Origin of the sequence: Paenibacillus validus NBRC 15382 (genome assembly GCF_004000985.1) — a bacterium.
GTDB classification, from domain to species: Bacteria; Bacillota; Bacilli; order Paenibacillales; family NBRC-103111; genus Paenibacillus_G; species Paenibacillus_G validus.
This window is the reverse complement of record NZ_BIMH01000011.1, coordinates 57,672-112,393: the sequence shown is the minus strand read 5'-3', so window position 1 is coordinate 112,393 and position 54,722 is coordinate 57,672. Positions and strand designations below refer to the sequence as shown.

General features: G+C 50.8%; 63 protein-coding genes, 4 tRNA genes, 2 pseudogenes and 1 riboswitch (2 of these 70 cut by a window edge). Of the genes and pseudogenes, 26 read left to right on the top strand and 43 right to left on the bottom strand.

Annotated features, from left to right (window positions below; translation table 11 throughout):
* Positions 1–49 carry the beginning of a hypothetical protein gene (locus tag PVA01S_RS27495; protein WP_280531814.1) on the bottom strand. It extends 80 nt beyond the left edge of the window, so only the first 49 of its 129 coding nucleotides appear in the window; it begins with the start codon at positions 47–49; its stop codon lies off the left edge, out of view.
* A gap of 138 nt (positions 50–187) precedes the next feature.
* On the opposite strand from PVA01S_RS27495, the gene PVA01S_RS10415 reads away from it, so the two are divergent.
* Positions 188–520 (top strand): hypothetical protein, encoded by a 333-nt coding sequence (locus PVA01S_RS10415; protein WP_127607379.1) that lies wholly within the window; start codon positions 188–190, stop codon positions 518–520.
* A gap of 16 nt (positions 521–536) precedes the next feature.
* On the opposite strand, the gene gndA is transcribed toward PVA01S_RS10415, so the two are convergent.
* The 7 genes from gndA to PVA01S_RS10380 form a co-directional block, all read right to left on the bottom strand.
* Positions 537–1,949 carry an NADP-dependent phosphogluconate dehydrogenase gene (gene gndA, locus PVA01S_RS10410; protein ID WP_054795601.1) on the bottom strand — a complete coding sequence of 471 codons (1,413 nt, stop codon included), beginning with the start codon at positions 1,947–1,949 and terminating at the stop codon, positions 537–539.
* A gap of 94 nt (positions 1,950–2,043) precedes the next feature.
* Positions 2,044–2,814, bottom strand: a complete 771-nt coding sequence (locus tag PVA01S_RS10405; RefSeq protein WP_127607378.1) for an SDR family oxidoreductase — start codon at positions 2,812–2,814, stop codon at positions 2,044–2,046.
* Positions 2,815–2,826: 12 nt separating this feature from the next.
* The gene (locus tag PVA01S_RS10400) at positions 2,827–4,371 is read right to left on the bottom strand and encodes a gluconokinase (protein ID WP_127607376.1); all 1,545 of its coding nucleotides are present in this window, start codon (positions 4,369–4,371) and stop codon (positions 2,827–2,829) included.
* Positions 4,372–4,384: 13 nt separating this feature from the next.
* Positions 4,385–5,653 (bottom strand): nickel pincer cofactor-dependent isomerase, group 22, encoded by a 1,269-nt coding sequence (locus tag PVA01S_RS10395; protein ID WP_127607374.1) that lies wholly within the window; start codon positions 5,651–5,653, stop codon positions 4,385–4,387.
* A 43-nt stretch (positions 5,654–5,696) separates the two neighbouring features.
* Positions 5,697–6,707, bottom strand: a complete 1,011-nt coding sequence (locus tag PVA01S_RS10390) for a LacI family DNA-binding transcriptional regulator (RefSeq protein WP_054795600.1) — start codon at positions 6,705–6,707, stop codon at positions 5,697–5,699.
* Between the two features lie 160 nt (positions 6,708–6,867).
* Positions 6,868–7,464 (bottom strand): hypothetical protein, encoded by a 597-nt coding sequence (locus PVA01S_RS10385; RefSeq protein ID WP_054798746.1) that lies wholly within the window; start codon positions 7,462–7,464, stop codon positions 6,868–6,870.
* Between the two features lie 420 nt (positions 7,465–7,884).
* On the bottom strand, positions 7,885–8,790 hold the full coding sequence (locus tag PVA01S_RS10380; RefSeq protein WP_127607372.1) for a stalk domain-containing protein: 906 nt from the start codon (positions 8,788–8,790) through the stop codon (positions 7,885–7,887).
* Positions 8,791–8,947: 157 nt separating this feature from the next.
* Here PVA01S_RS10380 and PVA01S_RS10375 point away from each other — a divergent pair, with 157 nt between their 5' ends.
* The 5 genes from PVA01S_RS10375 (at position 8,948) to PVA01S_RS10355 (ending at position 13,254) form a co-directional block, all read left to right on the top strand.
* Positions 8,948–9,787, top strand: coding sequence for an ABC transporter ATP-binding protein (locus tag PVA01S_RS10375; RefSeq protein WP_127607370.1), 840 nt, complete (start codon positions 8,948–8,950; stop codon positions 9,785–9,787).
* Positions 9,720–10,484 carry an ABC transporter permease gene (locus tag PVA01S_RS10370; RefSeq protein WP_236595859.1) on the top strand — a complete coding sequence of 255 codons (765 nt, stop codon included), beginning with the start codon at positions 9,720–9,722 and terminating at the stop codon, positions 10,482–10,484. The genes PVA01S_RS10375 and PVA01S_RS10370 overlap by 68 nt, the downstream gene beginning before the upstream one ends.
* A 45-nt stretch (positions 10,485–10,529) precedes the next feature.
* Positions 10,530–11,576 carry an ABC transporter substrate-binding protein gene (locus PVA01S_RS10365; protein WP_127607368.1) on the top strand — a complete coding sequence of 349 codons (1,047 nt, stop codon included), beginning with the start codon at positions 10,530–10,532 and terminating at the stop codon, positions 11,574–11,576.
* Positions 11,577–11,786: 210 nt separating this feature from the next.
* Positions 11,787–12,425, top strand: a complete 639-nt coding sequence (locus PVA01S_RS10360) for a DUF1054 domain-containing protein (RefSeq protein ID WP_054795596.1) — start codon at positions 11,787–11,789, stop codon at positions 12,423–12,425.
* Between the two features lie 94 nt (positions 12,426–12,519).
* Complete coding sequence (locus PVA01S_RS10355; protein WP_127607366.1) at positions 12,520–13,254, top strand: hypothetical protein; 735 nt, start codon at positions 12,520–12,522, stop codon at positions 13,252–13,254.
* A gap of 173 nt (positions 13,255–13,427) precedes the next feature.
* Here PVA01S_RS10355 and PVA01S_RS10350 read toward each other — a convergent pair whose 3' ends face one another.
* From PVA01S_RS10350 to PVA01S_RS10325, 6 genes are all read right to left on the bottom strand, one after another.
* Positions 13,428–13,793, bottom strand: coding sequence for an STAS domain-containing protein (locus tag PVA01S_RS10350; RefSeq protein WP_054795595.1), 366 nt, complete (start codon positions 13,791–13,793; stop codon positions 13,428–13,430).
* 9 nt (positions 13,794–13,802) lie between these two features.
* Positions 13,803–14,222 carry an ATP-binding protein gene (locus PVA01S_RS10345; protein WP_127607364.1) on the bottom strand — a complete coding sequence of 140 codons (420 nt, stop codon included), beginning with the start codon at positions 14,220–14,222 and terminating at the stop codon, positions 13,803–13,805.
* 71 nt (positions 14,223–14,293) lie between these two features.
* On the bottom strand, positions 14,294–15,922 hold the full coding sequence (locus tag PVA01S_RS10340) for a PP2C family protein-serine/threonine phosphatase (RefSeq protein ID WP_164751791.1): 1,629 nt from the start codon (positions 15,920–15,922) through the stop codon (positions 14,294–14,296).
* Positions 15,909–17,390 carry a SpoIIE family protein phosphatase gene (locus PVA01S_RS10335; RefSeq protein ID WP_164751790.1) on the bottom strand — a complete coding sequence of 494 codons (1,482 nt, stop codon included), beginning with the start codon at positions 17,388–17,390 and terminating at the stop codon, positions 15,909–15,911. The genes PVA01S_RS10340 and PVA01S_RS10335 overlap by 14 nt, the downstream gene beginning before the upstream one ends.
* A 71-nt stretch (positions 17,391–17,461) precedes the next feature.
* Complete coding sequence (locus tag PVA01S_RS10330) at positions 17,462–19,255, bottom strand: AfsR/SARP family transcriptional regulator (protein ID WP_054795588.1); 1,794 nt, start codon at positions 19,253–19,255, stop codon at positions 17,462–17,464.
* A 130-nt stretch (positions 19,256–19,385) separates the two neighbouring features.
* A complete protein-coding gene (locus PVA01S_RS10325) occupies positions 19,386–20,177 on the bottom strand; it encodes a sporulation protein (protein ID WP_164751789.1) in 792 nt (263 codons plus the stop codon).
* A gap of 169 nt (positions 20,178–20,346) precedes the next feature.
* On the opposite strand from PVA01S_RS10325, the gene PVA01S_RS10320 reads away from it, so the two are divergent.
* Positions 20,347–21,921, top strand: a complete 1,575-nt coding sequence (locus tag PVA01S_RS10320; protein WP_164751788.1) for a copper amine oxidase N-terminal domain-containing protein — start codon at positions 20,347–20,349, stop codon at positions 21,919–21,921.
* Positions 21,922–22,241: 320 nt separating this feature from the next.
* On the opposite strand, the gene PVA01S_RS10315 is transcribed toward PVA01S_RS10320, so the two are convergent.
* On the bottom strand, positions 22,242–23,420 hold the full coding sequence (locus PVA01S_RS10315; protein ID WP_054795582.1) for an MFS transporter: 1,179 nt from the start codon (positions 23,418–23,420) through the stop codon (positions 22,242–22,244).
* Between the two features lie 223 nt (positions 23,421–23,643).
* On the opposite strand from PVA01S_RS10315, the gene PVA01S_RS10310 reads away from it, so the two are divergent.
* Entirely contained in the window at positions 23,644–25,113 is a 1,470-nt protein-coding gene (locus PVA01S_RS10310; RefSeq protein ID WP_459558714.1) for an aminotransferase class I/II-fold pyridoxal phosphate-dependent enzyme, read from the top strand.
* Between the two features lie 64 nt (positions 25,114–25,177).
* Here PVA01S_RS10310 and PVA01S_RS10305 read toward each other — a convergent pair whose 3' ends face one another.
* Entirely contained in the window at positions 25,178–26,020 is an 843-nt protein-coding gene (locus PVA01S_RS10305) for a Cof-type HAD-IIB family hydrolase (RefSeq protein ID WP_127607350.1), read from the bottom strand.
* Between the two features lie 147 nt (positions 26,021–26,167).
* Between PVA01S_RS10305 and PVA01S_RS10300 the strand changes: the two genes are divergently transcribed.
* Positions 26,168–26,587 (top strand): DUF1885 family protein, encoded by a 420-nt coding sequence (locus tag PVA01S_RS10300; RefSeq protein ID WP_054798735.1) that lies wholly within the window; start codon positions 26,168–26,170, stop codon positions 26,585–26,587.
* Positions 26,588–26,643: 56 nt separating this feature from the next.
* Here the strand turns inward: PVA01S_RS10300 and PVA01S_RS10295 are convergent, their stop codons facing one another.
* Positions 26,644–26,931, bottom strand: coding sequence for a DUF1292 domain-containing protein (locus PVA01S_RS10295; RefSeq protein ID WP_054795580.1), 288 nt, complete (start codon positions 26,929–26,931; stop codon positions 26,644–26,646).
* A 100-nt stretch (positions 26,932–27,031) separates the two neighbouring features.
* A complete protein-coding gene (locus PVA01S_RS10290; protein WP_127607348.1) occupies positions 27,032–27,646 on the bottom strand; it encodes a stalk domain-containing protein in 615 nt (204 codons plus the stop codon).
* 221 nt (positions 27,647–27,867) lie between these two features.
* Between PVA01S_RS10290 and PVA01S_RS10285 the strand changes: the two genes are divergently transcribed.
* The 3 genes from PVA01S_RS10285 (at position 27,868) to PVA01S_RS10275 (ending at position 30,738) form a co-directional block, all read left to right on the top strand.
* Positions 27,868–28,605, top strand: a complete 738-nt coding sequence (locus PVA01S_RS10285; protein ID WP_127607346.1) for an MBL fold metallo-hydrolase — start codon at positions 27,868–27,870, stop codon at positions 28,603–28,605.
* A 114-nt stretch (positions 28,606–28,719) separates the two neighbouring features.
* Positions 28,720–28,953: a DUF3892 domain-containing protein gene (locus PVA01S_RS10280; RefSeq protein ID WP_054795579.1), complete on the top strand. Its 234-nt coding sequence runs from the start codon at positions 28,720–28,722 to the stop codon at positions 28,951–28,953.
* A 150-nt stretch (positions 28,954–29,103) separates the two neighbouring features.
* Positions 29,104–30,738 (top strand): ATP-binding protein, encoded by a 1,635-nt coding sequence (locus tag PVA01S_RS10275; protein WP_127607344.1) that lies wholly within the window; start codon positions 29,104–29,106, stop codon positions 30,736–30,738.
* On the opposite strand, the gene PVA01S_RS10270 is transcribed toward PVA01S_RS10275, so the two are convergent.
* The gene (locus PVA01S_RS10270) at positions 30,707–31,222 is read right to left on the bottom strand and encodes a divergent PAP2 family protein (RefSeq protein WP_054795577.1); all 516 of its coding nucleotides are present in this window, start codon (positions 31,220–31,222) and stop codon (positions 30,707–30,709) included. The genes PVA01S_RS10275 and PVA01S_RS10270 overlap by 32 nt on opposite strands.
* An 81-nt stretch (positions 31,223–31,303) precedes the next feature.
* Positions 31,304–31,597, bottom strand: coding sequence for a DUF1811 family protein (locus PVA01S_RS10265; protein WP_127607342.1), 294 nt, complete (start codon positions 31,595–31,597; stop codon positions 31,304–31,306).
* A gap of 176 nt (positions 31,598–31,773) precedes the next feature.
* Here PVA01S_RS10265 and PVA01S_RS10260 point away from each other — a divergent pair, with 176 nt between their 5' ends.
* A complete protein-coding gene (locus PVA01S_RS10260; protein WP_127607340.1) occupies positions 31,774–32,001 on the top strand; it encodes a hypothetical protein in 228 nt (75 codons plus the stop codon).
* Between the two features lie 105 nt (positions 32,002–32,106).
* Positions 32,107–32,538, top strand: coding sequence for a PilZ domain-containing protein (locus tag PVA01S_RS10255; protein WP_127607338.1), 432 nt, complete (start codon positions 32,107–32,109; stop codon positions 32,536–32,538).
* Here PVA01S_RS10255 and PVA01S_RS10250 read toward each other — a convergent pair.
* Entirely contained in the window at positions 32,535–33,473 is a 939-nt protein-coding gene (locus tag PVA01S_RS10250) for a hypothetical protein (RefSeq protein ID WP_174817576.1), read from the bottom strand. The two genes, PVA01S_RS10255 and PVA01S_RS10250, sit on opposite strands and share 4 nt — an antisense overlap.
* Before the next feature lie 223 nt (positions 33,474–33,696).
* Here PVA01S_RS10250 and PVA01S_RS10245 point away from each other — a divergent pair.
* Both PVA01S_RS10245 and PVA01S_RS10240 read left to right on the top strand, forming a co-directional pair.
* Positions 33,697–33,769: transfer RNA gene (locus PVA01S_RS10245), tRNA-Val, on the top strand.
* 408 nt (positions 33,770–34,177) lie between these two features.
* Positions 34,178–35,115, top strand: a pseudogene (locus PVA01S_RS10240) (bile acid:sodium symporter family protein).
* A gap of 78 nt (positions 35,116–35,193) precedes the next feature.
* Here PVA01S_RS10240 and PVA01S_RS10235 read toward each other — a convergent pair.
* Positions 35,194–35,382: a YqaE/Pmp3 family membrane protein gene (locus PVA01S_RS10235; protein WP_054795574.1), complete on the bottom strand. Its 189-nt coding sequence runs from the start codon at positions 35,380–35,382 to the stop codon at positions 35,194–35,196.
* A gap of 183 nt (positions 35,383–35,565) precedes the next feature.
* Here PVA01S_RS10235 and PVA01S_RS10230 point away from each other — a divergent pair, with 183 nt between their 5' ends.
* The 5 genes from PVA01S_RS10230 (at position 35,566) to PVA01S_RS10205 (ending at position 40,149) form a co-directional block, all read left to right on the top strand.
* Entirely contained in the window at positions 35,566–36,213 is a 648-nt protein-coding gene (locus PVA01S_RS10230; protein ID WP_127607336.1) for a hypothetical protein, read from the top strand.
* Positions 36,214–36,380: 167 nt separating this feature from the next.
* Positions 36,381–36,872: a phage lytic cycle repressor MrpR family protein gene (locus PVA01S_RS10225; protein WP_127607334.1), complete on the top strand. Its 492-nt coding sequence runs from the start codon at positions 36,381–36,383 to the stop codon at positions 36,870–36,872.
* A gap of 629 nt (positions 36,873–37,501) precedes the next feature.
* The gene (locus PVA01S_RS10215; RefSeq protein ID WP_127607332.1) at positions 37,502–38,506 is read left to right on the top strand and encodes a hypothetical protein; all 1,005 of its coding nucleotides are present in this window, start codon (positions 37,502–37,504) and stop codon (positions 38,504–38,506) included.
* A 107-nt stretch (positions 38,507–38,613) separates the two neighbouring features.
* Positions 38,614–39,474: a DUF421 domain-containing protein gene (locus PVA01S_RS10210; protein WP_127607331.1), complete on the top strand. Its 861-nt coding sequence runs from the start codon at positions 38,614–38,616 to the stop codon at positions 39,472–39,474.
* A gap of 144 nt (positions 39,475–39,618) precedes the next feature.
* Positions 39,619–40,149 (top strand): GNAT family N-acetyltransferase, encoded by a 531-nt coding sequence (locus tag PVA01S_RS10205; RefSeq protein WP_127607329.1) that lies wholly within the window; start codon positions 39,619–39,621, stop codon positions 40,147–40,149.
* A gap of 180 nt (positions 40,150–40,329) precedes the next feature.
* Here the strand turns inward: PVA01S_RS10205 and PVA01S_RS10200 are convergent, their stop codons facing one another.
* The 3 genes from PVA01S_RS10200 to PVA01S_RS10195 all read right to left on the bottom strand — a co-directional run bounded on the left by PVA01S_RS10200 (position 40,330) and on the right by PVA01S_RS10195 (position 41,288).
* Positions 40,330–40,566: a hypothetical protein gene (locus PVA01S_RS10200; protein WP_127607327.1), complete on the bottom strand. Its 237-nt coding sequence runs from the start codon at positions 40,564–40,566 to the stop codon at positions 40,330–40,332.
* 180 nt (positions 40,567–40,746) lie between these two features.
* The gene (locus tag PVA01S_RS26565; protein WP_155615272.1) at positions 40,747–40,911 is read right to left on the bottom strand and encodes a hypothetical protein; all 165 of its coding nucleotides are present in this window, start codon (positions 40,909–40,911) and stop codon (positions 40,747–40,749) included.
* Between the two features lie 155 nt (positions 40,912–41,066).
* Positions 41,067–41,288, bottom strand: a complete 222-nt coding sequence (locus PVA01S_RS10195; RefSeq protein WP_054795565.1) for a hypothetical protein — start codon at positions 41,286–41,288, stop codon at positions 41,067–41,069.
* 139 nt (positions 41,289–41,427) lie between these two features.
* Between PVA01S_RS10195 and PVA01S_RS10190 the strand changes: the two genes are divergently transcribed.
* Positions 41,428–41,592: a DUF3973 domain-containing protein gene (locus PVA01S_RS10190; RefSeq protein ID WP_127607325.1), complete on the top strand. Its 165-nt coding sequence runs from the start codon at positions 41,428–41,430 to the stop codon at positions 41,590–41,592.
* A 43-nt stretch (positions 41,593–41,635) separates the two neighbouring features.
* On the opposite strand, the gene PVA01S_RS10185 is transcribed toward PVA01S_RS10190, so the two are convergent.
* From PVA01S_RS10185 to PVA01S_RS10145, 8 genes are all read right to left on the bottom strand, one after another.
* On the bottom strand, positions 41,636–41,899 hold the full coding sequence (locus PVA01S_RS10185; RefSeq protein WP_127607323.1) for a hypothetical protein: 264 nt from the start codon (positions 41,897–41,899) through the stop codon (positions 41,636–41,638).
* A gap of 188 nt (positions 41,900–42,087) precedes the next feature.
* On the bottom strand, positions 42,088–42,285 hold the full coding sequence (locus PVA01S_RS10180) for a hypothetical protein (RefSeq protein WP_127607321.1): 198 nt from the start codon (positions 42,283–42,285) through the stop codon (positions 42,088–42,090).
* A gap of 239 nt (positions 42,286–42,524) precedes the next feature.
* Positions 42,525–42,914: a VOC family protein gene (locus PVA01S_RS10170; RefSeq protein WP_127607316.1), complete on the bottom strand. Its 390-nt coding sequence runs from the start codon at positions 42,912–42,914 to the stop codon at positions 42,525–42,527.
* Between the two features lie 216 nt (positions 42,915–43,130).
* Positions 43,131–43,520: a spore germination protein GerPE gene (locus tag PVA01S_RS10165; protein WP_244932931.1), complete on the bottom strand. Its 390-nt coding sequence runs from the start codon at positions 43,518–43,520 to the stop codon at positions 43,131–43,133.
* Between the two features lie 2 nt (positions 43,521–43,522).
* On the bottom strand, positions 43,523–43,705 hold the full coding sequence (locus tag PVA01S_RS10160; protein WP_127607411.1) for a spore gernimation protein GerPD: 183 nt from the start codon (positions 43,703–43,705) through the stop codon (positions 43,523–43,525).
* Positions 43,683–44,318 carry a spore germination protein GerPC gene (gerPC, locus tag PVA01S_RS10155; RefSeq protein WP_054795561.1) on the bottom strand — a complete coding sequence of 212 codons (636 nt, stop codon included), beginning with the start codon at positions 44,316–44,318 and terminating at the stop codon, positions 43,683–43,685. Before gerPC ends, PVA01S_RS10160 begins: the two co-directional genes overlap by 23 nt.
* A 15-nt stretch (positions 44,319–44,333) precedes the next feature.
* Positions 44,334–44,561, bottom strand: a complete 228-nt coding sequence (locus PVA01S_RS10150; RefSeq protein ID WP_054795560.1) for a spore germination protein GerPB — start codon at positions 44,559–44,561, stop codon at positions 44,334–44,336.
* 17 nt (positions 44,562–44,578) lie between these two features.
* Complete coding sequence (locus PVA01S_RS10145; RefSeq protein WP_127607314.1) at positions 44,579–44,800, bottom strand: spore germination protein; 222 nt, start codon at positions 44,798–44,800, stop codon at positions 44,579–44,581.
* Positions 44,801–44,934: 134 nt separating this feature from the next.
* Between PVA01S_RS10145 and PVA01S_RS10140 the strand changes: the two genes are divergently transcribed.
* Complete coding sequence (locus PVA01S_RS10140) at positions 44,935–45,420, top strand: Hsp20/alpha crystallin family protein (RefSeq protein ID WP_127607312.1); 486 nt, start codon at positions 44,935–44,937, stop codon at positions 45,418–45,420.
* Between the two features lie 81 nt (positions 45,421–45,501).
* Here PVA01S_RS10140 and PVA01S_RS10135 read toward each other — a convergent pair whose 3' ends face one another.
* Positions 45,502–45,720: a spore germination protein gene (locus tag PVA01S_RS10135; protein WP_127607310.1), complete on the bottom strand. Its 219-nt coding sequence runs from the start codon at positions 45,718–45,720 to the stop codon at positions 45,502–45,504.
* A 188-nt stretch (positions 45,721–45,908) separates the two neighbouring features.
* Positions 45,909–45,994 (bottom strand) — tRNA-Leu (locus tag PVA01S_RS10130).
* Positions 45,995–46,163: 169 nt separating this feature from the next.
* Here PVA01S_RS10130 and PVA01S_RS10125 point away from each other — a divergent pair.
* Together PVA01S_RS10125 and PVA01S_RS10120 are read left to right on the top strand one after the other, a co-directional pair.
* Positions 46,164–46,397 (top strand): alpha/beta-type small acid-soluble spore protein, encoded by a 234-nt coding sequence (locus tag PVA01S_RS10125; RefSeq protein WP_054795556.1) that lies wholly within the window; start codon positions 46,164–46,166, stop codon positions 46,395–46,397.
* Positions 46,398–46,530: 133 nt separating this feature from the next.
* Positions 46,531–46,767, top strand: coding sequence for a hypothetical protein (locus PVA01S_RS10120; RefSeq protein WP_127607308.1), 237 nt, complete (start codon positions 46,531–46,533; stop codon positions 46,765–46,767).
* Positions 46,768–46,804: 37 nt separating this feature from the next.
* Here the strand turns inward: PVA01S_RS10120 and PVA01S_RS10115 are convergent, their stop codons facing one another.
* The 6 genes and pseudogenes from PVA01S_RS10115 to PVA01S_RS10090 form a co-directional block, all read right to left on the bottom strand.
* Positions 46,805–47,248 carry a DUF6376 family protein gene (locus PVA01S_RS10115; RefSeq protein ID WP_127607306.1) on the bottom strand — a complete coding sequence of 148 codons (444 nt, stop codon included), beginning with the start codon at positions 47,246–47,248 and terminating at the stop codon, positions 46,805–46,807.
* A gap of 3 nt (positions 47,249–47,251) precedes the next feature.
* The gene (locus PVA01S_RS10110; protein WP_174817575.1) at positions 47,252–48,079 is read right to left on the bottom strand and encodes a CBO0543 family protein; all 828 of its coding nucleotides are present in this window, start codon (positions 48,077–48,079) and stop codon (positions 47,252–47,254) included.
* A gap of 598 nt (positions 48,080–48,677) precedes the next feature.
* Positions 48,678–48,765: riboswitch (cyclic di-GMP riboswitch) on the bottom strand.
* A 154-nt stretch (positions 48,766–48,919) separates the two neighbouring features.
* Positions 48,920–50,139, bottom strand: a pseudogene (locus tag PVA01S_RS10105) (MFS transporter).
* 229 nt (positions 50,140–50,368) lie between these two features.
* A tRNA-Ile gene (locus tag PVA01S_RS10100) sits at positions 50,369–50,442 on the bottom strand.
* A gap of 7 nt (positions 50,443–50,449) precedes the next feature.
* Positions 50,450–50,526: transfer RNA gene (locus PVA01S_RS10095), tRNA-Met, on the bottom strand.
* Positions 50,527–50,897: 371 nt separating this feature from the next.
* Positions 50,898–51,470 carry a phosphatidylglycerophosphatase A family protein gene (locus tag PVA01S_RS10090; protein ID WP_054795552.1) on the bottom strand — a complete coding sequence of 191 codons (573 nt, stop codon included), beginning with the start codon at positions 51,468–51,470 and terminating at the stop codon, positions 50,898–50,900.
* A 180-nt stretch (positions 51,471–51,650) separates the two neighbouring features.
* Between PVA01S_RS10090 and PVA01S_RS10085 the strand changes: the two genes are divergently transcribed.
* Positions 51,651–52,658: a phosphatidylinositol-specific phospholipase C/glycerophosphodiester phosphodiesterase family protein gene (locus tag PVA01S_RS10085; protein ID WP_127607304.1), complete on the top strand. Its 1,008-nt coding sequence runs from the start codon at positions 51,651–51,653 to the stop codon at positions 52,656–52,658.
* 72 nt (positions 52,659–52,730) lie between these two features.
* Here PVA01S_RS10085 and PVA01S_RS10080 read toward each other — a convergent pair whose 3' ends face one another.
* Together PVA01S_RS10080 and PVA01S_RS10075 are read right to left on the bottom strand one after the other, a co-directional pair.
* Positions 52,731–54,434, bottom strand: coding sequence for a hypothetical protein (locus PVA01S_RS10080; RefSeq protein WP_054798723.1), 1,704 nt, complete (start codon positions 54,432–54,434; stop codon positions 52,731–52,733).
* Between the two features lie 31 nt (positions 54,435–54,465).
* Positions 54,466–54,722 carry the end of an efflux RND transporter periplasmic adaptor subunit gene (locus tag PVA01S_RS10075; protein ID WP_127607302.1) on the bottom strand. Its footprint extends 1,000 nt past the window's final position, so the window shows 257 of its 1,257 coding nt (coding positions 1,001–1,257); the start codon falls outside the window, past its right edge; its stop codon occupies positions 54,466–54,468.

The window sequence follows — 54,722 nt, the reverse complement described above, 5'->3', positions numbered from 1 at the left end:
TCGTGCGCACGCGTTCCTCCATATCTCCCTGCAGCAAAGACCAGTCCAAGTTTAAACTGATCCTATCATATCACAGCTTAAGTAACGTGAATAGAAAGGTTGTCAAAAACATAAGATGATTGTGAATAATTACCAGATAAAACAATCAAACTGAATAATACCAATTTTTAGAAAGGAGAATGCTGCAATGACGCCTAGCGCCTTGTTCAGGAACCAAACGGCTGGCACCGATCCGACCGAGATGAAGCTGGAGCAGATCATGGACCCTGCGCGCCCTCTTTGCAAAGAAGAAATCGTCTGGATGCTGGAATACATTAAAAAAAAGGTGGCCGAGGAAGATCCAAACCTGATGGATCTTTCCCAGCCACGACTGCTTCAAAACTTCCGTTATTTCGCCGAGATCGCACTTATGCTCATTCAGCGCCGCAACGGCTTCGACCAGGAGGCCGACCGGCTGAAGCGCTGGGTGCAGGAAGCTTCGCACGGACTATATTCGCCACGCTCGAACCGGAAGTCCTAACGTAACGGACTGCCGCTTAATTTTCGATCCATTGATAATGGAACGTGCCTTCTTTGTCCAGCCGCTTGAACGTATGCGCGCCAAAATAATCGCGCTGCGCTTGCAGCAGGTTCGCCGGCAAACGCTCCGTCCGGTAGCTGTCGTAGTAGGCGAGCGCCGAAGCAAACGCCGGAGCCGGAATGCCGCGCGATACCGCTGTACCTACCACGGATCTCCAAGCTTCTTGATAATTTTCGACGATGCCTTTGAAATACTCGTCCAGCAGCAAGTTTTTCAATTCCGGATTACGGTCGTATGCGTCTTTAATGTTCTGCAGGAAACGGGCGCGGATGATGCAGCCGCCGCGGAAGATCATCGCGATACTGCCGTAATCCAATCCCCAGTTGTACTCCTCGCTGGCTGCTCTCATCTGAGCGAAGCCTTGCGCGTACGAGCAAATTTTGCTGGCGTACAACGCCTTGCGAACTGCCTCGATGAATGCCGCACGATCGCCGTCGAACGGCTTCGTTGCCGGTCCGGCCAGCACTTTGCTCGCCGCCACGCGCTCTTCCTTCATCGCCGAGAGGAAACGGGAGAAGACGGATTCCGTAATGATCGACAGCGGTACTCCGAGGTCGAGCGAGCTTTGGCTCGTCCATTTCCCTGTGCCCTTCTGTCCGGCGGAATCCAAAATAACGTCGACCATCGGCTTGCCGGTTTCTTCGTCGTATTTCGTGAAAATGTCGGTCGTGATTTCGATCAGGTAGCTGTCCAATTCGCCGCGGTTCCAATCCGCGAATATTTCGTGCAGCTCTTCCGTGCTGACGCCGAGCACATCTTTCAAGAGCTGGTACGCTTCGCAGATGAGCTGCATGTCGCCATACTCGATGCCGTTATGCACCATTTTGACGTAGTGGCCCGCGCCGTCCGGTCCGATGTAGGTGCAGCAAGGATCGCCGCCTACTTTCGCGGAAATGGACGTCAGGATCGGAGCCACCAGCTCATAAGCGTCCTTCTGTCCGCCAGGCATGATCGCAGGTCCTTTCAACGCGCCCTCTTCGCCGCCGGACACGCCGGTACCGATGAAGCGGATGCCGTGCGCTTCAAGCTCTTGGTTGCGGCGCTGCGTATCCGGGAAGTATGCGTTGCCGCCGTCGATAATAATATCGCCCTTATCGAGGTGCGGAATCAGTTGGTTGATCGTATCATCCGTTGCGGAGCCCGCTTGGACCATGATGAGAATTTTGCGCGGCGACTCGAGGGAAGCCACGAATTCTTCGATTGTGTATGTACCCGTAAGCCGTTTGCCTTGCGCTTCCGCAAGCAATGCATCCGTCTTCTCCCGGGAGCGGTTGTACACGGAAACGGTAAACCCGCGGCTCTCGATGTTGAGCGCCAGGTTTTTCCCCATGACCGCAAGTCCGATCACGCCGATTTGCTGTTTGGACATGTTTGGTTCTCTTCCTTCCCTAATCCCAATTTATATACTGTGAAAATAAATCTCAATTAAAAATAGCATTGTTCGCGCCCCATTTTCAAGCCCTTTAAATCGTCATCGCTCCGAAACCGCCGTCAACCCGCAGCAATGAGCCCGTTACAAAGCCCGACGCTTTCTCCGACGCGAGGTATACGGCCGCGCCCTGCAGCTCCTCCGCCTCGCCGAACCGGTTCATCGGCGTATGCCGCAGGATCGCATCGACCCGGTCGGGAGATAAAATTTTCCGGTTTTGCTCCGCCGGGAAAAAGCCGGGAATGATCGCATTGACGCGCACCCGCGAGGGAGCGAACTCTTTGGCCAAAAACTTCGTTACGTTGTTCACCGCCGCCTTCGACGCCGAATACGTAAACACGCGAGACAACGGCGGCTCGGACGAGACCGACGAAATATTGATGATGCTGCCGCCCTCGCCCCGCTCGACCATATATTTCCCAAAAACCTGGCAGGCCAACACAACACTTTTTAAATTGACGTCCATGATGGCGTCCCATTCGTCCATCTTCAGGTCGAAGAACGGCGTTGTGCTGTTTTTGCCGGGACAGTTCATCAGCACGTCGCAGCGCCCGGTCCAGGCGAGGACCTCGTCCAGCACCCGCTGCAAATCGCCCTCATTCGTCGCGTCGGCCGAGAAGCATTGCGCCCGGCCGCCGGCCGCTTCTACCGCCCGGGCCACCTCATGCGCTTTCTCCTGGTTTCGTCCCACGATCGCCACATCCGCACCGTGTCCGCCGAGACCGACGGCCATCGCGCCTCCCAGCGTGCTGTTTCCTCCGATGATGACGGCCGTTTTTCCCGTTAAATCAAACAAATTCGCCATGCTTATGCCCTCCTAAGATAACGTGTGCTGCTGTTGAAAGGCGGCAATCGCATCGAACTCATCTTTCAACTGATGGTACACACGACTATAAATGGTTGTCAACTGCCGGTACACTTCGAACGCTTTGAGATCCGTCTGCAGCGTATGGCGAACCTGCACCCAGTTATGAACGCTGGAGAAATCACGAATTTCCCCGACGGCCAACATGCCGAGCAGCGCTGCGCCCGCGCCGGAGCCCTCGATCGTATTCGGTACCGCTACCGGACTGCCGAGCACGTCGGACATCATTTGCAGCCAGAACGGCGAACGCGCGAAGCCACCGGAAGCGCGAATTTCGCGTGTGGGTCCGCTCAGCTCCTCCAGCGCGTCGACAACCGTATGGATGCGGTACATGACGCCCTCGAGCACGGAGCGGATCATATGCTTCTTCTGATGGTACAACGAAAGTCCGAAAAATACGCCCCGGGCGTTGGCGTTCCAGTAGGGAGCCCGTTCCCCCGCCAGCAAAGGCAGGAAGAGCAGTCCGTCCGAGCCGTGCGGCACTTCCGCCGCCAATGCCGTCAAATATTCGTAAGGGTCCATCCCCCGCCGGCGGCCTTCTTCGGCTTCCGCCGTCGCCAATTGATCGCGCACCCAGCGGAACATGATGCCTCCGTTGTTGATCGCGCCTCCGACAACCCAGAAGTCTTCCTTCAGCGCATAACAAAATAGCCTTCCCTTCGGGTCGGTCACCGGCTCACGGACGACGCCGCGCACAGCGCCGCTCGTACCGATCGTGACCGAATAGATGCCCGGCTCGAACGCGCCCGCGCCTAAATTCGCCAGCACGCCGTCCGATGCGCCGACGACGAACGGGGTATCCGCAGCAAGACCGAGCCGTGCGGCATCTTCAGCCCGCAAGCCTTGCATGACATGCGTCGTCGGCACCGGCCTGGACAGCTGCTCACGGCGTACGCCACAGAGGGCCGTCGCCTCCGAGTCCCAATCGAGGCTGCGCAAATTGAACAGCCCCGTGGCGCTTGCAAGCGAATGATCGATGACGCATTCCCCAAACAACCGGGCAAATACATATTCTTTAATGCCGATAAATTTATAAGCCGCGGCAAACAGCTCCGGGCGGTGATCGCGAAACCACAACAGCTTGAGCAGCGGGCTCATCGGATGAATCGGCGTTCCCGTCCGCATATATATCTCGTGACCGTTCAACTGCTCCTTCACCGGTTTCACGTATCCGGCGCTTCGGTTATCCGCCCATGTTATACAAGGCGTCAGCGGCCTCAAGGCTTCGTCGACGGCAATCAAGCTGTGCATGGCAGAGCTGAAGGACACGCACATCACTTGTCCCGGCAGCACGGAAGCCTGACGGACGACCGCCTGAATCCCGGTCAACACCGCTTGATAAATTTGCTCCGGATCCTGCTCCGCCATGTCCGGCTTCGGGGTATGCAGCGGATATTCGACCGCATGGGAAGCCAGAATGCGTCCTTCCCGGTCGAACAGCAGCGTCTTCGCACTAGTCGTGCCGATATCGGCTGCGATGATATATGGCTTTAGCACGTGCAACGCTCCTTTATCTCAAGTTCCCGTCCGCATTAAACTTCAGCTCATACGGTTCGGTCAATATTTCGATATCCGGATGCAGCTTCGCTTCCTCCAGCAAGTTGACCGATATTTCGATTTCCCCCACGTGCAGCGTATCTTGAATGCGCACCAAACGGCACTTCGTGTAATCGAGGATGTTGCAAGTTTTGACCGCCGCTTTAATCGCATACTCGTCGTTCTCGAGCGTAGTCGCAATTTTCGTTGGGGCGCAGACGGTCGACGTCAAGCCGTTGGCATAGGTGGCGACCAAATCGGCTTTGTCGACCAGACGCTGCGTCGTGAAGTCCGCCGTTCCGACGCCGTTCGCGTTACCTTTCGTCTCCGGCGTCAGATCGAGCACGACCATCTTCGAAACGTCAGGTCCGCCGTGCGCATAAGGGGTCGGATAACGGCCGGTGACATTCGGATCCATGCCGTCGCCGCTGATGTTCTTCCCAATATAGTCGATCACAAGAACGTCAATCTGATCGAACAATATTTTCGGCAGCCGCGCCTTGGCCGCTTCGAGCAGCACAACTTCCCGCTCCTCGATTTGCTCCGCCGGCAGCACCTCGACGATGCACGTCTCGTCATAGGCGTTCTCAACCAGCGCAATGCCGAATACGATCGGCAGCTTGTCGATCATAATCCGCGCCATCGCCGGCACGTTCTCGGCCATATATTTAAACCCGAGCTGGTGGCAGGCTTCAGCGCCTTTTTGCTTCCCGAGCCCGATCGAGATCATTTTCATAATGCCGCTTTCGATCCGGCCGCGGAAAGCCGTGTGCGGTTTCACCCGATTGATGACGACGATCGCGTCCGCTTCCGATGCATACTTGTCGACATAGACCGGAAGGCCGTTCGGCAGCCGGTCGATCTCGATCACTTCCATCGAAGAGAGGATCGGCGCGCCCATCGCTTCTTCCGTCACGCCGAGATGGTGCAGGACATCCACTTGCCCTTCCGCCGTTGCGCCGCCATGACTGCCCATGCATGGCACGATGAACGGATGCGCCCCTGCCGCTTGAATCGCTTCGACCGTTGCGCGTGTGAAGTCGGCAATATGTGCCACTCCCCGGCTGCCGACGGCGACCGCCACCCGTTGTCCCGGCCGGATCCGGTCCATCGCGCCGGGTTTGTTCAGCTCCGTGCGAAGGACCGCGACCGGATCTTCCAACCGGGTGGCGTCGAATTTTTGCCGGATGCGAACCATTTTCGGCAGGGGGATATCTTGCAGCAGTGTTTTCAGTATGCTCATTTACTTATTCTCCTCCATAGATGACTTTGTTTGAGTGTCAGGCTCATTCCGTGTTCAGCCGTTTAACGGAATCGCGAACGATGAGCTCCGTATGAAACAATGTTTTGCGCTCCGCGCTTTCTTTGGTCTCAAGCAGGGCCATAAGTCTTTCGGCGCCCGCGCGGCTCATCTCCTCGATCGGCCGTCGCACCGTCGTCAGCGCAGGGGTTGTGAAGGCCGAATAGCCCGTATCGTCGAAGCCCGCCACCGAAACGTCATCCGGCACGCGCAGCCCCCGCTCTACCGCCGCTTTCACCGCTCCGAGCGCCATATCGTCGCTGCTGCAAAAGACGGCCGTCGGACGTTCAGGCAGCGCAAGCAGCCGCACCATCGCTTTGTAGCCGCTCTCCAAGCCGTAATCCCCGCGAATGCAAAGCTCGTCCTGCAGCGGGATCCCGTAAGCGAGCAGCGCCTCGCGATAGCCCTCCTTACGGGCCTGGGCCGATTTGAAGCCCGCTTTCCCTTCCACGATGGCGATTCTCCGATGGCCGCAGCGCAGCATATACTCCGTCATCCGGTAAGCGCCGCTCTGATCGTCGGGAATCAAATTCACGACACCGCTCATTTCGACCTCCCGGTTCAGTACGATGAACGGGATGCCGTGATCGGAGGCGTATTCGATGAACGGCTGATCCGCTGCGCTTTGACTCATCAGCATAATGCCGTCAAAGCTTTTGCGATTGACGTGGTGGTAGCTCTTATAGTCGTCGATGCCGCGCACGATCAAATTATACCTGTCCTTGATGATCTCGTTAACCCCTTTAATCGCTTCGTATAGAAAGCCGGGCGAGGTCCCTTGACGCAAGGTCGTAAAGAACAGCCCCAGGTTATAAGATCGGTCCAGTACCAGGCTCTTCGCGCTGTAGTTCGGGGTATAATTCAAGCTTCCTGCGATCGATTTGATCTTCTCCTTCGTTTCCGGATTGATCAGCGGGCTGTCGTTGAGCGCCCGGGATACCGTCGTATGCGAAACACCGGCCATTCTAGCGATGTCCTTGATCGTCACGTTGCTCATGAAACCACCTCCTCTTTATCATATCATAGCCATGCACACGTTAACAATCGGATTTCTTATCCGGGATGCAGCGAGGCAGCAGAACATCGGTTCTAACTTAAAAAGGCTTCCCGCGCGACAGATTCGATCCGTCTAACGGGAAGCCTATTGCAATTCAGTCTTACATTTCAAGCAATAACATTTCATGCCGCAGCTCCTTCAGCTTCTCTTTGCAAGTTAAAATTTTTCGCGTATCCCCTTCTTGAAGCGCCTCATGCAGCATCGCCAATTCGTAATCAAGCTCCAGCCGCAATACCGGGATCCGCTCGTCGGGCCGCCTGGAGCGGAATGCTTGCATCATTTCTTCCACGGTCACCACCGGCTCTTTTTGAAAAAGTACTTTGTGCTCCACCCCTGAAATTTCCACCATTCGGATGATTTCTCCGAACATAATGTTCTCAATTAAGATTTGCCGGTCTTTGAACCGTTTGACAACCGCATGGCCTCGGGTATCGCCGATCATTTTCTCCATAAGTTCCGCCAGTTTTTCGTCTTTGAACGAATAGTTGCCGACGATTTTATAGCGCTCTCCGATGCGTTGAAATTTCAGCTTTACCAGCTTGCGGCCGGTACGAATGGAAACGATGAACTGCTGATCGCTTTCATTCCAATAGAGCGAGTAACCCTCTTGAATGAGCGTTTTGATGAAGTTACGGATTAGCCGACGGTCAAATCGTAACTCAAGGTTGCAATATTCTACTTCATGACTTTTACTCACGGCAATCCCTCCTCTGGGTTTGAACGGTGTCAATAAAGTTCATCGATTTGCGCGAACCTTGCTGCGTCGGCTTCGATGAATGGAACAATCAGAAATGAAGAACAGCCGCATCGCTTTGAGTGAATTTTCTGACTATTCTGTTTCTTAGTTCTATCTTATTATGAATCATATGTTTTAGCAACTTGGATTATTGACTTTTTTTTTCGAAAAAACCACCTATTTTTTCGGCGGCCTGCCTGCATGACAGCGCTGCCAATCCATCGCGGGGGGCGTTTCGAGCGAACGCGCCAAGCCCGCGGAGCCATTCCCCGCGGGCTTATACAAGCCTTCTTGATCTTGTCCTTCGGCGCCGGAATCATGATGCACAAGAGCTGCGAGAACAGTCGTCGATTGCGATGTTGTTCATGGCGGCCGAACGGATTAAGGCTCCTCCGGATGCTCGCGTTTGTCGGCTTCGAGCAGCAAGTCGTATGTATTGGCAATGTTGACCGTGTAACTGTCCGGATTCAGGATATCTTGCGTCAATCTCAACTCGGCCAGTTTGTAGCGGGTTTGTGGGACCGGCACATTTTTCATTCGAACGGTTTCCAGGTACAGGAACTTGTAAGTATCCGTCTTGTCGATGTCTTTCTCGACCATAATCGGCTTTGTATAATACTCCACATCGCTGTACTTGATCAGGGTCATCCCTTTGATGTGGCTGCGAAGCAGCCCGAGCTTCTTCGGATGCAGCTCATCGGCGATCACATACGCTTCGTAGCCGGACGCATATACCTGCTTCGGCGCTTGGCGCCATCGCTTCTGCAATTCCTTCTCGTGAACGAACGTTTCATTCGTCAACCGATCCTTCGCTTTGGCCAAACCGCTCGTATCGATCCCCATCCGTTTGGCATCCTTCTCCCGGTAATACAAGCCGTAGTTGCTCGTTTTGGCGTTATACGTAAGCAGGACGGGGTAATCCGAGCCCAAATAGTTCATCATCGCCGAATAAGGGTTGGAGAGCTCCAGCGCTTCATACGTCGTGTCCTGCTCGTCCGGGCGCTGCTCGGGATTGATCCGGCTGTTGATGTAAATCGTCTTCGTATCGCCCTTCCAATAAATATTGGCTCCGAGCCGCTGTGCAAGCTCCTTCAAAGGCAAATAGCTGGTGTCGTTGTACACGAGCGCCGGACTTTCCAATTGAACGGCGGTACCGTTCAGTACGATTTGAAAGTCGGGCCGCAAGTACGCGTCCACCCGCTGCAGGACGTCCTCGGCATACACACCTGCCGTAAAGGCGCCGCTGAGCAAGCCCGCAGCCACCATAACGCGTTGGTAACGTTTCATGATATTCAAACCTTTCTTATATGAAATAGCCGTCCCCATTGATTCGACAAAACCGGACGATTTCCTGCCAAAAAAACGAGTTGACAAGATGACTAATTCCTATAAAATAGGTTTGATATCTGTCCTTTACAACTAGAATCTGAAAGGAGTGATTGTGTTGATCGAAATTCGCAACGTCAGCAAGACGTTTCAGCAGCGCGGTGCCGCTCCTTACACCGCGATTGACGACGTGTCTTTAACAATACAGAAGGGCGAGTTCGTCTCCCTGCTCGGGCCTTCCGGCTGCGGCAAATCGACGCTGCTTAACCTGGTAGCGGGGCTGGATCAAGCGGAGAAAGGGTCGATTGTCGTGAACGGCAAACCGTCTGACGGTCCGGGACCCGACCGGGTCGTTGTGTTTCAGGAGCACGCCCTTTTCCCTTGGCTGACCGTGCTGGAGAACGTCGCCTTCGGCTTGAAGCAGAAAGGCATCCGTAAAGTGGAACGGGAAGCGTTGGCGAAGGAGCATATCAAGGCGGTTCATCTGAGCAAATTTACAGACCGGTATCCTCACGAGCTCTCCGGAGGGATGAAGCAGCGGGCGGCGATCGCGCGGGCCCTCGCCATGGATTCAGACATTTTGCTGATGGACGAGCCGTTCGCGGCTTTGGACGAGCAAACCCGACTCATCCTGCATAAAGATCTTGAAGAAATTTGGATGAAGACGCGTAAGACGATTTTGTTTATTACACATAATATCAGGGAAGCCGTTATCCTGTCCGACCGCGTGCTCGTCATGTCGACCCGTCCAGGTACGATTAAGAAGGAGTTCGCCGTGAAAGCGGCCCGCCCTCGGGATTACTCCGATTCCGTCTTACGCCACGTGGAAGCCAGCATCATGGAAGCGCTGGCCGATGAACTGGAAAAAGTGGTAAAGGAGGAGATGGGCGATGAATACAGCCTTAAGAAGAAGCATCTTTCTGATTCTGCTGCTGATAGCGTGGGAAGCGGGATTTAGAATTTTCGACTGGGGCTGGAAGTTCCCTTCCGTCACCCAGACGTTCCTTGCTTTCTATGACGGATTCGTTCACGGACAGCTGCTGGAAGCCACTTACCAGAGCTTGAAGAGACTTCTGCTGGCCTTCGTTCTGGCCATCGTCGTCGGAACGGCGCTTGGCTTTCTGTTCGCCCGCTATCGTCTCATTGACGATACCATCGGCTTTCTGGTTGTCGCCCTGCAGACCATTCCAAGTATTGCTTGGCTTCCGTTTGCCATCATCTGGTTTGGGATGGGTGATTTTGCCGTTATTTTCATCACCACGCTCGGCGCGACCTGGACGATGGCGATGGCAAGCCGGACCGGGATTAAGAACATCCCGTCTATTTACATTAAGGCAGCGCAAACGATGGGTACCGGGGATGGGCTGCGGATGTTTTATCAGGTCATGGTGCCCGCCGCTTTTCCGCATATGATGACCGGTGTGCGCGTCGCTTGGGCGTTTGCTTGGCGGGCGCTTGTTGCCGGCGAACTGATCGCCAAAGGAGTGGGCCTCGGGCAATTGCTGCAGGACGGCCGCAATCTGGCGGATACGGCGCTAATGCTCTGTATCGTCATTATCATCGCGGTGCTCGGTACGGTGTCCGACCATTTCTGCTTCAAGCGCCTGGAAGATAAATTGTTGGTGCGTTACGGTCTGATTAGCAGCAAAAAATAAGGATCCACTAGTGATCCGGCTACACAGCAAAGGAGAAAACAAGAGATGAAAAAAGGTTCTGTACTACTCGCAGTCTTGCTGTCCGGTGCGCTTGCCCTGTCGGCTTGCGGCGGCAAAACGGAAGCTCCGAACAATGCCGGCGGCGACGCTGCCGCAGCGAAGACGGTGCGTCTTGGCATCTTCAAGAACGTGACGCATGCACCGGGCTATGTAGCATTGGAGCAAGGATTGTTTCAAAAGCATTGGGGAGACAACGTCAAAATCGAGGTTCAGGCTTTCGATAACGGCTCCGATTTCTCCACCGCCCTGGCAACGGATCAAATCGACCTAGGCTTCGTAGGTCCCGGCCCGTCCACGAACCAATATATCAAGAGCAAAAACTTCCGCATCATCTCCGGCTCGAATAACGGAGGCGCGGTGCTCGTGGCAGGTAAAGATTCCGGCATTAACAGCGTGAAAGATTTGGCCGGCAAGACGGTTGCTATCCCGACCAAGGGAAGCACGAACGAAATTTCGCTGCGGCTCTTGCTTCAGGAGAACAACTTGAAAGTAACTACGGATAAAAGCGGCGTTCAGATCATCGCCCGTGCTCCGGCGGACACGCTCATCGCCATGCGCCAGAAGGAAATCGACGCCACGCTTATTCCGGAGCCATGGGGCACGCAGATGGAGCAGGAAGGCATCGGTAAAGTCATCGTGCCTTGGGACCAAATTCCGCCAAACAAAGGAAACTATCCGCTTGTCATTCTGGTAGCCGGGGATAAATTCCTGAAGGAAAACCGTGAATTGGCGAAGAAGGCGATCAAAGCGAACGCCGAAGCGATCGAATTTATCAAGCAAAACCCCGATAAATCGTATGAGCTTGTCAACAACCGGTTGAAGGAGCTCAGCGGCAAAGGGATGGACGTAGGCCTGATCAAGGCTGCGCTCTCTCATCTGAACCTGACGACCGACGTCAGTAAGGAAGCGATTGAAGAAATGGCGCGTGTCTCCATCGAGGCGGGCTACATCAAAGACATGAAGAAAGAAGAGCTTGATCTGAGCAAGTTCCTCGATCTCTCTTTGCTGGATGAAGTGAAGCAGGGCAAGTAAAGTGAAACGGAGCTGCGCGGCGCGCAGCTCCGTTTGTTTCGCCGGGAAATCAATAAGCTTTGGGCAGGCACCTCCATCTTGTGCGAAGCACCATCCCCGGCGAAATCGATGTGGTGTCGATTGCCGTCGAATTTCACTGTGTATTCGTGGTCATCTGTCACAGAGTGTGTTATATTGTTTGAAGAAAAAGGAAGTGTGGAGGCTAGCAGAATGACGGCATTCAAAGGATTTATAAAAGCGGATTTTGATACGTTTACGATCAACGGGTTGGAAGAACGGATGAAAGCCATTCAAACCCGGATCCAGCCCAAATTCCAAACGATCGGCGAAGATATTTTACAGTCTCTCTCCGTCCGCTCCGGACTGGAAATGTTCCTGCATATTGCAAAGCATGCCCGCAGAAAAGTGAATCCGCCCGTAGACACATGGATGGCTATAGCAAACAATAAACGCGGCTATAAGCAGCATCCCCATTTTCAAATCGGCTTGTTCGATGATCGGGTTTTCATCTGGCTTGCATTCATCTACGAGCTTCCAAATAAAAAGGAGATCGCAGAGAAGTTTCTGCAGCAGGCCCCCGAGATCAAACAACTTCTGCCGGCCGACGTTGTGATTTCGTTTGATCATATGAGGAAAGATGCGCTGAGTCTGTCAGCCATGGATGAAGAACAGTGGAAACAAGGCCTTGAGCGGTTTCGCGACGTGAAAAAGGCGGAGCTGCTGATCGGACGAAATATCATGAAAGACGACCCTGTTCTGCAAGACGGAGAAAAGTTCATTGAACTCGCTAACGAAACTTTCGATCATCTGCTGCCCTTATATCATTTATCTATGGGTATGAAAAATTAATTTTAAACTAAGCTTGCTTTAAAGTAAGGTTAATATGGTTTGCATACGTTATAGTTGGTGAAAACCGAAACCTACGTAAGGATGGTGCATTGTTATGAAGCAAACGTATGCCAAAAAAATGATTGTCTCCTCCCTAGCGCTTGCCTTGCTGCTGGGCGGCGGCACGCTTTACGGCACGAAGCAATTCGTTCGCGCAGAGACGCCGGATGCCGTCGTTCAGCCGCAGGACAGCGCGGACAAACCGGCAGGAGCCAAGGAATGGTCGGACAGAGGCGAAAAAGCACGCGGTAAGCAGGGCAAGTCTATGCCGATCTTTGAGGAAGCTGCCGCCATTCTCGGCATGGATCAGGAGACGCTGAAGCAGTCGCTGAAGGACAAGACGCTGGTGCAGCTCGCCGCCGAGAAAAAGATCAGCGAAGCCGATCTGATCGCCAAGCTTCAAGCCGAGCGGACGAAACAAATCGACGAGGCCGCTGCCTCCGGCAAGCTGACGGCGGATAAAGCGGCGAAGCTGAAGCAGAATATGGAAGACCACCTGAAATTCATGGTGAACCAAAAGCTGAACGGCGAAGGAAAGAAGCGAATGCACGGACACGGAGGCAAGCATCAGATCATGATGCCCGCCAAGGAGAAGCTTGCCGGTATTCTAGGTATCTCGGAGGACGAATTGAAGGCGGAGCTCAAAGCCGGCAAATCGTTGGCAGAGATTGCTCAAGGCAAGGGAATCACCAAGGAACAGTTGATTAGCAAAATCAAAGATGAGATGACGCCGTGGATCGAGAAAATGGTTGACCGCAAGCATACAGCCGGCGACAAAAAAGCGGAATAATTATGGGCACAGGCGAAGGCTCCCCGGCCCTCGCCTGTTTCCATAGTCCCCTATTGTTTTGGAAGCATGCTAGTGATGAAGAAGATCGGATAAACAAAGGATTCCTGATGAGCGACATCATCTATATACGCGTAGGCTGACATCCTGCCGTGAACTGGTTGCTCCCTTCCTTTTCACTCCTGGATGGTTTCAATGCGCTGCAGAATCGAATACTCATCCGGGTAAATCATGATATATTCGGTCAAGCCGACCATGCGAAACAGCTTCTGATAATGCGGCGTGACCCCATAGGCGAACGTTTGACATCCGGTTTTCATGAGCGACCTCACAATGCGGATAAGAACCGCAATGCCCATACTGTTAATATAAGGAACCTGCGTGAAGTTCAGGATCAAAAACCTCTTATTTTGACCCAATCCCAGCTCCCACTCCCGTAAACCAAGCAAGCCTTCCTCGGATTGGTTTGAAAGATCGCCATATAAATCAATAATCACGGTTTTTACATGAGTCCGCATGTCTGCTCGAAATTGGCTGTCCATAGCAACCTCCTACCGATAAAAGATAACATCCACATACACTTTCCCGTCCCTCTCACCAAATTCAAACCGGTCCGAAAGTCTTCTTATTAGGAACAACCCCCAGCCCCTCGGGTGTTCCTCCTTCCATTTGTCCGAAAGCGGCTGCTCATAAGGAATAACCGGCTTTCGGGTTCCATGATCCAGGACTCGAAATTTGTATTTTTCGTTGTCCGCGATCATTTGGAGCGTCACAGGGAGGCTTGGATTCGAGAGATTCCCGTGCTCGATCGCGTTCAAGCATACCTCGGCAATAACAGTCATTATATCATCAATTCGGTGTTCTTCCGGATTGATTCGAGCAATAACGGAGGCAACCTCTTGCATTATCTTCTTTTCACAGCCATATTCGCCGGGCATGTTCCATTCCTTAAAAACCGAAGCAGCACTCATTGATCCTCCCTCCTACTGCTAACGCGTGATAAGATCCGTTTCTATTGTCCACCATTCCTATAACAAAAAACTTACACGCTTGTGTATCCGTTCCATCTTACCATAACAAGCGTACGGTCATCGCCCAACTCTTCCGCTTCCTCATGCTGCGGTCGCTTGATCAGCCTTAACAGCTGTTCCTCAAGCCCCCGGTAAGGCGACAGCTGCCGGAGCTCCTGCTCCCACCATTCGAATCCCAGCATGCCCCCCGATGCATGGCGGCTCTCGATGATGCCGTCTGTATACAAAATGAATATATCTCCCGGAGCTAGTGTATTGAGGATCCCCTGATAAACCGTATCCGGTGAAATGCCCAGCGGCAGTGATGAGCATTGCAATTCCATCACCTGTCCATTTCGAAAGATGTAAGGATCGAGATGTCCTGCACTGGCATATTCCAACCGTGCCGTTCCGGATGACAGGTCAATCAGTGCCAGCCCCAAAGTCGTGAACATCTTTCCTTGCGTCATATGAAAAACATGGCGATTGAGCCTGGTTATGATATCCCCGGCTGTTCCTCCTTTGGCAGCCTCTGTGCGAAGTCCTGTCATCATAGCGGACACAAGCAGCGCTGCCGGCAATCCTTTTCCCGTCACATCGCCGATCGCCACACAATAATATCGTTCTCCCAGTGGAATGACATCGTAAAAATCTCCGCCAACCTCCTGACATTGTTGGCAGGAGGCCGCAATGTCCACCCCTTCCATTACGGGAAAAGATGTCGGAAGCAGCCGTTGCTGAACCTTGTACGCCAGCTTCAGCTGACGATCAACCTCGTCGTATGTTCGTTCCACCCAATGTTGAAGAGCATTGAAGGCATCAGCCAGCCTTCCCGTTTCGTCGAGTGAGATGATGGTAAGCTTCTGATGCAAGGTTGTTTTCATTCCTCCGGACAGGGCGTGCAGACCGTCAATCAGCATCCGAAGTTCCTTACGAAGCTCCACCATATACAGCGATACAATTCCGATAGCGAAAGCAGCATATACCCCGGCTATCAACAAAAAGTCACTAACCTTAAAAAGTTCATCGGGGTTCGATCGAACAATGACGCGCGATGCGGCTGAAAATGTAATCACAAAGCAAACAACTGCTGACATAGCAATCAGGCTTACAGCGGAATAAGGTTTCTCACGGACAATCGAATGTATCTCCAAACGGACAGCATAAGAACGCAGAAGATGCCGGGTAATGCTGAACAACAGGATGGCCAGGATGAGAGAGAGGCTTAGCTCGGATAAAACGCTATTGAGCAAACGGGCAGCATTGTCAATCGAAGCTAAGGCTCTGCTGCCCATCATGATTTCTGACCCATGATACAAAACGATGAATACAATGGAAAGCAGCACCATTCCCCAAAATAATTCCAGCGGAAACCGCATAAGCCGGTCGAAAACGATGGATTTGGCAACATGCGGGGGCTGCACTCGGAAATATCGGAGGACCGGATACAAACGCCAATATGTAATCGCCAGCAGCAAAAGCGTGAACACAAGGTCGCTTAACAGAACGAAAGGAACGTTGAACTCCAGCAATTTCTGTATCGTTCTTCCATGGATAACGATATTGTTGATAAAAATAAAAATGGAGCCTCCGAACAACGCAGCGATATAAGCCGCCAGCAGCCGCAGCATAAGTCCTTTCGACCTGTCATGTGCCGCCATGCTTGTCCCTCCCGGCTCTGAATGCCATGACACAGCTTTGAACCTCCATGCTTTGGTTGGAAGAGACGAACCCTTGCCGAAGCACAGCCCGCTGCTCCCATACTGCGTATACATCCTCTCCTGACGGAACAGCCATGCCTGACGCATGCAGCATGACGATGCATTCCCTCTGCAACGGAAATTGCCGGTTATCGTATTGCCTATGATAACGGCTTCCCAGCGGCTCCGCATGCGGACCTCCTTCAAGGTATGGCTCCGACTGAACGACCCGCGCACACATGTTGCCGGCCAAAGCATATTCCAGCATCCCTCGTTCACTATCGATGATCCCGATGGCCATATGTATGTGAAGGCCGTCCGGCAAAATGTCGGCCAGCGAAGCATTCAACTCCGTTAACAGTTCTCCCGCTGAAGCTGCATCTTGAACTTTCGTACGGAGCATCATGAGAAGTGCTGACATAACCAGCGCTGAAGGCAGGCCTTTCCCTGTCACGCTGCCCGCCGCAATGGCTGCACGATGATCCGTTAACGGCAGCACATCATAGAAACCTCCCCCGACTTCCAACGGCCAGCTGCAAGCTCCGTCAAACCGCCATTCCTTGAATTCCTCGGGCCGATGGGCAAACAGCTGCTCCTGCACATGTAACGCCAGCTTCATGTCATTGTCGATGCGTGCATATTCCTTCTCGAACCGGGACTGCAGCGCGTTAAAGGCCATGGCCAGCTCCCCGGATTCATACGGGGAAGCGATCGGAATACGGCTGTGCAGCTGCCCGCGCTTCATTCCCGCCAACTCGCGCAGCTTAACAGTCATTCGCTCCAAATCGCGGAACAAATAATAAGCCGTATAATAAATGGCGGTAAAAGCGATCACGGTTACCGTCGCTCCAATGACCAACAGTACGGCGATTTTCGGAGCCTCCCCGACTAGCCTAGTGTCAATCGCATACCAGAACATGCGCAGCAATAAATAGACGATACTGCAGCTCAGGATGAGAATGATCATGCCGGCAGCGCTTCTGAACCGGAAGATCTCCTGCTGAAAGATGCGCATGTCTCGAAGATAAGGCCGCAAAATCCAGCGCGCTGTACAGTAGTGGATCATGGCAAACGCAAAATAGGCCGTAAAGTTAAACATAGTGCTCTTTCCATATTGCAGCGTAATTTCCGGTGGCCACGGCGGGAGGTCTAGTACTGAAAAAAGATAGATTTGCGAGACCAACATCCCGCTGAGCAGAAAGAACCGGAATAATTCCCCCGGGAAGCTTGTCAGCCGAAACCATCGCTGCAGCTCCATATCCGAAGGCTGATTAGGTTGACCTGCCTCACCCCGTAACTTCAGCCGATAATAGGTGAAAACAGAGAGCAAGACGATCAGGATCATGTTCCCGATGGAGAAGCTTTTTATCGTGAGAAGATGGTTAGCCGCTGTATTCCCGGTGATGAACTTGTTCGAAAACAGCATCATGCCGGCCGAGGCCCCCGTAAGGAGGATAACGTAAATCATACACAAGCGCAGCCTCACATCAGAGAAGATTGTCAACGCGTACTTCCCCCCAAGAGAAGATAAGTCTCTTCGGACGGTTCCGTCCCCAACTCGTCTCGACACCACTGGGCGAACCGCTCATAAACTTCTGCCGCTTCGCTTTGCCGGTGCGTGCGGATCAATAGACGCATGAACCGCTGACAAGCTTCTTCCTGATAAGGTTTAAGATCGATCCACTCCCGGCAGTACATTTCCTCGAGGACCGTTTCCTGCTGTTCCTCTGCCATCAGGCACAGCTTGCGGATGACAGCAACCTGCTTTTCCAGAACATACTCCCGCATGTTCTCGAGCCATGAAATATATGGAAGCTCGGGAAGCAGCTCGTCGTACAGGGCGTAAGCCTGCAGATAGAATTCATAGGCTAGGGGGCGGTCCTTCAGCCACAATTGGTCGGCCACCCGAAGCAGCGTCAAGTACCGTTCCACATCTACATACTCAAAGGCGTCTTCACGGAGAATGACCAAGCCTTCACGACTGTACACTCCCTCGTGAATAGACAACTGTTCGTGCAGCGTTTGCTTTAACTGATGGATAATCACATACAGCGATTTAGCGGCCTTCTCGGGATCTTCTCCAAGCTCAAGAATCTCTATAAGCTGCTCCTTCGCGCATGTGTATTTGGGCTGAAGCAACAGATAGACGCACAACTCCTGCGCCTTCCTTCGTTTCCATCGGATATTGCGCACCTCCTCGGCACCGCGCCCGACCGTCAGACCGCCGAAAAAGCGAATCCACCACCCGGCCTGTGGTTTTGGCTGCTCGATCCGGATCGTTTCCGGCTCCTGAACAAGATCCGGAGAAGAAGAGCAATTCGGCAGCCTCAAATGACGGGCGATCCGACCGGCCTCTTGCATAACCGCTTTTGCCTCCTCAGCGAGCTCAAGGCGTAACAGCCAATCATACTCGGCAAGCAGCAAAGCGTGCTGCAGCTGCATATCGGAGGGGTATTGTTTCTTTAGCTCGCTTAGTCTGTCTGCGAAGGCGGCAGCCTCCTCGGGGCAAACCTGTAACGCCGCCCTAAAGAAAGCCACTTGCACGCCGACCAAAATATAATACGGCCCCCTCCCCCGGAAAGGGGAATGGACCTGTCTCTTCAGCTGTGAGTATACATGCTCCCAGCGTTCAAGCTGCGCATTCTGAAGCGATATAATCCAGTCTGCACTGAGGCTGCCGTCTTCCGTCACGGCTGACCATCGCTTCAGCTTCCATTCCAGGTCCCTCCACTCCTTCGGATGAAGCTCGGCACCGCATTGAGTTATAAGTTCAGCCAATGTACAGGCAGCCTGGTCCATTTGAAGCTTCCGCTCGTACAACACAACCGCTTCGAGATACCACATCTTTGCCTGAGCATCGGCATCGATTAAGCGGCTGCCCGCCGCCAAAGCGCGGGGAAGACCGCCTTCCCGCTCCCCGGAAGGCGTCCTCTCATATTCCGTCTTAAGAAATAGGAGCAATGTTTCTGCCGATGCCAAGTCTCCCATCCGCAGCTGCACTTGCACCAATGCACACATCGCCGACAACAGACGGGCCGGGAGGGCCATCGCTCCGAACCCCTTCATCGCCTGTTCGAACCGCTGTCTCGCCTCGGAAAGCTGACCGTTGCCATAGCATATATTCCCAAGTGCTTGCAGAAGCAGCGGGGAAGCGTTCAGATAGGAGTCAGGAATTTGCCGAAGCAGCTCTTCCTGTACCTCCCTTTCCTCCAGCAAAGCGCATTCCATTCGCATCACCGCTTCCCGGAAGCGATTTCTTCGCAGCAGTCCATCCATGCTTTCATCCGGTATCAAGAGCCTTTTCGCCGCCTTTTTCTTAGCTGATTTCATCCACCGCTGAAATCTTATACTTTCTTATATCTTAACATAAAAAGCGCTGCGGCGTCCCTTGCCTTTCAGCGAAAATAATTCATATCACCTCAGCTTATTCCGTTGCTGTTGCCTTATCTATGACCGCTTTAATATGCCGCGCAAAGGCATCATTGTCTCTTGCTAACCATTCCTCAGGCAGAAATTCGATCGTTTCCGTAATGATGTCTTTTTCTGCAATCGTATGAAGCAGCCCGGCTTTCCTGTTGATTCCCAGAATCAAATGAAGCTTATCCGGCATCCACACGGGAGTTGCCATAATCTCATCCAATAATAAATGGTATTCATCCGATACCCCATAAATGATTCGTTGAATAAAAGGGTCCGGACTGACCTGTGTGTTTCCGTTTTCCGTCAAATACGATTCTACAAGCGGAAAGCCGAGGCGGTTCATCGCATCCAAGATACGCTGCATCAATGGATGGGGAAGCACAGTGATCCTGTCTTTATCCAAAGAATCGACCGCTTTCTCCATATTGAGCCGGGTTTCAAACCATATTTTTTCCCGGGATAACGTAATAGGCGTGTGCAGCGGAATGGCAATAGATAATGGATATTGTTTGACTTCAAACGATTGAATGTGAAAATCACATGGAAGCGTATACGCGTTCAGAAGTACTTTTGCAGTAGACGTCCGGTGTTCCCCTTCAGAGTCCGTGTAATAGGTCGTGTATTCAGTGAATAAGGCGATTTCGCAGCTTTGTAATTCCTGTTCTGTTTTTCCGCCTTGAATCCTGACCGTTCCCGTAATTTCTTCCCCGGCTGTCAATTGATGTGACGGAAGCCGAAAATCGACCTTCACGCTGCCGATACCTACCCGAGCCAGCATCTTTTTAAACAATGACACAGGCACACATCCTTTCGTTTTCCATCCTTGAAAATGATGCCTCATGATATCGCAAATAACTTACAAAATCATTGCAATATTCCGTTGGGCAAGTTTGTAAGTTTCCTGTAATCAAGGCTCGTTATAGTGAATGCTGAGTATGAATCAAATCTTGCGAGGAGTGAAGAAGATGAAAAAAGGGATTGCATCCATTCTGTTGCTGTTCATGCTGAGCATTTTTGTGCCCGGCGCACTTTTTTTCGGATCGGTCCAGGCGGCCGATACCATTACATGGGGTGATAAGCAAAGCGGCGTTTACGATAAGCTGCACCCCTATACGCTGAATTGGTCCGGTGACGTGCTTGATCGAGGGGGACTCAATTTACTTGAGTTGAAGTACACGACAAGCAGCTCCGATGCAGATATTGTCATCAATCAATACGGCGACATTGGGGCATTGGCGATTCGTAAGCTGGACTCTGAGGATCTGACGAAACCGACCGACCGTAATGTAACCGGCTTCACCAATTCGCTTGAAATAGAACAAGGAGCTGTTTATCTCGTCGTGCTGCATGACGGCAGCCATTCTAAAATCAAAATCGACCGCATTTTGCCGGATAACGGCTTTTCGATTACTAAAGTGACGTTCTCCTATGTGCTTGAGGTTCCGGAACAGGAGAACGACGGAAGCACAAACAGTCAAAATAACGGGACTTCCCCTCCGGTGTCCCTGGACTTGGGTTCTCCCGAAAAGGATATTCTCAATCCTTCAGCGGTTTACGAATTTGAGGAGAATGGAAGCATTACACTGCCTTGGAAGCAGTTAAACGGACATGTCTCTTGGGACATCTACCGTTCGGACAACGGCAAGCCTTATGTGAAAATGACCGACTTTAAGCTGACCGAGCCGCAATATATCGATAATTATACGTTTGCCGGACATACGTACCTATATAAAATCGCATCTTATGACAGAAATGATAATCTGATTTCCATCTCATCGGCACTCAAGGTGACCATCGTAAAAAAAGCCTCTCAAGCGCCCGTTAACGAGGGAAACCGGACGCCCGTTAACGAAGGAAACCGGATTTTGCTGCAAATTGATAATACAACGGCTTTGGTTAACTTAAAATCCCACACCTTGGAAACGGCGCCTTTCATCTACGACGGCAGAACTCTCGTCCCTCTCCGTTTTATCAGTGAGGCGCTCGGCGCTCAAGTGAAATGGAACGGCGAGCAGCGCAGCATTACATTGACTGTAGGGCAGGATACAATCGTGCTGGTTATCGGTCAATCTGCAGCGAGAGTGAACGGCAAGACCGTCATGATGGACGTCCCGGCCATGATCTATAACAACACCACCATGGTTCCTGTGCGATTCGTGAGCGAGCAGTTAAACCAAAAAATCACCTTTAACGATGAAACACGAACCATTCTCATCGTCAGTAAAGACGCAGCAGAAGCCAGCGATGACAATTCGCTGTCAACCTCAGACCCAGCTGATTACTTTATCGGCAAATGGAACATGTGGGTCCCGGCAGGCCGCGATGGAGCGAGCGGCGGAACCTTGACGATTGCTGCGGACGGCACCATCTCCTTCTATTGGAACGGACCGCAGACCGGCACATGGACGTTAGATCAAGCAACGGGCAAGCTGCTGCTCTCCGGTTACAAGAGCGGCTGGGATTGGACCGTAACGCGAACCGAAGACGGCATCACCGTCTCTACATTTGGTGTCCACGAAACAGGAACGCGTGCGAAATAAACGAAAGAGACATTCCTCAAGTCAGAATGGGCATCCATCCGGGTTGTGGAGAAAAACGGTCTGCGTTTTGAAGGTATGGCACAGCGGTGCTGCGTATGAAAGCGATCTGCGCCATCGCCATGGAGGAAGGGAAGAACAGACGGAAGAGGTGTAAGAAAAGCTTCTGATCGAAGCCTTTTCGATGAAGATACATTCGTGTTTTAGAGGAAGTTTTTCTTGAAATATCAGAATCGTGATCCTCCGGATCAAACTTATAAATTTTGATATTATAAAAAAGCTGCCGCAGCGGGAGTATCGCCTACGGCAGCTTTCTTATTTGGTCAGAGCGGCTGACTTGATGTTCTGGTGCCGATCCGATCCAATACTATAAAGCGGTACAACAAATAGAGCGCTCCGACCGACAACACCGCGCCGATCAGGAACGGCAGGCTGTGGCTGTAATCGTAAATGCCGGCTCCGAGCAGCGGTCCCGCGATGCGGCCCAGGCTGTCCATCGACGAGCTCAAGCCGGATGCGACCCCCTGCCCGACCTTGGTCTTCTGCGTGATCAGCGAGGTTACACAGGGCCGGATCAACGCATTCCCGGCCGCAAATACGCTTAAGTAAATCGAAGCGGTGAGCAGGCTGCTGGAAAACAAAATAAGCACGAAGCCCGCCGCCGACAATAACAAACCGATGCCGATAACACGGGACTCCTGTCCCCGCTTGATAAGACGGCGTACAACTCCGCCCTGAATCAAGGCGCCGACGATGCCGCTGACGGCGAACATGATGCCGAGCTGCTGCGGAGTAGCTCCGATCTGATCCCGTTGGAACAGCAGCAGCGTCGCCTCGAGACCGGCCAGCGAGAAGGAGACGAAGAACGACAGGACGTACAAATATTTCAGCGAGCCGACGAAGGCCGTCCAGCGCGACTGTTTCGAATCCCGCGTCTGCTGGCGGGCTTCCGCGGACACCGATTCCTGCAGCATGAAATAAGCGAATACGAACATGAGCAGCGCCAGCAGCGCGGCAGCGAAGAACGGCACATGGTAACCGAAGCCGCTTAACAAGCCGCCGACCGCCGGGCCGAAAATAAACCCGAGTCCGATCGACATGCCGACCAGCCCCATCCCTTTCGTCCGGTTTTCTTCAGATGTAATGTCCGCAACGTAAGCGACCGCACAGGCCGTAACTGCCCCGGAGAACAAGCCGCCCAAAATACGCGAAATATACATAAGGACCAGATGGTCTCCGGCAATGCCGAAAATGAAGAAGCTTACGCTGAACCCCAATGTGCCGATCATAATGATCGGACGTCTGCCGATCCGGTCTGACCAAGCTCCCCAAAACGGCGACATGAGGAACGAAACGAGCGAGTACACGGAGAGCAGCATGCCCAGATGAAAGCTTTCGGCGCCCGATCCGGTTACAACCTCGGGGAGCACGGGAATAATGATGCCAAAGCCGATAAAAATCGTCATGATCAGCACCATGATTACGAGAAGCCTTTTGTCCATAGGTGTGACGTTTCCTTCCGATTTATAGTAAGTAATCTAACTGTACCATATCTTTTTTGACGATGGAAATATTGTACGCAAGGTTAACAAAATCGACAAACCTGCAAACTTCACAAAGGTTTTACAAAAACCGCTTGCATCCGTGTCGCATTTTGCTATACTCGATTTGTTTGCTTTTTTCAAGCAGGCCACCATAACTTATTCATGAAGGGTAGGGATGACCGTGGATCAGACGAAAACTCCCCTGTTCACTGCGTTGAAAGAACACGCTGCGCGCAATCCGGTGCAATTTCATATTCCAGGACATAAAAAAGGCGTGGGGATGGACCCTGAGTTCCGGGAGTTTATCGGCGATAACGCGCTCTCCATCGACCTGATCAATATCGCGCCGCTCGACGATTTGCATCAGCCGACCGGCGTTATCGAACAATCGCAGAGGCTCGCGGCCGAAGCGTTCGGCGCCGACCATACGTTCTTCTCCGTACAAGGGACAAGCGGGGCGATCATGACGATGATTCTTACCGTCTGCTCCCAGGGCGATAAAATTATCGTGCCGCGCAACGTGCACAAGTCGATCATGGCGGCCATTATTTTCGCAGGCGCCAAGCCGGTTTTCTTAAAGCCGGTGCGTGACGAAAATCTGGGCATCGATCACGGCGTGACGACCTCGTCGGTCAGACGGGCGCTCGAGCGCCATCCCGACGCCAAAGCGGTGCTCGTGATCAATCCGACTTATTACGGCGTCTGCGCGAACCTGAAAGAAATCGTGGACATCGTCCACGGCTACAACATTCCGGTGCTGGTGGACGAAGCACACGGCGTGCTCATCCACTTCAACGACAAGCTCCCGATGTCGGCCATGCAGGCCGGCGCCGATATGGCCGCTACGAGCGTGCACAAGCTCGGCGGTTCGATGACGCAAAGCTCCGTGCTGAACATTCGCGAAGGCCGCGTCAATGTCCGCCGCGCGAAGACCATCATCAGCATGCTGACGACTACGTCGACGTCCTACATCCTGCTCGCGTCGCTGGACAGCGCACGCCGCAATTTGGCGTTGAACGGCGAAGCGATGGCGGACCGCGCCATTGAGCTTGCGGAGTACGCGCGCAATCAAATCAACGAGATTCCGGGACTTTCCTGCTTCGGCCGGGAAATTTTGGGCAGTGAAGCAACCTTCGACTGCGATCCGACCAAAGTCAATATTCATGTCCGTCACCTGGGCATTACCGGCTACGACGCCGAAAACTGGCTGCGCGAGCAGTACAACATCGAAGTCGAGCTCAGCGACATGTACAATATCCTGTGCCTGGTGACGCCGGGCGATACCCAGGAGAACATCGACACGCTGCTTGCGGCGCTGCGCCGCTTGTCGGCCGAGAATTACAACATCCGGCAAGCTAACGAGCTGGTGATCAAAATTCCAAAGATTCCGCAGCTGACCCTTTCGCCCCGCGACGCCTTCTACGGCGATACGGAGCTTATTCCGTTCAAGGAGTCGGCCGATCGGATCATCGCCGAGTTCATTTACGTGTACCCGCCGGGTATCCCGATCTTGCTGCCGGGGGAAGTCATTTCGCAGGATTTGATCGACTATATCACCGAGCATATCGAGGTCGGTCTTCCCGTTAAAGGTCCCGAGGACCGCAGCATCGAATTCGTCAAAGTGATCGTGGAAACCCCTGCTATTTTCTAAAGACCAGGTCAAAAACGCTTGCCTTCGGTTGATCCGCGGCAAGCGTTTTTTTATGGTTACAGCCTTACGATCGAGCTTCCGCTTCGGCCTGCGCTTCGAGCCATTCGATCACATCGGCCACCGCATGCTCCTGGTGATGCTTCCCCTTCCGGTTCGCCGCTTCAATAAGCAGCGGGTGCGCGTTCTCAACCGCAACGCCGATCCCTGCCCTGCGGATCATTTCCAAGTCGTTCAAATGGTCGCCGATCGCCACGCATCGTTCCATCGCTATCCCTATTTTATCCGTTAACAGCTCCAATGCGTGGCCTTTAGTCGCCCCTCTGGCCAGCATCTCAAAATATCGGTCGTCGGATCGCACCCATTCGATCTGCGCAGCTTCGGTCAGCCGAACGATCGCCTCGCTCGTCTGATCGAGCCGCTCCGGCTCCCAAGCGAATAATACTTTCAGCCAATCCGGCGGCACCTTCGTCACATCGTCGATCGGCTGGTACGGAAACCGCTCGATTTGTCGATGCCGCGCCGTCCACTCATTCTCGCGCAGCACATACGGGTAAGGCTCCCCCTGCACATAAATTTCCGCGCCGATGCCGGGGAACGCCTCAACGACTTGCTGCAGCGCCGCTTTCCCCGCATCCGGCAGCTCGGACTGCCAAATCGCTTCCTCCCTGCTATAATCGTAGATAACCGCTCCGTTATATAAAATCGCGGGCGTGTTGACCGGGAGCTGCTTGACGAAATAACCCGCCGGTTCGACAATACGCCCCGTCGCTACCGTAAACAATCCGCCTTGGGCGACGAAACGCTCAATGGCGGCCAAGTTTTCTTTACTGATTTCCTTCTGCGCATTCAGCAGCGTTCCGTCCATATCCGTGACGAGCAAATAACCTTCAAACCTCTTCCTATCCACGGGAAATCCCTCTCTGTTCTTTGTTTACGCGGCGACTTTCGCTCACGTCACAAGTATTGTATTTGGTTTTTCTTAATGCTATGATGATCATGGTGCATGACAAAAGTCAAATCGTTCCAGTTCATTAAGTAGGCAGGTGCATGGGTCATGGCGCAAAGCGCATATATCAAATTCGTGGAAGGCTCGTCCATTTCCTCGTTAACTCTGGATGAGCTCAAGCAGCAGCTGGAGCATTACCGGGAGCAGCTTGCACTGACCGGCAAACAGCTCGGCTGGGAGTACGACGATGCCGGATTTCCGTATACGATCGAATCAAAACCGGAAGCCGAAGGCAAATGGTTTTTTTTGAAAGGGACCAACCCCCTCTACAAATATATCGTGATGGGCGTCGGAACCGAGAAAAACGGCGATGCCGAACGACACTTCGTACAGATGGTGCTGCCGGATGGCTGCACCCACGGTGACAAATCCAAGGGCAATGAATTCAGCAAATACTTGGGCAAGCTGTGGAAAGCCGAACTGCAATTGTTTAACGGACGTACGATGTACTTCAACCCTCGCAAATGATGGACCGAACGAAAAACCCTTCTTGCTGACAAGAAGGGTTTTTCGTTCAAGATTTATTATTCTTGCTCTTCAACGATCTCGTTGTAAATCGCAACAACGCGATCCCATTCCTCTTCGTCTTCGATACTGGCAAGGAACGCCTCGCCGTTCTCTTCTTCAATTCGGAATATAACACCGTCGGCTTCCATATCATTGCGATCGAGAAGTACCGCATAAGCCTGTTCTTTGGCTTCAAAGGTGTACACCATTACCATCTCATGTTCGACACCGTCTTGGTCCGTCACGATAAAAATCTCATCCTCGTGATCATGGTCGCAGGAAGCGTCATGAATGTGATCGCTCATGGGAAGACCTCATTTCTTCATTGTATTGATTGCTCCCACGTATCGTACCACGCATTCGGATCCCAAGTCAATGAACCAGGCATGTCTAAAACCGCCATATTTATTCGGATAGAATCGCTTTCTCGGAGACGACCACGTAGTCGCTGTCCGCATTCGGTTTGATCGAGAATCGAACGGTATACTGGCCGGCTTCAGTGAACGTCACGTTAAACGGCCACGTGTACCAAAAGCTGCTCTTCTGTCCGTCCACCACTTCTTCGCGCGCCTTCACCTGTTCGCCGCCCGGCGATACGATGGAAATGCGGAAGGAGTAAATGGACGTATCCAGGTTGTCAATTTGTGAAAAAACCGCAAAATCAAGGCGATCGCCTTTCTTAACACCGCCGAAAGGCTGCTTGATGGAATAATCGTCTTCCACCTTCTTGGCGACAAACATATGTACATTGGGCTTGTAAACCGAGACGGTACGGCTGCCGTTATCCCATTTCACAATCGATTGAAGCGTGTCAGACAAGATCCGGGCAGGAACGACGGCGCTTCCTTTCATTAAAAAAGAGGGTGTCTCGTCCGAACCAAACGACCTCTCCTTGTCATTTACCATCAATCTCACTTTCGAATACCCTTCAAAATCTCCCCACATGGAACTGGCGAAAGCTCCTGCCGTACCGAACAAAGAAAGCGAGAGCACCATCGTCAGTAATCGCGGTACCTTCATTGCAAGTAACCTCCATCGTTATTATGCATTTGCTAAGTTATACTCTACAGACCGGCAAGAGTTGCGGAGATTTTGCCAAATTTATTAATAGTCAAGAACCGACAGCCAAACCGTTAAATTTAAGCAAAATGTGACGAAACTATCTTGAATCCGTATTGAAAAGCGTGATAGATTATAGAAAATATCGGCTGCAACGCCAAAAGCTGAGCGGAGGAACGTCATTGAGCCTGCAACTGCAAATGATAGGCACAGGAAGCGCGTTTGCCAAAACATTCTATAATAATAATGCGCTGATTTATTTGAACGACTTCACGTTATTGATCGATTGCGGCTACACCGCACCAAGAGCCTTGTTTGAGCTTGGCATCTCGCTCGATCAAATCGATGCGGCCCTGATCACGCATATCCATGCCGATCATGTCGGCGGCCTCGAAGAACTCGCTTTTCAATGCTTGTATACGTTCAAGCGGCGAATCAAGCTTCTCGTCCCCTTCTCTATCGAGCATATGTTGTGGGATCACTCCCTCCGCGGAGGTCTTGAGAACAAAGACGAGGGCATTTCGAGCTTGAACGATTATTTCGATGTCATTCCGCTTGCCGAGAACACGCCGATCTCCATTCGTCCGGACTTGACCGTCCGGCTGCTTCCGACCGATCATATTCGCGGGAAGAAAAGCTATTCGCTGCTTCTGAACGATCGTCTGTTCTACAGCGCGGACGCCAGGTTCGACCTTGAGCTGCTGATGAGCTTGCACATCAAGGGTTGCGATCATTTTCTGCATGACTGCCAGCTGCATTCGCCGGGTCACGTCCACGCCAGTTTGGAGGAGCTGCTCACGCTGCCGGTCGACTTGCAGCAGAAAACCTGGCTGATGCATTATTCCGATCAAATGCCAGATTATATAGGGAAAACGGGACATATGAGATTTATCGAACCGTTCAAGCGTTATACGTTCTAAGCGATAAACGAACCGCGCCAACGTATCAGTTTGCTTCGCTCCGGGCATGTCCTCCCCTTCTTCGGCATAATTTCCCTCTGGTTGAAGCATCCTAGTCATAAGGAGGCGATATAGATGGAAGAACCCGCTCAACACGTCGTAGCTGTTCGCAAGAACGGCGACGGCGATATCGTAGAAATGAAATTGTCCTCGGGCCAGGTCGTCGATTACGAGGAAGCCCAGTACATGGCCAAGAACGGGCAAATCTCGGGCGTCAACGTTTTCCGGGGCCGCGACGGAGACGAGCATCTGCGTTCGAACGCTGACGGAGACCCGACCAACAACCTGGACAACTTGCCTGGCTTCTAACTACTGGACAACCGCGACAAGCCGAATTTTTCTCGGCTTGTCATTTTTTTACTTGAATTTTGACAGCGCTTAGAAGGATTTCATCAAATTATACAGAATTTCAATTAATACGAACAAAATCTGCGAAAATTTGGGAGTTGGAGTACCGCAATGAAAGGTAATGCGATCTTCCTGATTTACTCGATTCTTGTATGCACTTGGTCGATCGGCTATGGGCTAACGGCAAGCATCCCACTGCTAATCCTGGTAACGCTGCTGTACATGCTGACCTTCTTCATAAAACGTCCTTATTACGGAAGCACTTCCATTCAGTTATTGTTATTGGTCGCTCTACATGCCATCAGCGCGACAAGCTGGTGTCTTCCGCTTTACTTGCTGCACATGAGCCAGATGTATTATCGGGTCTCGAAATTTTCGACAGCGCTTCTCTTCAACGTCGCCTTGATGGGAGCTTACGTAATCGTCTCGTTAACCTACCGGCAGCTCATTGCTGCCCATTTGACGGATATCGCTTTTCAAGCGGTCAGCTGTCTCATTTTGGCTTATATATTCGGAAGGCTCATTAAGGAAATGGAGCTGCAGAAGCAGCTGCTGGCCTACGAGAAGAAACATCTCAGCACGCATGACCCGTTGACTGGCCTTTATAATTTCCAGGAATTTCACCATCAAATGGAAATGATCGTTAAACAGAAGAAACCGATCGTTCTTGTGCTTGCCGACTGTAAAGACTTGAAGTCACTCAATACGACGAACGGATTTCAAGGAGTCAACGACATTTTGAAGGAAGCGGCCCAGCTGCTGCGCATCATGTTCCCCGAAAGTTCATTAATCAGCCGTTACGGCGGCGATGAATTCGCGATCGTGATGGAATATACCAATACCCGCCAAACGATCAATACGATTACACAATTGCTCGCTTCGGAATTTCCGAAATTGACCGGTATCGAAATTAACTTCGGGATGGCCTGCTATCCGCAAGACGGCTTGAATAAGGACGATTTGATGTCCTTCGCCGAACATCATCTCTATATGATGAAACGGGAAAGCTGGCTAAAGCGCGAGGAGCATATGCTGCGAAGCGAGAAGCTGCGCGTAGTGGGCGAGTTAGCGTCCGGGATGGCGCACGAAATTCGCAATCCTCTGACGACGATCAAAGGCTTCTTGCAGTTATCCAAAGCGGGGAATTACAACGTGGAGCCGTGGTACGATTTAATTATGGACGAAATAACCCGGATGAGCATGCTGACGGCGGAGTTTTTGCAATTTTCCAAGCCCCATGTTACCCAATACCGCGTACAATCGATCCGAAGCTGCATCGAGCGGGTCATCTCGCTGCTCGACTCGGAAACGACCAGGTTGGGACATCAGATTCACTTCGAATATGATCCAATGGATATTCGCATGCTAATGGATCAGGACAAAATGCTGCAGCTGCTGCTCAACTTAATGAAGAACGCGCTCGAAGCCATGGTGGATCAGGGAGACATCTTTATTCGGCTGTATAAGCAGCAAAATTACGCAGTCATCGAAATTGCCGATACTGGCAAAGGGATCCCCGAGGCCGAGCTGGACAAAATATTCATTCCGTTCTATACCACCAAAGATTCAGGCACGGGCCTCGGGCTTTCCATCTGTCATAAAATTGTACAGGATCATGACGGTACGATTGAGGTTGAGAGTTTGATCGGGACGGGAACAAAGTTTACCATTACGCTGCCGACCGCGGAAACGGATGAGCCGCGAAACCCCCAAGCTAACGAAGAGCTGACCACCATTTCCGTGTGAACGCCAGCCCTGCCGTGAAGGGATTTCGGCTAGGCTCGCTTACATAACTAAGAAAACCGATAACGGCTCCCAATACAGCACCCCCCAGCACTTCCGCAGGCATATGACCGAGGCGCTCTTCCAATTCGGCATCACGTCTTCGGTGGGCATGATGGGGGTGTTCTTGCGTCAGCTTGAATACCGTATCTTCGAGCTCGTTCACTTCCATTGCGATCAGGCCGGCATGGCGGCGAATGCCCATCGCATCGAACATCACAATCAAGCTCAGCAGGGTTGCCAGAGCGAACGAATCGCTGCTAAAGCCCTTCTTCAATCCGAGATAGCTGGCAAGTGATACGACCCCTGCCGCATGTGAGCTTGGCATGCCTCCCGTCCGAAACAAATCCGACCAAGACCAGCTCCTGCGCTCCTGCAAATGCGCTGGTATTTTCAACAGCTGCGCCGCTCCAACCCCTACAATGGACGTCCATAACGCCCGGTTCATACGCATCACCTCTTCACTAGGATGAGACGCGACGTATCTTTCTATGCGAACGAAAGCCGTGAATAAATCGGCAGACCGTAGTTAAAACCGAGTAAGCATTGAAATGGGAAAACTTGCCTCCGGATCGTTATCCAGTTTGCCCCAAGCCATAATTCCGTTGACATACGCCACTTCAAAAGGCAGCTGGATCCCCTCGACCTTATATAAACCAGGCGGAAAGTCAGCCGGATTCAACAGGTACGCCTGTGCCGTATACAGCTTACGTTCGGCAACCGCACGTTGACTGGGGAATTCGGCGTTCTCCTTTTCAGATTGAATCCAGCGGATTTCTTCCAGCAGTTCTTCTCTACTCATCTGGCTGTATAATTTTTTCATTTGGCATATCCCCTCCGAAAGACCCAAGACATTTATCCTGAATCCCATTCATTGTGTCGAAGCTTTGTCTATTCATCGCTCATCCTGTCAAGCCATGTAACAAAGTATTTATCGAAAATAACGAAGCAAAGTGGTATGATAAGTTACCCGATAGAAGGAAGGAGGAATTTGAAGTTATGAATACGGAATTGTTATTTATGAACCAAAAAATTCCGGTTAGCTTTATTTCCAGCGATCAAAAAGCGATACCGCAACTGATCAACATATTGGAACGCAATTCATCCCATTCCTCGGCTGCCGGCACCTCGGACTTTAATCAAATCGATCGAATTGAAATTATCGGAAACAACGCCGTTTTGCATAAGAAGCATGTGAATCAATGTATCGAATTGCCGCTCTATTAGAGCGGCTTTTTACTGCTTAAGACGGATATTCATGGACAAGCACGCTACGATATACTAGAGGAGTCGATAGTAACTATATTTTTATTTGCAAAGGATTGTCTGCTTATGAGCACGAATAACAAGCGAAATTTCTTTCGCCTAACGTTTACAGTTCCGCTCGGCGCCGATGTGAAAATCTTCGGAATGGGCGATTTAGATCCGGAAACCAAGCTATATAAAGCCGCGCTTGTCGATTTAAGCGCAGGAGGGGCACGCATCTTTACTCAGGCGCCCTTACCGGATAAGCCCGGTCTGCTGACCGAACTCCGGTTTATGTGTCTGGGCCATGAATACCGGCCGTACGGCCCGATCGTGCGCTCCATTTTGCCGGAGCCCGGCCATTATGAGTACTGCATCCAATTTTCCTTGGACGACACCGACACATCGGCGTTAACCAGGATGTTAAATCAGCTTGCAATCAAGCTCCGCCGAACCCCTAACGTACCTGGCTGCAGTTTCCTGACTCCGGAGGAAACGGCGGAATTTGAGCATTTTTAGCGTGCTTTACCGGATAAACCGACTGTCAAATACCGTTTCCCCGAATCCGCGTGCCCGATCCAACTGCGAAACAGCAGCTGGTCGGGTTTTAGTTTGTCATGAAGCTCCTTGAGCCCCAACACAGCGGCTTCCAGCCCGTACTTGCCAAACGCCTCGAACAGGAAGCGCGTCCGTTCCTCGTCCGTCCTATCCTCGTACAATTCGTCCGCGATCCACTTCCGCTCTTCATCCAGAACAATCATATCGGTCCACATCGCCACCCGTCCATCCGGCTTCACCAACGACAGCAGCAGCCTGTTGTACCCTGTGATCAATGAGTTTCGCAAGTAGGCAAGCGCTTCTAAGATGGAGCGAATATCCGCTTCGTTGTACCGGTCCATGTAACCATGGAACTGCAGCAGCGCATCCGGATAAAACAACGGCGTATGTACACCCGAAGACATGACAAACGAGAACGATTTCTTGAGGTGCGGCACGACCTCGTGGCGGTTAACCTGGAAGCTGGCATCGCGCAAAAATCCGGCGATGTCCGCGGCCGACGACTCATTCAGCAGCAGTTCCTCAAATTTTTCATAGAACGAAATTTGATCCAGGCACGTATAATCGACTCGCGTCAATGATCGAAGCCGGCTCTGTGCCAATCCCCCCGTCTTGTCCAGCCATTCCTCCAGCATATTATCTTCCGTATCGAGCACGGTCACTTGTTGAAAATGCACCGCCAGCCCCGGCAAATCCACATCACCGTGATTCCCCGCTCCAAGCACTACCGCTTTCTCGGGCTTCGCCAGCAGACTGATGGAGTCCTCCACCAAACGGCGCACATGGTAACGATGAGTTCCGTACTCGTGCTCTCCCCAGTCCAAGCTTTCGTTCTCGATTGCCGCAGTATCTCCGCCGCCGAACTGCGACTGCATCATCCATGGCAAATCCTTCATGATTGTCCCCTCTTTCGTTGGCCATACTCCTCGTTCATATTATAACATACCGCTCTTTGAGAAAATACGACAGGAGACCTGTAAGCCATATGCTTTAATCGAGGCCTAATCCTAAACGTTCTAAAAAAATGGGGATGACGTGTTGACAAAATATTAAGATCTTGATAATATAATAATCGTCCCCTTGAGAGACACGAAAGAAAAAGGAAATAACTTTATCCATGACTTGTTAGCTCAGCTGGGAGAGCACCATCTTGACAGGGTGGGGGTCAGTGGTTCGAGCCCACTACAGGTCATACAGAAAAACCCTTGTGTAGCAAGGGTTTTTTGCTTTTTATCGAACTTCATTCATTCTTTATTTGGACAAGCTGGGGGCTATTTGGGGGCCGAATATATGTAAATGTATTTAAATTAATTATAGACCAGCTCTGAAACGTTCCTTGTCTGAATTATTTTGGGCATTAATGGAGATTGTCATGGAAGGTACGATAAATATTGAACTCAATAAGGGATCAAGTCGCATGTTCCGAAGGCCTCTCCAGATAAGAACGTCATCTGTCTGCCCGCGTCGCCCCTTGCTGGACATACATTGTAATATAAGCCCACACCACCCGTGCGGGCCTATTTATTTCATTGTCATTTGAATCTTACCGTAGTAAAATGACTATTTGTTAACAGCATGAATAAATAGGAGAGAGAACAGCATGAACGCAGTAGAAAAAGTCAGCAATTTTGTAGGTAAAACGTTTTCGCTTTGGGTTATCTTGTTTGCATGTCTAGGATTCTTTGCTCCACATCTGTTCACCGGCTACAAATCCTTGATTTCACCGCTTCTCGGCATCGTCATGTTCGGTATGGGGCTCACGCTTTCCGCTGCCGACTTTCGCGAAGTGTTTCGCCGGCCTAAGGATGTCGCCATCGGTGTCATCGGACACTACCTGATCATGCCTTCCATCGCCTATTTGTTGGCCATCGGCTTGAACCTTCCTCCGGAAATTGCGGTTGGCGTCATCTTGGTCGGCTGCTGCCCGAGCGGTACCGCCTCCAACGTCATGACGTTGCCAAGGGCGATGTAGCGCTTGGCGTATCGATCGCTTCGGTTTCTACGATCATCGCGCCATTTGCCACTCCCGCCTTGATCTCGCTTTTGGCCGGCAAATGGATGGATATTAATGCGAAGTCTTTATTTATGGACATCTTGCAGGTCGTCATTTTACCGATCGTGCTGGGCATTATTGCGAAAGCTATATTCCGCAAGCAAGCCGAAGCCAGCGTCAAAGCGCTGCCGCTCATTTCCACGATTGCGATCGTGCTCATTGTCGCCATCGTCGTAGGCTTGAACCAGCCGAAAATCATGTCCAACGGACTGCTCATTTTCGCGGCTGTCATCCTCCACAATTTGCTTGGCTACCTGCTCGGTTATTTCTTTGCCAAGCTGTTCGGCATGGATTTGGCCAAGCGTAAGGCAGTTACTCTGGAAACAGGGATGCAGAACTCGGGTCTGGGAGCTGCTTTGGCTGCCGCACATTTCAGCCCGCTGGCAGCTGTGCCTAGCGCCTTGTTCAGCGTGTGGCACAACTTGTCGGGTTCGATGCTGGCCACCTGGTTTGCGAGAAGAACTGAAGATAAGAACAAGCAGTAGCCCGCCTCATCAAGCATCGCGCCAACTTGGTTGGCGGATGCTTTTTTTTACATTCCCTCCGATTTCCAGCACATTGAACTAGTCTCTCATATTCCTCGCCATCTTCTCCATCCGTTTATCTTGTTTTCTCTCATGAACTACCATACACGCATGAATCGCGCCCGGAATCCAGAAGAAGCACGTTAGAATGAAATTCAACAAGGCTTGAATGGGCTTCCCGCAAAATAATACAGCAACAGGAGGAAGCAAAATCGCCAACAAATACATAAACGACACCTCGATTTATTGAGATACTTCATACTACGTTATGATTCCGTAAAGGATTCGGTAAGCTGGAACATCAAGGTCAGATGGCTTTGCCGTATCCCTGACCCTGCGAATGTTGGAATAGACACTTTAGCAGTGGGCAAATTAAAACCAAGAAGAACAAAATGGAAAGGACTTTTCATCATGAACTATTGGGAAGAAGTGCTGCAACGGCTGGATTTGAACGCAAAAGGAGCTTGGCTTATTTACATAGGCGGTACGCTTTTATTTTTAGCCTCATTGTGGTTCAAAAGAAGAATAACTTGGAGAGAATGGTACATCACTTTTGGCGTTGTAGGATTTATGGCCTGGATGGGAAATATTATTTTCTTTTTTCAGCTGGACTTGCTCGATTCGGGCGATCCATCCATTGGCGGAATTCCCGACATCGTGATGTTCTCGTTTGTCCCTCCCGCTATTGCCAATTTGTATTTGAATTTTGTAACAACCAAAAATAAATGGGTGCTGACGAGTCTGTTCGTCGCTTTTTCCTTACTATCGGAGTATTTGTTAGTTAAAGCGGGATTTCTCATTCAAAAAGGCTGGCATGTTTGGTATTCGATTCCATTTTATTTTTTGTTCTTTCATGTATTCCTTCCGTGGCATCTTCGCTTCATCAGGTCTGCAGAAGCTGCAAACAAAGTCCAACAAGACCATGCACCTGTCTTCCCGGCGAATTCGCCAACCAACGGGACAGCCTCTTTCACGGTCCGTGTAACCAAATGGATGGGGTATCATGAGAAAACGCCGCTCCTCATAAAATGGATAGAAAAAAAAGAAAAGGCAAACTAACATTTTCATATACGGGTTGAGTTCATATATTTGTCAAAAGTGTATCGTTTTCAAGCAAAAAATGACAAAACCTCTTATTTTAACACCGTATATTTATTTGCCAATATAATGTTATATTATTCCAGTCAGTTAAATATAGATGCAGGAAAGGATGATCTTGAATAACTATGACTGTCTTATTTGTTGAAAAATTACTTTTTGTTGAAAGTCAAAGCGTCAATCCTCAAGATGCAATTATTATTCGTTTACTTATGGAGGGTGTAGGAGTTCACGAGTTAGTATATTTGACCAAGGATTCTCTGGATATAACCAACCGTATGCTCACCCTAAAGGATGCTTATGACATCGAACGAAAAATTCCCGTGACACGAAAGTGCGTTGAGCTTTTTCAAAGCGCTGTCGAGCAGACTAAATATATTTTGCAAAACGGTTATAATCAAACCAGACAAAATTCAGTAAATTTGCGAGACAGCCGGTTTCTGATCAAAGTAAGCGTGCAGGATTACATCGCTAATGAAAGCATGATAACGGAATTAGATTCTGTGATTTTACGGGTCATCTACATGAGACTCAAACGGCTGGCCGAGTTTTTTTCGATACCGGAACTAACTCATTTTGCAACCGGCAAGCCCGACCTTCAAACAAAGGTATACGCATAAAAAGGAGGCTATTAAGCCTCCTTTTTTATATGAAGAAACCTGGATCCGCAGCTGTGTTTCTTTTACATCGCGTCTAATTTCTTTTTCTGCATGCTTAAATATTCAGTTCTCGGATCATAAACGATATGAGGATCGCTTATTTGTCTGAGATCTTTCCAGTAACACAGCACTCTTCCTTCATTCCCCCCCTTGAACATTTTACATCCTGAGCAAAAGTTGTCTATTTGGAATTGGTTTAACTCAACCACTTTATTTCGTAAGCAGCAATACACGTTTCCGATTTCATTGGCATAGTTAACATGGTTAATATACATAGCCATCCCTCCGCTTGTCCATTTAGTATGAGTATGGAAATTATACTGGATGTGAGCTGAAAAATGGCTCGAACGATGTTCACAAAATTGTGAGATTTTGACGAAAGCCATTAAAATAATAACTGGCCCATTCATGACTTTATTTTCCTGTACTTGTTTCGCAAGTAAAAGCAGAAAATGAATGCGAACAATTCATCTGGGGGAAATGGATCATGAACCGAGTCCGTACATGCCTTGGCGATTTTTATTGCTTGTACTTTGGTGTGGGTTGGGCAAGGGGCATTAGCGGAACCGGCTCATAAAGCCGTTTTAACCGTGAAAACTTCCCTTGATTCCGAACTCGAGACGAACCTGGAGCTGACGAATAACTTCGAACGCTTCCTGAAGCACGGTCAGCGTAAATCTGTCCAAAACATCCCCGTTCTGGATACTTACTTGACCCTAAATCGTAATGGAGAGCATCTCACCTTTCTGGTTGACCAGGCAGGCAACTTATACGATGAGAAGACCCTTGAAATTATTTATCTTCAAGAGCACATAAAATCGGAACTCAGGAATTACGTCCATAGCTTGCGCTCCAAACACTATGGCCAAATGATCGAGTGGGATAATGCTTCAACCTTGATCCCGAAGCAAGCGAAGTTCAAAGTCATCGACCTGGAAACCGGCCTCTCGTTTAACGTGCAGAGAAGAGCGGGAAGCAAACACGCGGATGTACAACCTTTGACCAAAGAAGATACCGCCATCATGAAACAAATCTACAACGGAGCCTGGAGCTGGCGGCGAAAAGCAATTATTGTTCAAACCGAGGATCAGCGGCTTGCCGCATCCATGCACGGCATGCCGCATGGCGGCGACGGCATTCCGGATAATGATTTTTCGGGCCATTTTTGTATCCATTTTACAGGAAGCTCTACCCACGGCTCCGGAAACGTTGATCCTGAACATCAGTTGATGGTATATAAGGCTGCCGGAAAATTAGTTGATTATTTCAATGAAGCTTCCCCTTATCAAATTGCGGACGCCTTTTTGATCGCATTAAACCTGAAGGAACCGCAAATCTTGAAAATGAGCTTTGCAGACGCCAAGGATCCGCAGCTTGATTATTTTCTGAAAGAAAAGGACCGGCTCAAAGGCATTCGCAAAAGATCCAGTCACGTTGACAAACCGTTCTCCGGTGTACTAGCTTTGGAATTTCCACTTGAAGTCAACATGTACCGGGAAAACAACCGCGTCGACAAAGCAACTTTTACGTTCCAAATGATCCGGGGATCTCTGCTGGAACCGTGGACCATTACATCCATCAGCATGGTTTCCTAAATAGGGGATCGGGCTAAACCCCTACCGTCTGGTGATTCATTCATAAAAACCAGGCATGCGGTAAATAAATATATTGTTGATTAATTGAACTGGAGGCAAATAAACCTATGTCACAATCGATTGAAGTTGCTTTACGAACGCTTCTTGCGGTTCTTGTGCTTTTTTTGTTAACGAAGCTGCTTGGCAAACGGCAAATATCCCAGCTTTCTTTTTTTGAATACATTACGGGCATTACGATCGGAAGCCTGGCTGCCTACGTTTCAATGGATTTAGATTCGATGTGGCATCTAGGTTTAATTTCACTGGTCGTTTGGGTATTGGTGTCGTTTCTTATTGAAATATTACAGATGAAAAGCAAAGTGTTCCGGGACTGGGTTGACGGAAAAGGAACCATTCTCATCAAGGATGGGAAAATAATGGAGGACAATCTAAAGAAAGAACGTCTCACAACCGATGAACTGCTGGAGCAGCTGCGTAAGAAAAATATATTTAAAGCGGCTGATGTTGAGTTTGCGGTCATGGAGCCCAGCGGCGAAATTAATGTGCTGGCAACCAAAGAAAACCAACCTTTAACCCCCAAGCATCTCGGTATTAAAGTAGGTCCCGAACAGGAACCGCAGACGGTTATTATGGACGGGAAAATGTTGGATGAGCCGCTGGCGACGATCGGATTAAGCCGGGAGTGGTTATACACCGAGCTGGAGAAGATCGGCGCTACCCTTGAGAATGTGTTCGTAGGGCAAGTTGATTCCTATGGTCAATTGTACGTCGACCTATATGACGACCAGCTCAAGGTTCCGCAGCCCCAGCTTAAGGCTACGCTGCTCGCCACCCTCAAGAAATGTGAAGCGGATCTTGAATTATATGGGCTTACAACGAAAGACGAGACGACGAAACAGATGTATGAACAGTGTTCCCGTAAATTACAAAGAGTGATTACGGAAATTAGACCGTTATTGGTCAGCTAGACCGGGTCTCTCCATTATAACAGCATAGGAAACCACCGGATCGTGTTGGCCGGTGGTTTTATGCGTTCCCGCAGCCGATAGACGAGTATTAAAGCGCGCATAAACAGCATACAATCAACAAACGACATTTCGGGGGAATGGGACATGGAGCAATGGGAAATCCGGCAGCCGAAACTGACGCATGTTCTTAAAAACACCGACGAAAACTTGTTTCAGGAGTTAGCGAAAGACTTCTCGGCAATTATTGGCTCCCCGGTTAAAGTATCCATTGTGAAAGAAAAGGAAAGATGGATGATTTTTTACAACCCTTCCGGCGAAGGCTTATTTCGCTTCTATATAAGCCTGCACGACCCGTCGATGAAGGAATACCTGACAAGCGATTTCGAGCTTGATCGCCCCGTCATTCAAATTCATGAATTGTTCGTCCACCCGATCGGACAGGGGCTCGGAACACAACTCATCTTCAAGCTGCTGGATCGTATCCAAGACACCAAGTTCGAGCTAATCGTATTGCGTGCAGAAAGTGAAAGAGCCGCACGGTTTTGGATCAAATTCGGATTTGAATACAAGGAGGATACGACCCCTTACATGCCATCCATGTCGCTTGATTTGGTGCCGATCCAACGAAGAACGACACCGGTTGTGAAAATACAATTTAAACAAACCTCGACTTGACCCAGGCCCGGATGCCCAACAGACGAAGCGAGCGGCGCGGCCGCAAACCTTTCCACGCGTCTAGCGGCCCGTCAGCCGGAAGCTTTTCCAGCCCGTGCGGCCGCTAACGAGTACTGTGAAGAAACTGTCTGCAAAAAAAAGCCGTTGTGGCCAAGTCCACCACACGGCTTTTCTCGCGTCTTAACCTCCATGCCTGCGCACTTTGCGTATATTCTTGCTCTTCTCTTCGGCCGCTTTAGCGTCGTCCTCCGCTTCCGAAACCCACAGCAAGCCCATACAAAGCAAGAACATCCCGCCGACCAACACCAGTCCAGGTATCAATAATCCTTGAACCTGTACATAAAGAACTCCGGCTATTGAGACCAAGAGGCCGGCAAACAAGCCCAGCCCGATCCGTTGGGCGGTTTGTCGCTTCAAGCGGAAACACCTCCTTAAACCATAAGCATCTCTTCTCTTCTAGTCTATTCGACTGTCAGCCGCTTAGAAGCGGTGCTTCCGGGCCGTATAAAGCCGATCCATCAATAAAAAGACCTGTTCCATTCAGAACAGGTCCTTGTTTGTTATTCAGGGTAAGGAGGATAAGGGATTGGGGTCAAACTATTCGGTTTCTTCCGATACTTCCTCGGACAATACTTCTTCCGTCACTTCGCCGGATGCGGCTTCTTCAACAGCCTCTTCTTCCGAAGCGGCCTCTTCAGCTTGTTCCACAACTACTTGTTCCACAACTTCTTCTTCAGACCGTACTTTCTCGTCTTCTCCCATATGTAATCCCTCCCAATGTTCGCCTAGGTTACCTAGACGTACCCTTAGTATACGATAGAGGCATATGAAATTGATGTCGTTTCATGCGGGCGAAAATATTACATTTCGATTACAAAAAAAAGCAGGGACAGCCGCACCTGCATACCCATCTGAGCTTACTCCCTCAGCGCTTCGCTGAGCTTTGTCGACATCGACGGCTTCTGCGCAGTCGCCGCCTTCAGCAGCGCTGTCTTCAACCGTTTATTCTCCGCCCTTAGCCGCTCCACTTCCTCCAATAGACCATGGACGATACGTCCGGCTTCCGTCTGCGGCTCGGCACCGTCTCCGTCCAGCTGTCGTATCAGGTCTCTCCACGCTTCGATCTTATCCGCACTCATCCGCTTGTTACGCCCCTAACTTCGTATACTCAACAATAATCATCAATTCCGATTCCAGTCCGGTCGATTCCCTGTCATTTTTCCGCGAAAACGCGCATAACATGATAGTGCAAAATCACTCGAGTAAAGGAGACACACTATGTACTATTGTATCGCATGCCGTAAATTGCACCGGTTGAACGACGAGCCTGCCCAAATCGTCTTTAAGACAGGATTCCATATTGTCGACGTCACCCGTTACCCTGCGGGACTTTGTCTCGTTTCCCAATCGTTGCAGCAAGAGTTATCAAGCGCTTCGGCCTAGCACAGAAATAGAAGGGGTGCGGCATGAAGCTCGATACGGCTTGTCAATAGCGCCGTCTCCAAGCCTTAACCGCAATCACGACGGAAAATAAGAGCATCGCCAAGCCTACGAACACGCCGAACCCCATCACCAGCCAACTCATCCAGTGCGCACGGGGTTCCGCCCCTTCGCATGCGCAAGCAAACGAGGGCAGCGTCATAAGGTCAAGTCCCCCGATCGTCATGGCGAACAGCACGGTCGCCAGCCCTCTTCTCCGTCGCTCCCATACGAAGCGCACTTTCCGTCTACGTTGTCCTAGAAGTAACATAGTTGTATCCCTCTCTCATCGATGATCATCCCGTCTATCGTTAGACGAAATCGCTGCAGGGATTGTTCCACGACAACAGTAATGACCGTAATAAACGGAGCAAAAAGGCGCGTTATGCGCGCCCAACCGGTTTCATGGTCCGGAAAAGCGACGAAATACGCACCAGGGGGCCGCTGTTCGCATCGGGATTATCGTTTTTTTCGCGAATTCCAATCGATGATATTATCTTTCGGCTCGGTTATGTTGATCTCTTCATTTCGTATCATTTGCGATAGATCAGCAATCGTCTTATCAAGCAGCTCGCCTTTATGTTTCGAGAACAGCCGGCGTCTTTCTTTGAGCAAAATTTCGAGCATCAACTTTTTTTGTTGCTTGCTGAACAGCATGGGCTATTTCACCTGCCGTTAATGGATTAAGGCTTACTTCTCCTCAAAGGTTAAGCATGGTTTGCCGGACGAGCGCCTGATCAGGCTTGAAGGCAATTCGCTCGTTTTAATGCCGTAAGAACGGCAGCCCCGAGGAAAATTCGGATCCCACGTGACATAGAAATGCTTGCATTTGTAACAATTGATCCGTGTTGTCGAAGATGGTTGCGATTGGTTTGCAGCCTGTCTCATCGTTTCCCTTACCGAGTCGATTGGAAAAATTCGATCCACTCGCCGTCCGGGCCGTAGAAGAAAAAGTACCTCGAGCCGTTCGGCAGCGTCGTAATTTCCTGATCGATGAGCCTTATGTCAAGCTCTTTAATCCGAGCAAATTCTTCTTCAATGTCGTCCACGGTAAAGGCAATGTGATGCACTTTGCCTTCCGCCGGCAAGCCTTCATTGTAGCCCTGAATCAATTCCAGCTCCGTTTCCGCCTGTTGCCCGAAGCCTAAGAAAGCAAGCTGGATAACGCCGTTCGGATGATCTAACCGCCCCTTCAGCTCCAACCCTACGACTTCCTTATAAAAACGTACCGACGCATCGATGTCTTTCACCATAACACCGACATGCTCGATTTTTTTGCGTGCCACTGTATCCCTCTCCCTCGCCGTTTATTTCTCCAGATTCATCATCCCTGTCCATTATATCACATGCCTTCGCGCTTCACAGCCGCGAAAGGCAAAAAGCAGCACGAGTCCGCCGGTCCGGCGAAGCTCAGGCTGCTAGATCCGCTCCTCCTCATTCACAAAAACGGACGAGGAGCGTATAGGATCAGCTTGCTTGTCCGGCATTCTAACAATCATCTCCTATTTCAGAGGCAATCCTGTTAGTATCTCCCTGATATTTTTTACCCGCGATTCGGCGCAAATGCCGCGCAGCTCCCCGAACTGCACGAGCGAGGAGCTGGAGATCGACGTGACCCGCACCGTGCCGGCTCGAATAACAGGATCAACATTGACAACACGCATCCGGACATCCTCGTCCGGCAGCAGCTCTGGAATCGGCCTCCAGAACGTCGAGAATTTTGACAAATCGCCCTCACTGCCCGAGAAACGCGAGATTTCCCTCTGCACGGCAAATACCAAGCTTACCGGAGCAAAATAACGCAAATCGCCTACGAACAGCGAGGAGGCATACCCGATATCGTTAACCTTGACCGACTGCACCGTGCTTGTACGTTCGTTCGGTATCGGCACACTTATTCCTCTTCCGTCGGAACAATCATTGTCGGGCCGATGATCAACGATTCCGGCGGCGTGTCGAACACCGATGACAGCGAGATCGACTGAGTGTCTCCTATCAGCAGAACGGAGGCGCTCGCAACCCCGACCACTTTGATATCGCCGACGCATAACGATCTATTTTCCACCTGCAAATTCATTCGAATCATCCGACTTCCCCCCCTCGTCCTTCTGCTTCATCAAATACTGCTCAATCCCGGATCTTACATCATCAATGACTTTAGATGCGATCGCTTCCTCCTGCTCTTGTGTAAGAAGAAGCGTCTGCCCGTTTCCTCCTATCGATTGCATATAATACTCGATCCGCTGCCCGGTTTGCCCTTGCAGGTCGCCGATCATGAAATCTTGAAATTCTTCGCTCAAGTGGAGCTGATACCGGTCCTGCAGTTTCTCCATCTCGGCAGGCGCGGCTTGCAGCAGGAAGTCATCGACTCGCTTCTGAATGCGCTCGAACGACTCAGAACGGGCCGTATTCGTGTAGACCGTCTTGCCGCCGACCGCCAGGTCGTCGATGTTCTGAGCCCCCAGCCCCGCGGGCGCAATACCGACATTCAGCGTGCCGTCCAGCTTCTCCACCTTCAGCTGATCGAAATTGTACTCGATCTTATCGATCCGTATGCGATCTTGCGACTTGACCTTGTCCAGCTCCTGCTCTAGGCCGTCGATCCGGCTCTCCAAGTAACGGATACGCTCAGTTTGCCACTTCAAATAGTCGTTCAGCTTCTGGAAATAGGACGCATATTCGGCGTACATGGCATATTCCTCCGTTTAAATGGTAGGGGAAGGCAGCGGCACCAACGGAAACGGAGAAGCTCCTTCGGGCCCTCCTACCTGCCCAAGCGCAGGCGCGGGCCCGGTAATCCCTCCGGTGTTATATAAATTGGAAAGTGCTCGAATCGTGCCCGCGGTTCCGATTTGCAGAATGGACGAGTTATTGATCGAGCCGACTTTAAGCTGATGGATCACGATATTTTGATGGACGGTGCAATTCGTCATGGCGGGCGACACCTGCCTTAGTTGTTGAGTGCATTGTTGGTATCCGCAACTTCCTTGTCAATCGTATTGGTCGTGCTCACATAGTTATATGTACGCAAAAAGTCTCCGGTGTTGAACGATCCGGCGCCTGCGAACGTTTTCGCCGTCGAACGCGGCGCCAGCTGGATGGAGTCGCCGATATGCACAATGGAGCCCGTACCAACACTGCTGATTTTGATCACGCCCACTATGGCCGGCATTATGCAGCACCCTACCTGTCATGGATTTGGTTCATTATATGAGAAGAACGGCGAAAGTATGTTTTGCTTTTCGCCTTAACACTCATGTCGAAGGCCGCACGGTCATATAGTGTAGAAGGAAGGAGTGAGGCTATATGAGCGGATCGAATCCGAATCCTTATTTCGACATGAACTGGAAGCAGTTCGAACAATTTTTCGGAGGCAAAATGCCGTTTCCGCCACAACCGGGTTCAGGGGATACGGGACCGGCTGCCGCAGCCGGAGATTTGTCTTGGGTGGACGGGTACATTAAGGACGTGTTAAAAAAAACGATTCCGCAGATGGAAGTGCAGACGTTGAATCATCATTTTCACTCGGAAGTGTTCGATACCCATAATAACGTCATCGTCAAGGTGCATATCCCCGACCGTGCGCAAGCGCGAAAAATCCGGGTGCTGCTGAATACCGACCAACTGAGGCTGGAAGGCCTTCCGGACGACAAGACGCAAACGATCGGGCTTCCCGGCTTCATCGTCCCAAGCAGCTGCAAAGCGGTCTATAAGAACGGTATACTGCAGCTTCATATGCGTAAACAAACGACGGAAAATCCATTCTACGAAATTGACGTCCGTTTTACGTGAGGATGCGCGGCAAAGGAAAGCACACCTGACTCGCTCCGCACGGAGACATGAGTGGTGTGCTCTTTTCTGTTCGTTGCTTCGTTAATTGTTGGCGGCATTGTTGCTGTCGGCGATATCAGGGTCAAGTGTATTGGTAAAGCTGATCAGTGTAAAGGTCGCGCTGAAATCACCCGTATTACTGCCGCCTGAACCTGTGTAAAATTTAAAGGTTGTTTTCGGATTAATTTGCAGCACGTCGCCAAACACCAGATCACCTTCATTGCCGGTAATTTTGATCGGGGCCAGTATGATTGAAGGCATGTCGTCCCTCCTCTTCCCTTGTGTGTTGTAAAGTATATGACGACGTTCAGCGAAACATCCCGACTTTCAGCAAGCGATCTAAGCTAAAGGCACGGGTTCGTCTGCGCAGAAGGCAAATGAAAAAACTCCCTGGTTGTCCCGATGCCTAGCGCATCCGTTCATCCAAAGAGTTTCCTGACTTGTCGTACTGCCGAAGACCGGGGTCGAACCGGTACGGTAGTCACCTACCGCAGGATTTTAAGTCCTGTGCGTCTGCCTATTCCGCCACTCCGGCTTATGGTAACGTCGAAAAATCCCGACTTTTTTTATTATATCCACGATCCGGGGAAAAATCAATTGAAATTTTCACCTGGGCATGGATAAATCGGCAGCATACCGGAAATCATATCCTTACATTGGCAGACAAAAGCCAATGAACATTCAATCCAGGAGGGATTTCAGGCATGGCTACAGGAAGAAGTCGTTCCAATAATCAACTGGTCGTTCAGCAAGCGGCGTCTGCATTAGAGCAATTGAAGTATGAAGTAGCGCAAGAATTAGGCATTCAGGTTCCGCAAGACGGGTACTACGGCTATATGGCTACGCGCGATACAGGCGCTATCGGCGGTCACATCACCCGCAGACTGGTACAAATCGCGGAGCAGCAGCTGTCCGGACAAGCTTTCGGAAAGCGATGATCGCGAAAATGGCTTTCCAACGAATCCTCCTCAGACATAAGGATGGTTTGTAACACATAAGTCCCCGCCCGGTTTATCCCGGCGGGGAATTTTCTGCGTATAAGATCCTTAGATCAAGAAGGGAGCCAGCCCGATGAGTCAACAACCCTATGAACAAGAACTCGCCAAAGCGCTGCTGGAAGCCGGCATGGAAGAACCCGAAATCAGGGAAACGGCACGCCGCCGGCTGCCCGCCAAGACCGAAATCCGCATCCAGGCCCCGTTCGATCCCGTCACTGAAGAAACGGAACTTTACCGGCGGTTGGCCCAAGAAATTGACGATCGTTACGACCGCTACGTTCAGGAATCAACAAACGAAGAGAATACTTGAAATCCCTCCGGCGGCAGTATGGCCGCGGTGCCGGAGCTTAGGGAGCGAGCTCCCGGATGCTCGTTAACGTTTGAGTGATTTTATTGATCGTTTGCAGCATCGGGGAGTCCGCAAGCGCTTTGAAATCGATCACGTTCTGATTCATCTGCTCCAAATGCAATGTCAATTCTTTCATTAAAGCTTCATTATGCGCGACCAACTGCTTATGAAGGTCTTGAGCCACTTTGGGAACTTCCAGACCGTTAAATCGCACGATGCCGTCCCTCATGCTCTCCAGCTCCTGTTGAAGCGCCGTTCTGGACGCAGGATCCAGCAGCGCTTGCTGAGCCAAGACCGGCACCTGCTCGGCAAAACCGCTCGCCCGATTCACAAAACTCGTCGCTTCATTGATGTAATCGAGCGTATGGTTCACTTCGTTAAGCGCCGAACAACCCGGCAGTATCCCGATAACGAGCGCCAATAGCAGCAAATAACGTTTCATGTCTTACCCTCCTCCTCGTTTCCCGCTATACGTTATACTACTTTGAAACCGGAGATTGGTTTCATAATCGGTACATCTGCGTCGTTCGACCGGATGAAAACCGTAGAGACAGGTACGAAGCGTTCTTGACATGACAAAAACCCTTGCTGAGCAAGGGTTTTTGTCATAGGGGTCAAGCGTGTCCGGACCCAGGGGGTTATTTGGCTTTGGCTTTGTTCGGGAACCATCTTTGCAGGCTGAGCTTTTTCGTGACGACCGTATCTTTTGGGGCTTCGTTCTGAAAATTACGAAAAGGTTTGTGATCCATTTGGATATCAGCATGATCGTTAAATAACCTAGAAGTAAATAAAAGTAATTGGCTCCCTTATATAATTGAAATAAGCCGAAGGCCGATAAAGCGGGTTTAAACAAGAACGAAAGCAGCACGCTTAAAGCGGTCGCATATAAATAATAATTTTTATGTTTATGGAGCGTCCATTGATACACGAACATGTATACGACAGGAATAAATGAGGCGTCCAATGCGATACTGGTTATGGTTGACGGTATTGCTTGATAAGGATAACTCCATAACACATTCTTGATGCCATAGGCATCGATATAGGTAAACCATACATGGACATTAAACCCAAAGAAACCGATTTGCAGTGCTCTTCGTTTGTCGATGAATACGTAAAGCACAATCAGAGGCACGATGAGCAGAGCCGCATAAAACCAAAATTGCCATGTGCTTAAATTCGAATATTGTTGCCAATAGTTAAACCAAAGCAGGCTAAGATTTTCTTGCATCCTGTTGATTTGTTCAAGTTGTTTACTTTGTTCTGCCAACAAGACTTTCCCTCATTTCTTCGCTTTATTTCATCCATTAACATCTAGAATACCCACCCCCGTTTCGATTTATTTCTAATCAGATAAGGTATCAAGAAAAACGTTGATTCGACAACACCGTTCATCATCCTTTTTAACCAACTTCTTTTATAATTCATATATAAAACACCAGGAGGTGCTGTGCCTTGCCCTATTATCAATTCACTGAAATTTGGACACCCCTTAAATGGATCGGCATTCGCTTCTATTCGGATGGGGATGGGAATAAATGGATTAAAGTATGGCGCCGGTCAAGGCGATTGATTAAGTAAACGGCGGCAGGTCATCGCTAACTTCCCTCGCCTTCCGGGCAAAAAAAATAGCCCCGATCGACTCGGGACACAAAGTTCAGGCTCTTATAAGGTAGAATCCATCGTATTAACGCGTTTACCAAAGTGGTATCTGGCTTTGGCCGCCAATCTCATTTTTTCCCTGGGACAAAGACAGTCTTCCATCATTAGTTCGTAATGTCTGGCCAGAAAGCGATGCCAGGCCATCTTAAACTCTTGTATCATTCATCATCAACCTCCTCTTGTCCCGCATGACATAACGGAGGCTATATTACGGCAGCTGGCTGACATATTGGAGATTCCAACGAAGTCCCTATAGCTTTGCGTCACCATTTTTCAATGGTTTTGCCATGATCGTCGTACATGCGGTTGATATCAATCAAATTATATCTAACTTGAAGAGGATTGCAATGCATCGTTTGTATGAATTTAGGTTTTTTTTGGAATTCCTAATTAGGTAATTTTTCCCTTGTTTTTATATATTTTTATTCTACCTGTCGATATTCCTCACATTTTATACCGAATTATTGACTAAAACCTGTTGGCTTAGCTTCCGCTCGACTCCATAGCTAAGCAATGCCCCGGCGAGGCCGAGAATGGTAAGGATCGCTGCCAGCCACGGTACGGAAGTCAGACCGGCATACGTAATGGTCAGGCCACCGAGATAGGCGCCTGAAGCGTTGCCCAGGTTCAAGGCAGAATGGCTGGAGGTCGCTGCGAGCAGCGGCGCTTCATGCGCCAAATTCATGATGCGTACTTGGATGCCGGGCATGATGCCGAAGGCTGCGATTCCCCAGCAAAAGACGGTGATGACGGCAAGAACGGGATAACGGAGTGTTACGGTCAACAAGGAAAGAATGACCGCCAGTACAGCAAAGTTAACCATGACCGAAGGCATAAGCTTCCAGTCCGCCAGCTTGCCGCCTACTATATTTCCGATGGTCACTCCGAAACCGAACAACACTAGAATCCAGGTCACACTGTGTTCGGCAAAGCCGCTAATCGATTCCAGCATCGGTGTAATGTACGTAAAGACGGAGAACAGGCTCGCGCATCCCAATGCACCCGTAATCAGCATCAGCAGCACTTGCGGGTTCACCAGACTGCGGAACTCTTGGGCCAAACTGGACGGTTGATCTTGGCGGATGATGGGGATGAATCGAATAATGCCGATAAGAGAAAGGATCCCCAGTAAGGTAATCGTCCGAACGAAGCTCTCCACCCAAGCTGTTGACCAATGAAAGTTCCGAACGGTACGCCGATAATGTTGGCCACGGTTATTCCGGCTAGTACCATGGATACGGCGCCCGCCCGCTTCTCGGGTCGTACGAGACGGGCTGCTATAAGCGACCCGACGCCCAGGAATGATCCGTGAGCAAAGGCCGTCATAATTCGCGCGGCAATAAGCAAATAGTAGGTAGGAGCCACCGCTGACAAGGCGTTGCCGGCAATGAAGATACACATGAGCAGAACGAGCAATTTTTTTTGCTGCATGCGGTGGGTAATCACGGTGAGCACGGGAGCGCCTACGGCGACACCGAGTGCGTAGCTCGTAATAAGCTGCCCGGCTTGCGGAATCGTAACGTGCAGATCGTCGGCGACGTTAGGCAGAAGACCCATAATAATAAACTCGGTCATGCCGATGGCGAAGGCTCCAATGGTGAGACATAAGAGGGATAACGGGAAACGGTCCTTCTTTTGCGGCATTGGAGCTTGGTTTTTTGATGAATTCATGTTAGATTTCCTCTTCCTATCCATAAATAATAACTGCCCGAATATGTCAATCAATAGGACATCCGAAAGGAGGAGGCAGCAAAAAAAGGCGAACTGCTTGGTGCGGTATCGCCTTTCTGCATCGGTGCAACAAATCGTGCGCTCCAGCTTCTTCAGCCGTAGGGAGTTCTTTCTATGATGTCATCCACAAATAAAGAAAAACCCTTGTTCGGCAAGGGTTTTCTTCGTATGGGCCCTGAGGGACTCGAACCCCCGACCAATCGGTTATGAGCCGACCGCTCTAACCAACTGAGCTAAGGGCCCTGGAGTTTGGTTGCGGGGGCAGGATTTGAACCTGCGGCCTTCGGGTTATGAGCCCGACGAGCTACCGGGCTGCTCCACCCCGCGCCATTGTGCTGTCGACAGCGACAAAAATAAATATACACCAAATAAATCCTCGCAGTCAAGCACAAATTTAAACGGTATACCGAACTCCAAAGCGCCCTTTTCTGGAGCGAAAAACTTCAACCTCAGAAGGGCATTCGTACCCGTAAATCCACCAATCTTCTTCCATCCGTTTAGCTAAGCAGCCTGCTTGAAACTTGCTCTCATATAATTTTACCCAATAGACCCATCTCAACAGTCCTCACCCCGCCTGGTTCCATAATGAAGAGGAAGCAATGCTTGTAGTGTAACCCAATAAAAGCACCCTTATTTCTAAGGATGCTTTCGCATAATTGTACAATTTCAGGAAAATCTATAGCCTCACCGAGCGGGCATCACCCTGCGTTCTTCTCCGGCGTCTCCAAATCCGGCACGATGGGAACAACGACGTTATCCTGCTCCTCCCGCTCTTGCTGGTCGCGTTGATGGTGAGCGATGCGGCTGGCAGCGGACGATGCAATACTGGCCACCAGGTCGTCCAGAAACGTATGCACGCCTCGGCCGTTCTTCGTGTCCAACTGCTTGATGATGCCGATTTTCTGTTTATCTAAATGGCCGAAGGTCGTAACTGCGATGCTGCCGTAACCGAAAACTGACCCGAGCGCCAATGTTTCATCGCAGCCGAACAAGCCTTCATCCGAAGCGATAATCGATTGAATCGGCTCAGACAGCAGGCCCTTTTCAGCCAACACATCGAGCTCTATACCTACGAGAATCGCATGCTGAAGCTCGCGCTTCTGCAGTACCGCATGGACCGCTTCCACGCATTGATCTATCGTGAGCGCCGCGTTGTAGGGCAATTGCATCTCCCGGACGATCAGGGCTATATCCTCTATGGTGACGCCGCGCTCCTGGAGCTTCCGGTAGACGGCGGCCTTGACTTCCTTGCTATGAACTTGACGATTCATGAATATCGCCCCTTTACATGAAGTGATTTCATTATACCATGGGATGTAACCGCTTGTACGCAGGTGTTTTTCGGAATTTTCAAAAACGGCTCTTGGTCGTTCGCCCATTGTTCCAAAAACGTGTTACACTCCTTGGCTGTTGGTTTAATAAATGACAAACAGACATAAGGAGTGGAATCCATGTCCCTACGTCCACCTGCCATCTCGGCACTCCTCAGTCCCATCCTGATCTTCGGCTTCCTCTTCGGAACAACAGCTCACGCGGCACCGGCTTGGACAGAGCATACGTATATCGCGCACGGACTGGGAGAGCTCGACGGTACTGCGGCTGCGAACGCCGGCGACGCTTTAATTCGCAATTACGACAAGGGCTTTCGCGTATTCGAAGCCGACCTGATCCTAACGTCCGACGACAGACTCGTAGCCAGACACGACTGGTCTGACTATTTGTCCCGCCTGCTCAAGCAACCGGTTGCCTCCGAACAAACCCGCGATCAAGCGATGACAATCAACCAATTCAAAGAACGTCTAATCCTTGAAAAATATAAACCGCTGGAGATCAAAGAACTCCTTTACCTGCTTCAACTGCATCCGGGCGCCTACTTAATCACGGACACGAAGGAAACCGATCCGAAACTGGTAAAGATGCAGTTCCAGCAAATTATAGACGCGGCGAACGCGTTAGATCCGGCGCTGCTAGACCGGATCGTACCCGAGTTGTATACCCCCGAAATGATTCGCCAAGTGCGGCAAATTTATCCGTTCCCGTCCATCATCTATTCGTTGTATTTATCGTCCCTCAGTCACAGGGAGGTGATCCGGGTCGTGAAATCGTTCGGTATCGATACAATTGCCATGCCGGTCGAACGAGTCGATGCAGCTTGGATTCGACGTCTCGAGCAAGAAAGCGTCAAGGTATACGCCCATACTGTGAATGATCCGAAGGATGAAGAACGTCTTCGCCGATTGGGCGTGCATGGGATCTATACAGACAGCTTGCAGCCGCTGGAAGCGCCGGCTGCCAAATCGGCTTCGGAAGGTCCGGTGATCGCGAGCCCGGTGACGGCCGTTGCCGCCGCAACGGCCGAAGCACAAGCATCGACAACCGCTGAAGTGCACGAAGAAGCGGGCTTTGCGGAATGGCTCGTCGCCCTGATCAAGGCTTGGATCGCCTCGAAGTTCACGTAACCGCAAGCAGCTAAACAACAAAGCCGACCTCGAGAAGGTCGGCTTTGTTGCGTCTTATAGGAATGAGCGGAATTATTGCTTAAACTCGGCGAGTAACCGTTTCGCTTCGCCCGCAGGCGTTTGGAACGTTTCATAAATGCGAACTTTCATTCTTGGATCAAACGTTTCCGAAGCTCCGTTAATCGTGATGTTGTTCTCCCCGTTCACCAGACGCCCGGTTCCGTACAGGCTTCCGCTTGCCGAGCCGACAAGGCGGTCGGAGGAATCGTACAGCTCGAAGAACAGATTCGAGAAGTTCGGGTCTAACTGAACCTGCTCATCGCGCTGAATCGCCAGATCCAGCTTCAGACGGTACGCATAACGGTATTGCGTCGTCGGGCCGTAATCGGAAACGAGATGCCAATCCTTCACCTTCACATCGAACGGATATAGGCTGAATTTGCCTTTCTCAGGAGCTTGAAGCTCCGTCGAGAACACGGCAACCGTCGATTTGTAAGGGGCAGCGGACGTCGTATCCTGGATCTTCATGACAAGCCCATTGCCTTTCTCCGATACCGGCACTGTGAAGCTGTAGCTGACCGTCAGCGAAGAGTTCGGCATGACCGTCCGCGTGACGACGTTCTGACGGCTTCCGGCATATTCGTAACCGTCCGTGCTAACCAGATCCGCTTGGAACGTTGGCAGCGCAACCGGTTTGCTGGAGTTATTCGTCAATTTAAATTTGGCCGTTACATGTTTGTTGCCGGCCTCTTCGTTCTCGTCCATCACAAACTCGACAACCGACACTTGCATATCCGGATGAATCAGCTCGCTCAGCTTGTCGAACGCAATCGGCGTCCCGATCTTATACGCGGCAACGCCTGTCGTTACTGCGTTCGAAGGCAGTATGATATTCAGTCGGCCGACATTGAAATTCGTAACGCCGCCCGCTTGCGCGAACGACTCCCGGGTCAGCACGTTAAAGCTTTCGATCGTTGTATCCTGATCGACTGGAATCGCATAATGAATATATTTCTCTTCCTTCGGTTCCAGTACGAGGCTGCGCTGCTCTACACGGGAACCTTCGTAAACCTTGCTGGCGCTCTTGCCGTCGATTCCGAAGGCCGGGATCGTTTCCCGCTTGCCCGTCGGGTTGTAAGCCAGCAATTGAACGACAATCACGGTGCCCTGTTCAGTCGATTCCTTGTTCAAAGAAACCGGTGTGTATTGCAGCGGCGAGATCAGTCCCGGGATCGTAAACGATTCCGACCATTTCTTCAACGCCGCCGGATCCGTGATCGTCGTGTCGCTGCCTTGCCAAGAGACACCCTGAACCGGTATGCCGACGATCAGCGTCTCTTTCTTCGGATACACGTAATAATCGACATCCGTCCAGTTCACTTGAGACAAGACGACCTCGTCCGTCCGGTCGATCGTCGTCATGTAGCTTAATTCCGTCGTCGCTTTCGGTTGAAGCGATTTGGCATTGGCTGCGCTGCCCTGCAGCGTATACTCGATGCCTTCGTTCGTTCTAACGCGCAGTTCGTAGTCCGGTACGCGCGTAATGGCGCTGCCGTTATTTTTCAATCTCACGACTACGCCGATCCGCGTACCCGCATCGACACGCTCGTTCAATACACCCTTCACTTCAACGTCCAGCAAATCAGTCAACTTATAGGAAACGACAGCCGGCGCTCCGGCAGCGGCCGAATCGGCCGCAAGAGCCGAATAGCCGGTACCGAGAAGGGAGACAGAAATTACGACGGATGCTACAGATAATTTCAGTTTGTTGTTCACTTGTTTTCCTCCTGTCAAGTCCGCTCTGGCCTTACTTCGCCAGCTGCACTTTTTCTTTATCTTTGAGTTGGTTTTGGCCGGAAACGATCAACTGCTCGCCTTCCTTAACGCCCGAGATAATCTCTTGAATGGTCTCGTTCAAACGGCCGAGCTCCACTTTGCGCTTCTCCGCCGTGTCGCCGACCAGGACGAAGACGAACGTTTCGCTTCCTTCCCGCACGACGCTAAGCGTAGGAACCGTCACCACGACTTGATCGTTGTCATCGGTCAACAACACTTGCGCCTTCA

Bases quoted from the DNA above. Each gene is read 5' to 3' on its own strand.
- PVA01S_RS10150 (WP_054795560.1), bottom strand. From the start codon at position 44,561: ATGACGAATTGCACCGTCCATCAAAATATCGTGATCCATCAGCTTAAA.
- PVA01S_RS10190 (WP_127607325.1), top strand. From the start codon at position 41,428: ATGTACTATTGTATCGCATGCCGTAAATTGCACCGGTTGAACGACGAG.
- PVA01S_RS10185 (WP_127607323.1), bottom strand. From the start codon at position 41,899: ATGTTACTTCTAGGACAACGTAGACGGAAAGTGCGCTTCGTATGGGAG.
- PVA01S_RS10090 (WP_054795552.1), bottom strand. From the start codon at position 51,470: ATGAATCGTCAAGTTCATAGCAAGGAAGTCAAGGCCGCCGTCTACCGG.
- PVA01S_RS10280 (WP_054795579.1), top strand. From the start codon at position 28,720: ATGGAAGAACCCGCTCAACACGTCGTAGCTGTTCGCAAGAACGGCGAC.
- PVA01S_RS10255 (WP_127607338.1), top strand. From the start codon at position 32,107: ATGAGCACGAATAACAAGCGAAATTTCTTTCGCCTAACGTTTACAGTT.
- PVA01S_RS10335 (WP_164751790.1), bottom strand. From the start codon at position 17,390: ATGATGCTGTTTTCGAACAAGTTCATCACCGGGAATACAGCGGCTAAC.
- PVA01S_RS10315 (WP_054795582.1), bottom strand. From the start codon at position 23,420: ATGGACAAAAGGCTTCTCGTAATCATGGTGCTGATCATGACGATTTTT.
- PVA01S_RS10145 (WP_127607314.1), bottom strand. From the start codon at position 44,800: ATGCCGGCCATAGTGGGCGTGATCAAAATCAGCAGTGTTGGTACGGGC.
- PVA01S_RS10365 (WP_127607368.1), top strand. From the start codon at position 10,530: ATGAAAAAAGGTTCTGTACTACTCGCAGTCTTGCTGTCCGGTGCGCTT.
- PVA01S_RS10320 (WP_164751788.1), top strand. From the start codon at position 20,347: ATGAAAAAAGGGATTGCATCCATTCTGTTGCTGTTCATGCTGAGCATT.
- PVA01S_RS10235 (WP_054795574.1), bottom strand. From the start codon at position 35,382: ATGTATTTGTTGGCGATTTTGCTTCCTCCTGTTGCTGTATTATTTTGC.
- PVA01S_RS10135 (WP_127607310.1), bottom strand. From the start codon at position 45,720: ATGCCTTCAATCATACTGGCCCCGATCAAAATTACCGGCAATGAAGGT.
- PVA01S_RS26565 (WP_155615272.1), bottom strand. From the start codon at position 40,911: ATGGGAGAAGACGAGAAAGTACGGTCTGAAGAAGAAGTTGTGGAACAA.
- PVA01S_RS10290 (WP_127607348.1), bottom strand. From the start codon at position 27,646: ATGAAGGTACCGCGATTACTGACGATGGTGCTCTCGCTTTCTTTGTTC.
- PVA01S_RS10355 (WP_127607366.1), top strand. From the start codon at position 12,520: ATGAAGCAAACGTATGCCAAAAAAATGATTGTCTCCTCCCTAGCGCTT.
- PVA01S_RS10395 (WP_127607374.1), bottom strand. From the start codon at position 5,653: ATGAGCATACTGAAAACACTGCTGCAAGATATCCCCCTGCCGAAAATG.
- PVA01S_RS10340 (WP_164751791.1), bottom strand. From the start codon at position 15,922: ATGGCGGCACATGACAGGTCGAAAGGACTTATGCTGCGGCTGCTGGCG.
- PVA01S_RS10085 (WP_127607304.1), top strand. From the start codon at position 51,651: ATGTCCCTACGTCCACCTGCCATCTCGGCACTCCTCAGTCCCATCCTG.
- PVA01S_RS10225 (WP_127607334.1), top strand. From the start codon at position 36,381: ATGACTGTCTTATTTGTTGAAAAATTACTTTTTGTTGAAAGTCAAAGC.
- PVA01S_RS10140 (WP_127607312.1), top strand. From the start codon at position 44,935: ATGAGCGGATCGAATCCGAATCCTTATTTCGACATGAACTGGAAGCAG.
- PVA01S_RS10380 (WP_127607372.1), bottom strand. From the start codon at position 8,790: ATGAAACGTTACCAACGCGTTATGGTGGCTGCGGGCTTGCTCAGCGGC.
- PVA01S_RS10125 (WP_054795556.1), top strand. From the start codon at position 46,164: ATGGCTACAGGAAGAAGTCGTTCCAATAATCAACTGGTCGTTCAGCAA.
- PVA01S_RS10390 (WP_054795600.1), bottom strand. From the start codon at position 6,707: ATGAGCAACGTGACGATCAAGGACATCGCTAGAATGGCCGGTGTTTCG.
- PVA01S_RS10120 (WP_127607308.1), top strand. From the start codon at position 46,531: ATGAGTCAACAACCCTATGAACAAGAACTCGCCAAAGCGCTGCTGGAA.
- PVA01S_RS10270 (WP_054795577.1), bottom strand. From the start codon at position 31,222: ATGAACCGGGCGTTATGGACGTCCATTGTAGGGGTTGGAGCGGCGCAG.
- PVA01S_RS10210 (WP_127607331.1), top strand. From the start codon at position 38,614: ATGTCACAATCGATTGAAGTTGCTTTACGAACGCTTCTTGCGGTTCTT.
- PVA01S_RS10180 (WP_127607321.1), bottom strand. From the start codon at position 42,285: ATGCTGTTCAGCAAGCAACAAAAAAAGTTGATGCTCGAAATTTTGCTC.
- PVA01S_RS10370 (WP_236595859.1), top strand. From the start codon at position 9,720: ATGAATACAGCCTTAAGAAGAAGCATCTTTCTGATTCTGCTGCTGATA.
- PVA01S_RS10295 (WP_054795580.1), bottom strand. From the start codon at position 26,931: ATGAGCGATCACATTCATGACGCTTCCTGCGACCATGATCACGAGGAT.
- PVA01S_RS10195 (WP_054795565.1), bottom strand. From the start codon at position 41,288: ATGAGTGCGGATAAGATCGAAGCGTGGAGAGACCTGATACGACAGCTG.
- PVA01S_RS10115 (WP_127607306.1), bottom strand. From the start codon at position 47,248: ATGAAACGTTATTTGCTGCTATTGGCGCTCGTTATCGGGATACTGCCG.
- PVA01S_RS10160 (WP_127607411.1), bottom strand. From the start codon at position 43,705: ATGAATTTGCAGGTGGAAAATAGATCGTTATGCGTCGGCGATATCAAA.
- gerPC (WP_054795561.1), bottom strand. From the start codon at position 44,318: ATGTACGCCGAATATGCGTCCTATTTCCAGAAGCTGAACGACTATTTG.
- gndA (WP_054795601.1), bottom strand. From the start codon at position 1,949: ATGTCCAAACAGCAAATCGGCGTGATCGGACTTGCGGTCATGGGGAAA.
- PVA01S_RS10250 (WP_174817576.1), bottom strand. From the start codon at position 33,473: ATGAAGGATTTGCCATGGATGATGCAGTCGCAGTTCGGCGGCGGAGAT.
- PVA01S_RS10230 (WP_127607336.1), top strand. From the start codon at position 35,566: ATGAACTATTGGGAAGAAGTGCTGCAACGGCTGGATTTGAACGCAAAA.
- PVA01S_RS10415 (WP_127607379.1), top strand. From the start codon at position 188: ATGACGCCTAGCGCCTTGTTCAGGAACCAAACGGCTGGCACCGATCCG.
- PVA01S_RS10275 (WP_127607344.1), top strand. From the start codon at position 29,104: ATGAAAGGTAATGCGATCTTCCTGATTTACTCGATTCTTGTATGCACT.
- PVA01S_RS10350 (WP_054795595.1), bottom strand. From the start codon at position 13,793: ATGGACAGCCAATTTCGAGCAGACATGCGGACTCATGTAAAAACCGTG.
- PVA01S_RS10265 (WP_127607342.1), bottom strand. From the start codon at position 31,597: ATGAAAAAATTATACAGCCAGATGAGTAGAGAAGAACTGCTGGAAGAA.
- PVA01S_RS10345 (WP_127607364.1), bottom strand. From the start codon at position 14,222: ATGAGTGCTGCTTCGGTTTTTAAGGAATGGAACATGCCCGGCGAATAT.
- PVA01S_RS10260 (WP_127607340.1), top strand. From the start codon at position 31,774: ATGAATACGGAATTGTTATTTATGAACCAAAAAATTCCGGTTAGCTTT.
- PVA01S_RS10405 (WP_127607378.1), bottom strand. From the start codon at position 2,814: ATGGCGAATTTGTTTGATTTAACGGGAAAAACGGCCGTCATCATCGGA.
- PVA01S_RS10300 (WP_054798735.1), top strand. From the start codon at position 26,168: ATGGCGCAAAGCGCATATATCAAATTCGTGGAAGGCTCGTCCATTTCC.
- PVA01S_RS10360 (WP_054795596.1), top strand. From the start codon at position 11,787: ATGACGGCATTCAAAGGATTTATAAAAGCGGATTTTGATACGTTTACG.
- PVA01S_RS10205 (WP_127607329.1), top strand. From the start codon at position 39,619: ATGGAGCAATGGGAAATCCGGCAGCCGAAACTGACGCATGTTCTTAAA.